The organism is Mucilaginibacter hurinus (genome assembly GCF_003324525.1).
In the GTDB taxonomy this organism is placed as follows: domain Bacteria; phylum Bacteroidota; class Bacteroidia; order Sphingobacteriales; family Sphingobacteriaceae; genus Mucilaginibacter; species Mucilaginibacter hurinus.
In genome coordinates, this window is record NZ_QGDC01000007.1 from 1 (window position 1) to 57,671 (window position 57,671).

Here is a 57,671-nt window from a genome sequence, read left to right on the forward strand (position 1 = left end):
ATATCTTGTTTACTATAATTGGGAAAGACCACATCAGGGCATTAATGGCAAAAAACCTATCGATATGGTCTCCCTAAACAACAAATAAAAACACCTAATTCTATTACCAAATTAATAAACCCTTACAATTGCGAGCAACTGAGCAATCTGTTTACATCCTGGCAGATATACTTAAACAGATTGCAACGTTACAACACGCAATGACGCGTAAAATATTTTAAACTCCTCTCCATCGTAAAGAGGCTGAGTGAAGCACTACTTCTTTTTCGCAGTCTTCGCCGGCGCTTTCCTGGCTTTTGGCTTAGTCTCTTCCGCAGATGTTTCTGCTACAGTTTCGCTAACTGGTTCCTCCGCAGATGCTTCAGCCGACTTAGGCTCTTCAGTAAACAATGGCAGGTCCTTTAACAGGTTATACCAGCTAACTACCTTTTTCATATCAGAGGCATAAACCTTTTCCTCGTCATGGTCTGGCGCTACTTCCCTGAAAAACACCCGCAAGGTGTTACCGTCAGCCTTAGGATCAGGGATGCTTTTGGCACTGTTCATGCGCTCAAAAATATCTTTCAACTTGATGTCTTCATCCTCGCCAAAAATGGTTATTTCGTCTAAAGCAGCCAATTTAGCAGTTGATAGGTTGGCTACAAGCTTGGTTTTATTATCATCAAGGCTTTCAAGGATAAAACCGGTTTTGTTCTGAGCCAAAGCTTTCCATAAGCCTGGTTTTCCTGAAACTGCAACTATTCCGTGTAAATTCATTTTTGTTTTAGAGATTAGTATTAACGGTCAGAGATTAGTGGTTAGAGAAATCAATCGCTGCGCAACTAATCTCTGATCACCAACGTCTTACCAGCTATCTATTCAATTACTTCTATGCCTAATATCTTATCGCCCTGGCGGATGTCATCAACTGCGTCAACATTTTCAACCACCTTGCCAAACACCGTGTGGTTACGGTCAAGGTGAGCGGTATTAGTACGGCTGTGGCATATAAAAAATTGCGAGCTGCCGGTGTTACGGCCTGCATGTGCCATTGAAAGTACACCGCGGTCATGGTATTGGTTGTCACCTTTTAATTCGCAATCAATATGGTAGCCTGCACCACCAGAACCAGCTTTATAAGCAGTTTCGGGGGATTTTGAGAACGGACAGCCTGCCTGAACAACAAAATTGGGTATAACACGGTGAAATGCTATGCCGTCATAAAAGCCCTCTTTGGCCAGTTTTTTAAAATTAGCTACTGTATTTGGGGCATCATTATCGTAAAATTCTACGGTCATGTCGCCTTTTTCTGTTTTGATGATCGCTTTGCTCATTTTTAGTTTTTGTAGGAATGCAAAGGTAGTAAAAAAGGAGAAAGCGAAAAGGTTAAAGGGTCGGAATATAAAGCGCCGGTATCAATATATAGTGGCTAGAGAAAAGAATGAGTATGGATATGGCATCGACCTTTACAGAAAATTTACGGCTTAAATATTCGTTATCTTTGGTAGTAAATAATAAAATGATAATAAAACGCCTTGCCCTGCAACTCGCTACAGCTTTTGCCTTTGTGCTTTTAGCTTTAAGCTCAAACGCTGCATCTATATTATTGCCCATGGACGATGAGCAAAAAGATCACCTGAAATCTTATGGCATAGCTTTTTGGTCGCTGCAAAAAGGGCTGGAAGTTGACTGGTTATTAAATTACCGCGGGGGCAGCTTCATGATGGCGTATAATAAAAACATCGAAGAGGAGTGTAAGATACGCGGCGTGAGCTACCAGGTGATAGCCGATGCTGCCGCCACCAATATACTGAAGGAAGTGAGCGATCCATCAGTAAATATGGACCTTGTAAAGTTGCAAAAGGCACCAAAAATGGCGGTGTACTCACCTAAAAGCAAGCTGCCTTGGGATGATGCCGTTACCATGGTGCTCAAGTATGCCGAGATACCCTACACGGTTTTGTATGATGAAGAAGTTATAAAGGGCGACTTGCCTAAATACGATTGGCTGCACCTGCACCATGAAGACTTTACCGGCCAGTTCAGTAAATTTTACGGCGCCTTTAGATACGCGCAATGGTACATTGATGATGTAAAAACCCAGCAGCTTACGGCCCAAAAGCTAGGGTTTACTAAAGTATCAAAAATGAAGCTGGCCGTTGTGCAAAATATACGTGCTTTTTGCGCCGGCGGCGGTTTTCTGTTTGCGATGTGCGCAGGTACCGATACATTTGACATAGCCCTGGCAGCCGCTAATACTGACATTTGCGAACCCATGTTTGATGGCGACCCTGCTGATAGGAACGCTCAAAGCAAGCTTGATTTCAGCCAGACATTTGCCTTTAAGAATTTTCAGCTTGATATGAACCCGATTTCGCACCAATTCAGTAATATCGATGTGAACCCTAATACACGCCAGGTTGAGCGCGAACGCGACTTTTTTACGTTGTTTGATTTTTCGGCTAAATATGATGTAGTGCCCAGCATGCTTACGCAGGATCATGACAAAGTGATAAAGGGCTTTATGGGGTTAACCACCGCTTTCAATAAAAATACCCTGAAATCCGGCATTACCGTAATGGGCGAAATGAAAACTGCCAATGAAGCGCGTTACATACACGGCGAGTACGGCAAAGGTCAATGGACGTTTTACGGCGGGCATGACCCTGAAGATTACCAGCATGCGGTGGGTGATCCACCTACAGACCTTAAACTGCATCCTAACTCGGCTGGTTACCGGCTGATACTTAACAATGTACTTTTTCCGGCTGCAAATAAAAAGAAACAGAAAACATAGTTTGGTTACGACTTCCGGCTTCAAGTAACCTGCAGTGCTTACCTTATTAGCGACCTGTGCAAAGCCAGAGAAATCACAAAGGCATTTAATTATCGGTAACAAATCAGCGATGAGTAATGTCAATAGCTGGCAATGTTTAATCAACTAAACTTTTTTCATTAATAGTTGTCATAACTAACAAACAACACAACATTGTTATGAAAAAGTTATTTTTATCTGCCGCTATCGCGCTTAGCATATTTGCCGTAAAAACAGCAAGCGCACAAGTTAGTTTAAATATTAATATCGGTTCGCAGCCTGTATGGGGCCCTGTGGGCTACGATTATGTAAACTATTATTACCTGCCCGATATTGACGCCTATTATGACGTACCGGCACGCCAGTATGTAGTTTACGAAAATAATGTTTGGGTGCACCGTGCAGCCTTGCCATCAAGGTACAGCAGTTACAATCCTTACCGCAGTTATAAGGTTGTGGTAAACGAGCGCACTCCGTGGAGGCAGCATACTGTTATCCGCAATAAATACGTATCATATAAAGGCCGCCCCAGCCAGGTAATAATCCGGGATAGCCGTGATGTTAAATATACTAAGTACCACGGGCCTAAAGCCAATGTTACAAGGGTTAAGGTGCATAGCAACAATGGCAACAAAAAATCTTTTACCAAAGTAAAAGTTAAGGGTAACGGAAAACATCATGGCAACGGTAAAGGCCGCGGTCGGGATTAAAGTTTAGTTACATAATACAGCAGCCCCGGTATGTTACCGGTGCTTTTTTTGTTGTTGGTCTGTAAAATAAGGGCTCGCTTTTTTTGGGAGGTGTATGGGGACAGTGAGTGATTTTAACTATCCGGGTTCAACCAGTAATATTTGATGAGTAAAAAGCGTATTATTGCCCGACCATGAAATACCTTTTTCGCAATCTTACCGTCCAGGTTATAATAGCTATCATTTTAGGGATAACCGTCGGATTTTACTTCCCGGGATTTGCCGAAACGGCGCAAATAATCAGCAAGACATTTATTAACCTGATAACTATGCTGATAGCGCCAATCATATTTTTCACCATTGTTTTGGGTATTGCCCACATGGGGGATATGAAAAAGGTGGGTCGTGTGGGCGGTAAAGCGTTGCTTTATTTCGAACTTGTTACCAGTTTTGCATTAGTTATTGGACTTATAGTAGCAAACCTGTTAAAACCCGGTGTTGGTATAGATGCGCAAAAAGGCATAGACGCCTCGAAGGTGGAGAGTTATCAAAAGGCGGCTGAGGAAATGCATTGGGGCGAGTTTTTTGCGCACATAGTACCATCAAATATCTTTGAATCCTTTGCCAAAGGCGATATATTGCAAATACTTTTTTTCGCTATATTTTTTGGTTACGGGTTAAGCCGCCTCGGCGAGCATGGTAAATCACTACTCACTACCTTTGATAAAATAAGCCAGGTGTTTTTCAACATCATGAAAGTAGTGATGAAACTGGCCCCGATAGGTGCCTTTGGCGGAATGGCTTTTACGGTAGGTAAATACGGCACAAACGCGCTGCTACCAATGGCAAAGCTGATGGGTTCGGTTTACCTGACGATGTTTCTGTTCATATTTGTTGTGCTCAATATTATTTGCCGCATTTACAAATTTAGCTTATGGCAATATCTTAAGTTCATCCGGCACGAGATATTATTGGTTTTGGGTACATCCTCGTCTGAATCTGCTTTGCCCAGCATGATGGAAAAGATGGTAAAATTTGGCTGCTCACGCTCGGTTGTCGGGCTGGTTATTCCCACTGGTTATTCCTTTAATTTAGACGGGACTACCATCTATCTGAGCATGGCGGTGATATTTTTGGCGCAGGTTTTTGATATACCTTTATCGATAGAGCAGGAACTCACCATCATTGGCATATTAATGCTGACTTCGAAGGGTGCTGCAGCAGTTACGGGCGGCGGCTTTATCGTGTTAACTTCAACATTGGCAGCCATCAAGATAATCCCGGTGGAAAGTGTGGCTATCCTGTTAGGTGTTGACCGTTTTATGTCAGAGGCCCGAGCCATTACCAACTTGATAGGCAACGGAGTAGCCACGATTGTGGTTGCTAAGAGTGAGGGAGAGTTTAACCCTCCGGGACCAGAAGGAACGGTAGAGTAATATAACTGTAACAATCTACCTGCTGTTCAAAGGGTTGTAATATCCAATATAGCCACCGGCTATGATTTGTGCATGTGGGCAGTCGCAAATCGACAGGATTTCAATAAACTTAAACATTCCCCTGAAGAAATAACATTCGGAATAAAAAAAGAGCCCGGATTTTTAGTAAACCGGGCTCCGTTTTACGCCTTTGCGCACAGATTATTTTTGGTACAACGGCGTTCTTTTGGCCAGGTAATCTAAAGTGATTTTATATGCATCCTGCGTAGGCCAGAAAGCCTGGTGGTTCTTACCGAAAATTTTAGCGCCGGTATCGTCAAAAATATTCATCAGTACTGTTGTGCTAAAGTTTTGTGACGTTGACGAGTACGCTGAACCCCAATCAGAGCTTTTAACGGTCGCTTTGTCTTTGTCTTCTTTTTTAATGGTGGCATTGGTGTTTCCGCCGCCTGATGTCGACGTACTTACCGAAGTAGGTGTTATGGTTACCACGCCTTGTACAAGGTATTGTACACCCAGCAGATTGCTAAGTTCAACCATAGTATACCCGCGTATGTTTTGCTCGTTTATGTTATGCTTAATCAGCACTGCGTTGGTCGTAATCGGATCAAGGAATTGCAGGTTGCCGGCTTTCTTAGTCATAGCGTTATAGCATTCCTGTTGTATTACGTAAGCTTTGTCATCCGAGCCGCGCTGGTCGTTCACTATTAAACCGAAAGGTAATATAGCTACCTTGCCTTTATTTTCGGGCTTCGCCGCGGGAATGTTGCCTTTTTGCGCAGGGGCGTTAACCACTTCTTCGCGGCCGCTGGCGAACACTATTTTTTGAACGTCAACCTTTTTAAAAGTGTAGTTTAATGTTTCGCCTTTGTAAACAAATTTAATGTCGTTATCACCCATATCCATCACCTTGCCGGTGTGTGTGGTGCCGTCGGTTTTGGTGATAACGTCGAATCCGCCGGGTTGTGCAAAAGCAGCACATGCCGAGATCAGCAGGACATAAATCAATAGTATTGTTCTTTTCATTGTTATACGGAAAATAGTTTAAATATTTGCCTGTAAATATACGTAAGTATCGTGTAAGTTTAAATAACCTAAGCACAGGCAATTTTTCTCAAGCCTTTGTATGGCAGAGCCGGTTAATTATAAAGACATATACGCTAAAAAAATATGTACCGCAACTACCAGCATCGATAAACAAAATGCAAAAAAAACGTCTCCTTTAATCTGCACGAACACGTTAGTTCACAAAATAATTTTAGCTTTGCCATTATTAATAAAAAAAGCAAATGAGTGTTCTTGTAAATAAAGATTCCAAAGTTATCGTTCAGGGTTTTACCGGTAATGAAGGTACTTACCATGCCGAGCAGATGATTGAGTACGGTACACAGGTTGTAGGGGGGGTTACCCCTGGCAAAGGCGGTCAGCAACACCTTGGCAAACCGGTGTTCAACACAGTTAAAGAGGCTGTTGATAAAACAGGCGCTGATGTGTCTATCATATTTGTTCCCCCGGCATTTGCAGCTGATGCGATAATGGAAGCTGCCGAAGGTGGTATTAAAGTTATTGTTTGCATTACCGAAGGTATCCCAACAAAGGATATGATACAGGTAAAAGAATATCTTAGTGACAAGGATGCCCGTTTAATAGGTCCTAACTGCCCAGGCATTATCACTGCTGATGAAGCGAAAATTGGTATTATGCCCGGCTTTATCTTCAAAAAAGGTAATGTAGGCGTGGTTTCAAAATCAGGTACACTAACTTATGAGGCTGTTGACCAGGTAGTAAAAGCGGGGTTAGGTATTACTACCGCAATCGGTATCGGCGGCGACCCTATAATAGGTACTACCACTAAACAGGCGGTTGAATTGTTAATGAATGACCCGGATACACATGGCATTATTATGATAGGCGAAATAGGTGGCGGAATGGAAGCCGAAGCTGCCCGCTGGATAAAAGAGCATGGTACCAAGCCTGTTGTTGGTTTCATAGCCGGACAAACTGCGCCTCCGGGACGCCGTATGGGTCACGCCGGAGCTATTGTTGGCGGTGCCGATGATACTGCAGCAGCTAAAATGAAGATTATGGCCGAGTGTGGTATTCGCGTTGTTGAATCGCCTGCCGAAATAGGCGCTGCGATGGCCGAAGAACTGGCAAAATAAAGCCTGTTTCCAGATAGATTATAAAAATCCTTGCAGTAACTGCAGGGATTTTTTGTTTAAACGCCTTTTTCTGATGGTGAGCCTGGCTATCTCAATCAGCAGAAACAACCGGTTGACTTACCTGTAATTTTTTCCAGTGCTCGCCTTTTTTATAAAGCATTTTACTCAATGGCAATCTCGACTTGATGTACTTGTTGTAATCTACCCCTAGTATCCGGTAGTCAACCGGTTTGTTATTAGCGATATAATTGTTGATTACTAAAGAGTATGGACGTGGCCCAGTCATCTGGTGCACATCATTCGGGTACTTATTTTGATTGATATTGTCCATCACATTACTGATCGTGTCGCGCAGGAAAGGGTGACCCGCTTCATAAATCATAGCCCACTGTACAAACAGTCCCGGGTTTCGCTCGTGCGATATTACGGCTTTATCATCATGCTGGATAAACTCATCTAACTTACCCAACACATAGGCGTCAATATCTAAATATATACCCCCTTTTTTGTACAAGATACAATACCGGAAAAAATCAGCTTTTGCAGCGCCGATATTTATCTTTTTATAAGTATGCAGTACGTCGGCGCCAAAGTCTTCAAGTAAAAATACTTCAATGCGCGCATCGTCATAAAATTCATACCTATAGTTTTGATTCCTCCACTTAAGCCATTTAATTGCCAGTCGGTTAAGCAGGGGCAACCTACTATGTTTAAAAGTTTGATAAATTACCTTTGGTATGGCCATTGTAAACAGCGGTGGTTAAGTTGCCGAATTCATTCGGCTGGTACATGTTTTGTTGTAAACACTGCAAATATACAGGTCAGCATTATGTAAACATAGGTGTGTTGGTAAAACCGGTAGCAATGTTATTTAGTATGTTTATAAAGTATATCACTAAACGATAATAATAAAAAATGCAATACAATAATTTAACCCCCGATGAAGAATGGGTGATACTGCACAAAGGCACCGAGCGCCCGTTTACGGGATCGTTATTAAACAACAAAGCGCACGGCGTGTACATCTGCAAACGCTGTGATGCACCGCTGTATAACTCTGAGGATAAGTTTGAAAGCCATTGTGGCTGGCCAAGTTTTGACGATGAAATACCCGGTGCTGTTCGTCGCGAAACTGATGCCGACGGCCGGCGGGTAGAGATATTATGTGCAAATTGCGGCGCCCACCTGGGGCACGTTTTTGAAGGGGAATATCTCACTCCAAAAAATACCCGTCATTGCGTCAATTCTATTTCTATGAAATTTGTACCCGCGCAACAGTAAACAGTTACACTTACTGTTTAACAGATAAGTGTGAATAATACATAATTAATATCCCTTAGTCGGGATATTTTTTTATTTTTAAGGGTTCATAACAGCCTTATCAATACATGAGTAACAATCTTTACTGCTGCAGCAAGCCCTTCCTGATAACTATCATAGCGGCAATGTTTGCAGGCTTTTACCACCAGGCTTATGCACAGAGCGGTTCACCACGGGGAATAAATTACGACGGTGACGCCTGGAGGGCAGACGGCACCGGCGGCAACAACTTGGGGTGGGGGGTAGCCCTTAATATCGGATATGATATACCGGCTCATAACCTAAAGGAAACTTTTAAAGCTACGCCAACTTACGGTGTAAGTATTCTGAAAACATTTAAAGCATTCACATTCAACCTGAGTGCCGGGTATCACGCTTACAACGCAAAAAAAGAAACCGTTGCCTATTTTCCTGAAGATCCTGCTTCTCCGGTTTACCTGCAAAAGCCATTAAAAGTATACGCTTTTTATGCAGGCGGCGCTTACAATATAAACTTAAGCGAAATGACATTTTATGCCGGGGCTAACATTGGTGCTTATTTTACCCGTTCAGTTTACCAGCAAATTGATGGTGTAGTGCGTACGACGGTTACCACCACTGAACAGAACGTTTACTTTGCTCCAAAACTTGGCCTTACATATCCAGTAACTGAAAAGGTAGGGTTAGGTGTAGAAGGTAAATATAACTTTTTTATTCCCCGTGGTCAGCCGGACCAGGGTGGACTTATAAGCTACAGCTCATACGCGGCCAATATTGTACTGTCATATAGTTTCTGATTATCAGTTGTATAATTGTTTACATTGTTAACAACATGTTGCAGTGTGAAAAACTAATCTTGGTACACTCGAAGGTTACCCACTATATTTGAATTATAAGTTCTTTGTATAACGCTATACCGGTTTTCGGTTTTATTGCCGAAATTAAAAGGGAACCATGTTAAAATCATGGGCTGACGTGCAACTGTGAATTATTTTATAGGGCAACTGCTTAAGCTGCTGCAAAAAAATATAAGCCAGACACCTGCCATTATAGCTTGTCAAAACTTTCACGAATAAGGTTTTGATAAAAGTCAGCTGCCATGCTTGTTGTCCCATCTCCGGGGCGGCTTGTCGTGTCTCCGCCTTTTGTCAGTGCCTAAAATTTACTTGACAAAAGCATATGAAACAGCAAGACGAACTATTACTGCGCGAAAACAAAGACCGCTTTGTTATCCTCCCCATTAATTATCCGCGCATTTGGGAAATGTACAAAAAACATGAAGCCAGCTTCTGGACCGCCGAAGAAATTGATCTTAGCGATGACATAAAGCACTGGGATAGCCTTAATCAGGGCGAAAAGCACTTCATATCGCACATCCTCGCTTTTTTTGCTGCCAGCGATGGCATCGTAAACGAAAACCTGGCAGTAAATTTCATGAGCGAAGTGCAGGTGCCTGAAGCACGTTGTTTTTACGGCTTCCAGATCATGATGGAGAATATCCACTCCGAAACCTATGCATTGCTTATTGATACCTACATCAAGAATCCTATCGAAAAGGACCGCCTTTTTCATGCCATCGAAACAGTTCCATGTGTGGGCAAGAAGGCCGATTGGGCGCTGAAATGGATAAACAACGGCACCTTTGCGCAACGGCTGGTAGCGTTTGCGGCGGTTGAAGGTATATTTTTTTCGGGCAGCTTTTGTTCGCTGTTCTGGTTAAAAAAGCGGGGACTGATGCCGGGGCTTACCTTTAGCAATGAACTTATATCGCGCGACGAAGGCATGCATTGTGAGTTTGCCTGTTTGTTATACAGCATGCTCAGCCAAAAGCTATCAAAAGCAGAGGTCACTCAAATAATTACCGACGCGGTGGAGATTGAGAAAGAGTTTATAAGTGAAGCGTTGCCGGTGAGTTTAATTGGTATGAACGCCGCGCTGATGAGCCAGTACATTGAGTTTGTAGCCGACCGCTGGCTTACCGAACTTGGGTATGATAAATTTTACAACGCCGGCAATCCGTTTGATTTTATGGAGATGATCAGCTTGCAGGGCAAAACCAATTTTTTTGAAAAACGGGTAGGTGATTACCAAAAAAGCGGCGTGTTAAATGCAGGTACCGATAGTAAGGCATTTTCATTGGATGAGGACTTTTGAGCTGGTGAGTAGTGAATAGTGAATGGTGATGTTGGGTGAGGAAATAATTAATAAGAAGTTAATCAATAAAATATTAAAACTATGTTTTTACAATTAGGGCATACAAAACTGGAGGTATACAGCATCGCGAAGCAAGTGGTAAAGGAGTGTTATCTCGTCACAAATACTTTCCCGGCTGACGAACGGTATGTTCTAACGCAGCAAATGAAACGGGCGGCTTTATCCGTGCAACTGAATATCGCCGAGGGTAGTTCAAGGAAATCAGACATCGAACGTAACAGATTATGAGATTGCACGCGGTTCACTAAATGAAGTTGACTCCGCATTAGATGCTGCAATGTTGCTGGGATATTGTTCGCATAGTGATCTTACTGTACTCGGTGGAACCATAGTACAGTGCTTTAAGTACCTCAGCGGACTAATAAATGCAAACAAGTAAAATATTGACCACTCAACACTAACAACTCACTAAAATGTACGTAATAAAAAGAGACGGCCGTAGAGAGACCGTAAAATTTGACAAGATAACAGCACGGATAGAGAAACTATGCTATGGTTTTAGTTTGGTTGATCCGATTGATGTAGCTAAAAAAGTAATAGAAGGGCTATATGATGGCGTGACTACATCGGAGTTGGATAACCTTGCAGCCGAAACAGCAGCGTCGTTAACCACAAAGCATCCTGATTATGCTTTGCTGGCATCGCGCATAGCAGTATCAAACCTGCATAAAAATACTGTTAAGTCGTTTTCAGAGACCATGCGGATGCTGTATGAGTATGAGGACGAAAAAACTGGAAAAAGCGCTTCCTTGATAGCGGAAGATGTATGGGAAGTGATAAAGGAAAGCGCAGAGTTGCTTGATAGTACCATTATTTATGACCGTGACTTTGGCTTTGATTATTTTGGATTTAAAACGCTGGAAAAATCATACCTGTTAAAAGTTGATGGCCGCATTGTGGAGCGTCCGCAGCATTTGTTTATGCGTGTATCAGTAGGGATACATAAGCATGATATTGACAGTGTAATAAGAACTTACAATCTGATGAGCGAGCGCTGGTTTACCCATGCCACGCCTACGCTGTTTAATGCGGGTACCCCAAAGCCGCAAATGTCATCGTGCTTTTTGCTTACCATGAAAGACGACAGCATTGACGGGATATACGATACGTTAAAGCAGACCGCCAAAATTTCGCAAAGTGCCGGCGGTATCGGGCTAAGTATCCACAATGTAAGGGCAACAGGCTCATATATCAGCGGCACCAATGGCACCAGCAACGGCATTATCCCTATGTTGCGTGTGTTTAATGATACTGCCAGGTATGTTGACCAGGGCGGCGGTAAGCGCAAGGGTGCGTTTGCCATTTACCTTGAGCCATGGCACGCTGATGTATTTGAGTTTTTAGACCTGCGGAAAAATCATGGTAAAGAGGAAATGCGTGCCCGCGACCTGTTTTACGCGCTCTGGATAAGCGACCTTTTTATGAAGCGGGTAGAGGCCAATGAAGATTGGAGCCTGTTTTGTCCGCATGAAGCACCTGGTTTGGCTGATTGCTTTGGAGCTGATTTTGAAAAGCTATATCAAAAATACGAAAGTGAGGGACGTGCACGCAAAGTTGTGAAGGCGCAGGAATTATGGTTTGCCATATTGGATGCCCAGGTAGAAACAGGTACTCCGTATTTATTATACAAAGATGCCGCTAACGCCAAATCAAACCAACAGAACCTCGGTACTATAAAAAGCTCAAATTTGTGCACCGAAATCATGGAATATACGGCTGCTGACGAGGTGGCTGTATGCAACCTGGCATCATTGGCCTTACCCCGCTATATTAACAATGGCGTTTTTGATCACCAAAAGCTGTATGAGGTAACTTACCAGGTAACCCTAAATCTAAACCGGATAATCGATAATAACTACTACCCCGTTGAAGAAGCCCGTAACTCAAACTTGCGGCACCGTCCTATTGGCTTAGGTGTGCAGGGGCTGGCGGACACGTTTATTCAGTTACGCCTACCGTTTGAAAGTGATGCGGCCAAACATCTTAACAAAGAGATATTCGAAACGATCTATTTTGCCGCCATGACGGCCTCCAAAGATCTCGCAGTTGTTGATGGTGCGTATGAAAGTTTTAAAGGTTCACCACTTTCGCAGGGCAAATTCCAGTTTGATTTATGGGGCGTTACCCCCAATAGCGGGCGCTGGGATTGGGAAAACCTGCGTCTGGATGTCATGAACCATGGCGTGCGTAACTCCTTGCTGGTAGCACCCATGCCTACGGCCTCTACCTCACAGATTTTAGGTAACAACGAATGTTTTGAGCCTTACACCTCCAATATCTATACGCGCAGGGTATTAAGCGGGGAATTCATCGTGGTTAACAAGTACCTGCTGCGCGATCTGGTTAACATTGGCTTATGGACCACTGCGATGAAAGATAAAATTATTACCGCCAACGGCTCGATACAGGAAATTGATGAAATCCCGCAGGATATTAAAGACCTGTATAAAACAGTTTGGGAAATCAAAATGCGAAACATCATTGATATGGCGGCGGACAGGGGCGCCTATGTTTGTCAGTCGCAATCGCTTAACCTGTTCATCAATGCGCCAAATGCGTCAAAGCTAACATCCATGCACTTTTATGCCTGGAAGAAAGGGCTTAAAACTGGCATGTACTATTTGCGTACGCAGGCAGCCTCGCAGGCGGTTAAATTTACAGTTGAAAATCAGGGGGGTAAAAATATGGAGCCGGTTATACCGGATCATGTTGATCAGATTGCTGATGAGATACCTGCCGGACCGACCTGTTCAATGGAACAGGGCTGTGTAACCTGTTCAGCGTAAAGCTAGCACGTCCTATCAACCACCACTTCATTAAAGCGGGGGAAAGCCGTCTCTGCACCATGCTGATTGAATTTAATCGGTATCAAAGAGATGGCTTCCCCTCGTTCTCAATGGCGAATGTGACACCGTGCCAGACCAGGTTATTTATTACCTTTATACCATGCCAAACACCCATTCAAAACACGAAGTAATACGCTGCGAACGTTGCAGCGCTCCTTTTGAATGTAAGGCAAACTCATTTACTAAGTGTCAATGCAGCACTGTGCAGCTTAGCCTTAACGAAACGCAGTATGTTAGCGAGCATTATGATGGCTGTTTATGCGCCAAATGCTTGCTTGAAGTACAGCTGGAGTATAAGGAAATGTTTGTAAGTCCGAAACTCCAAACGTTGGGAAGAATAGAAGATAACAATCTTTCGGACTTGCGGTCTTCCTCACTTTCCGACTAAATCCTTACCTTCGCTTTTGTAGATCAACTCACAATTGCAATGAAATTATTAGAAGGAAAAACCGCGCTTATCACCGGCGCATCAAAAGGTATAGGCCGTAAAATAGCGGAGAAATTTGCCGAACACGGCGCTAAAGTAGCATTCACATATTTGTCGTCTGTTGAAAAAGGTCAGGCGCTTGAGCAGGAATTGCAGGGTCATGGCACGCAGGTAAAAGGTTACCGCAGTGATGCGTCGAAGTTTGACGAAGCTGAAAAACTCATTAATAATATTGTTGCTGATTTTGGTACGCTAGATATTGTAGTGAACAATGCCGGCATCACCAAAGACGGCCTGCTGATGCGTATGACTGAAGAGCAATGGGACGAAGTGCTTGACGTAAACCTGAAATCTATTTTCAATGTAACCAAGGCCGCATCAAAAATAATGATGAAAAACCGCGCGGGCGTGTTCATTAACATGAGCTCGGTAGTAGGTGTGCAAGGTAATGCCGGTCAGTCAAACTATGCAGCCTCAAAGGCAGGTATCATAGGATTCTCAAAATCTGTAGCTAAAGAATTGGGTTCGCGTAATATCCGTACCAATGTGGTTGCACCCGGTTTTATCCGCACCGAAATGACAGATGTGCTTGATCCTAAAGTTGTTGAAGGCTGGGCCGCGTCAATACCTCTTAAACGCGCCGGCGAAACTGAGGACGTTGCTAATGCCTGCGTTTTCCTGGCCTCAGATATGGCCGCGTATATTACCGGGCAGGTTATACCGGTTGATGGGGGGATGTTGTAAACGGAAGCCATAAAAATCGTCCTTCTGAGCGGTAGCGAAGAATCTATTTGATAATTGGGCGGAGCAATACGGGATCGATAAAATAAAAAACAGCATATTTGGGTTTACCTGGTATGCTGTTTTTGTTTAATATAACATGGGGTTCTGTTTCGGCGTGGTGGCTGCCGGCTTGCGTTGTTGCCGCACTGCTGTACGGGTGGGTAATGTACCGTCAGCCCATTAATTTAAGTAAAAATTTCAGGTACGCGTTGTTCGTCTTAAGAGCAGTAGCTGTGTTCATTATAACATTGCTGCTGTTGTCGCCGTTAGTAAAGTCAGTACGTTATAAGCCGGAGAAACCGCTGGTGTTGGTGTTGCAGGATAATTCAAGGTCTGTAAGCCTCACCCCAAACCTCCCGCCACAGGATGTACTAAAAAGCTTTGTTAATTCTCTTAAAAAGCTGAAAGCTGATCTGGGTGAGGAATACGAAGTTCGGGAGTTTCACTTTGACAGCGGATTGAGAGATGGCCTGTTGGATAAATTTGATGGCCGTAAAACCGATATTTCTGCTGCTTTAAAACAGCTTAACGAGCGCTTTGCCAATCGTAATATCGGCGCTGTTGTTTTGGCTACCGATGGCCTGTATAACCGGGGCGCCGATCCGCAATATGAGGCACGAGATATTAAATCACCTTTTTATACCGTTGCCCTGGGTGATACTACACCCCGCCGTGATTTGCTTATTGCAAACGTTAACTACAATAAAACCGCCTTCCTGGGGAACGACTTTATGGTGGAGATACTCGCCGAGGCATATCAAAGCAATGGTGAGCGCATGCGGGTAAACCTGGCCGAGGATGGCCGACAGGTGCACACGCAAACCATAGCCATTACCGATAACAATTTCAGGAAGCTATTGCCTGTAAGGCTGACGGCCGGTAAAAAAGGGCTGCGCAAGTTTACCATAAGCATATCGCCGGTAGCTAATGAATTAACAACCGCTAACAATAGCGAAACAATCTATGTGGAGGTGTTAGACGCCCGCCAAAAAACGCTGCTGGTTTATGAGCATGTTCACCCTGATATTGGCGTGTTACGGAGCGCGATACAGAGCAACCGCAATTACGAGGTAAAAACCGTTACCGTAAATGATGTAAGTACACTTAAACTTGGCGATTACGGCTTAATTATATTGTACCAAACCAGCGGTAATAGTTCTGCAACGCTCAAAAAATTTCTTAATAGTGCCAGGGTGCCGGTATGGTATACCGTTGGCGCGCAAACTGATTTAGGCGCTTTTAACAGTGTACAAAAAGTTTCGGCTGTTAGCAGCAGTACCGGTAATGTGCAGGAAGTATTTGCTTTGCCGGCGGCAGACTTCCCTGCGTTTACGTTGTCTGATTCTACACGTGACAAGCTTACAAAAATGCCTCCCTTGCAGGCACCATTTGGTACATACAGCACAGGTGCCTCAACATCTATTTTGCTGAAACAAAAAATAGGCAGCGTACCTACATCCTACCCACTGCTGGCGTTTAATGATAGTGATAAAAGGCGGATGGCGGTACTTATGGGCGAGGGGTTGTGGCGATGGCAACTGGCGGAATTTAATACTTACGGCAGTCACACCGCAATTAATGAGTTGATGGGCCAAACCGTGCAATATTTAACAGCCAACGCCGGCAAGGAGCAATTCAGGGTTTACACAAACAGGGCGGTTTTTGACGAGGGCGAAAATGTAGTGCTTAATGCTGAGTTGTATAACGACGCATTGCAACAGGTAAACACGCCGGATATTAAATTGGAATTGCAGAGCCAGGCTGGCAAGCGGTACAACTACCTGTTTACTCGTACCAACCGGGCCTACACACTTGAGGCAGCCGCTTTGCCCGTAGGTGAGTACACTTATAAGGCAGCTACAAAACTTGGCCAAAAGGTATTTACTGCCACCGGCATATTTACTGTGAAGCCACTGAACATGGAAGAACGGCAAACTGCAGCAAACCACGGCTTGCTGCGCGATATAGCTCGGCAAAGCGGAGGAGCTATGCTATTGCCGGTCGAGGTGAGCAAGCTGGCGGACCTTATTCGTAAAAACGACAATATTAAAACCGTGGTTTATGAAGATAAGCGGTATAGCGATTTGGTGGATATTAAATGGGTGTTCGGGATGATCCTTATACTGTTAAGTGCCGAGTGGTTTTTGAGAAAAAGAGAAGGCGAGGTGTAGTAAGTATAGGATGTTAAAATGCTAGCAATAAAAGCTGTTGGAATGTAAGATGTTGTTATGAATGAGAAACTAAAGAACATTTAAAAAAAATAGCGATGAGTTTAACCCCATCGCTATTGATGCAATTTGCAGGTGTATTATCCTACAAAGCTCTCTAATATTTTAAATCCACTCTCACTAACCAATTCCACATCGTTCACACTGTTAGGCACCAGGATGCTTTCGCCTTGTTTTACGGCTAATTCGCCACCGTTGTACTTAAGTGTATAAGCGCCTTCAACACAAACGTGTATTACAAACGAATCAATGCTGCTATAATCCCGGACGGTATTTTCAGTATAATCAAGCACATTAGTGGTGAAGTATTGGCAGGTTACCGCCTCAACCGCTTCATTTTTTGTATGCGGATAGTTGGTTTTATATTCAGGATAAAACTTATAGTCAATAGCTGCCAAAGCCTCTTCAGTATGCAGTTCGCGTTTATTGCCTTTGTCGTCTACGCGGTCAAAATCATAAATTCTATAAGTAATATCTGAAGTTTGCTGTATTTCGGCAATCAGTAAACCAGCGCCAATAGTATGCACTCGTCCTGCAGGTAGAAAGAAAATATCGCCCGATTTAACATCTTCACGATTCAGGATATCTGTTAAGTTGCCGCTATTAAATTTTTCAAGATATATTTCCTCACTTACTTCCTGGTTAAAGCCTGTAATTAATGACGAGCCTTCATCAGCCTGTATAATATACCACATTTCGGTTTTACCAAATGAGTTATGGCGTTCTTTGGCCAGTTTGTCATCCGGATGTACCTGTATAGAAAGATCTTCGTTTGCGTCAATAAATTTTACCAATAACGGAAAGGTATCGCCAAAGCGGCTGTATACTTTTTCACCAACCAATTCACCTTTGAATTCACCAATAAGGGAGGGTAATGATTTACCCTGCAGCTCACCGTTTGCTACTACCGATACATCCGACGGTACACCTGATATTTCCCAGGTTTCGCCGCAGTTAGGCAAATCGCCAAAGTCTTTATTTAAATAGGTCTTGATTTTCTGACCACCCCAGATTTTGTCTTTATAAATGGTCTTGAATTTCAGAGGATATAATGTTGACATAATGGTTGTTAAATTTTGCGCAAATGTATCAGTAATTATTGAAACAGGAAAATGCTGAATTGTTTTAGATAGCGGTAACGCCTGGCAGCTATTTAATTAAACTTCTGATCCATTTTACGCAACCTTCAGCGTCAACTACCGACCACGAATGCGGGTGACGGGTACCATCTACCCTAAACCCTTTGCCTATGGCAGGAATAAATTCTGCCTGCTTGTTGCCTTTTTTTGTAAGGAAGTTTATCATTGATGACAGATTTGCGGCGTTCATGTGGTAATAATCACGCCCTTTGTACTTTAGTTGCCAAAGTATATCCGGATCGCAGTAAAGTCTTACAGGCAACTGCAGTAAATGTTTCGCATTTCCGCCATCCGTTTGGTTGCGTGAAAATTGTGATCCCCCGATGTAATTTTGCGGATGCTCAATAGGTGAACCCCCGTATTGCTTGTGGAATTCTTCAATAAGAAAATAGCACTCGTTCAAAGCAGCTTTTTTACTTTCACTCAGCGCGCTGCCTTCTTTTTCATATTCTATTATTTGCTCTTTGGCGTTGTTATACAAATCAGCCATATCTACGGGCGGGTCTATACCGATTACCGCCAATGGTTTCAAATAAGTATTATACGTGCTATCGCGCGACATTTCGGTGTACCGGAGTGCATTACAACCACCCAGGGAAAGTCCGCTAAGTATAAACTTATTTTTAGGTAGTTTATGCTTTTCTACGAGACGGTTGAAAACCGTTTCAAGGAAATCAATGGTTTGCTTGTCACTCTCCAGGCTTTTATTGAAGTTGACGCTCAATACAGCGGTGGCGATATTGTTGTTATAAGCTAGTTGCATCAGCTTTTTGTTGCAACTGATCACATTCTCGGCAGTTTCGCCTGTTGACGGAAGCAATATAATTGCTCCCTTCGCAAGTCGTGGTTTTAAAAGGTAATAAAACAATCCGGTACTATTATCATCATTTCCGTAAATGCCGGTGCTATCAATCAATGCAACGTCCTCTTTCTTCAGCAGTTTCAGATACGGTGCATCCAGGTTTAAGAAGTTGCCATTTGAAAAATTTCCAACGGTTTTTCCGCCGTTGTTAAAATATGCCGCGCCTAAACCGTTTAGTGCACCGTTAACAAAATTACCTTTAAAGATTGCATAGCCATAAATAATAAGTTTGCCGGCGCCGTTTATTTTACCTGCCCTTACATTGCCCCTATATACGGCTATTTTTTTATTGTTTTGATGCCAGGTTATGCTACCATTGCCGTTTGCATAACCGTTAAGGCAAGGGCCCGCCCAGTTCATCGTTTCATTTTCAGAAAAATTATCAGTCCACAATTTACAGCCCGTACGCACATCGTTAGTGTACTTGCCGTTTTGTGCAACAGAATAAGAAGATATGCTCAGAGATAAACAAAGGATAAGGGTTTTGATCATATGATGGTTTTTGAACAGTAAAATTACTCAATCGCCATCACGTTAAATGTTAAAAAGTCTTAAATCAAAATAGCTCAAAAAAAAAGCCTTTGCCGTTGGGCAAAGGCTTCAAACATTTTAAAATATAATTACTTACCCAATTTCGCTTTCAAATTCTCATCAATCGCAGCTAAAAACTCCTCGGTGTACAGGTAGTCAGTACCATGCTCAACTTTGGGTTTAATGGTAATAGCCAAATCTTTGGTCATTTTACCGCTTTCAACGGTTTCAATACATACTTGCTCCAGAGTTTTGCAAAAATCAATCAGCTCCTGGTTATTATCTAGTATACCACGGAACTCCAAACCGCGTGTCCATGCGAAGATAGACGCGATAGGGTTGGTTGAAGTAGGGTTGCCCTTTTGATGCTCGCGGTAGTGACGGGTTACCGTACCGTGTGCAGCCTCTGCTTCCATAACGGTGCCGTCCGGCGTAACCAAAGTACTGGTCATCAAACCTAACGAACCGAAGCCTTGCGCTACGGTGTCTGATTGCACGTCGCCATCATAGTTTTTACAAGCCCAAACAAAGTTGCCGTTCCATTTAAGGGCTGATGCAACCATGTCGTCAATTAAGCGGTGCTCATAAGTGATACCTGCTTCAGCAAATTTTGCTTTATAATCGTTTTGATATATTTCTTCAAAGATGTCTTTAAAACGGCCGTCGTATTTTTTTAGGATGGTGTTTTTTGTAGACAGGTATAAAGGCCAGCCTTTCATAAGCGCCTGGTTAAAGCAAGCGTGCGCAAAGCCTTTTATTGATTCGTCGGTATTGTACATGGTTAATGCTACACCGTCGCCTTTAAAGTTAAATACTTCAAAAGACTGTTCGGCGCCGCCATCTTCGGGAGTGAAAGTTACGGTAAGCTTGCCTTTGCCTTTCGTAACAAAATCTGTAGCGCGGTATTGGTCGCCGAAGGCGTGACGGCCGATGCAGATAGGCGCGGTCCAGTTAGGTACCAAACGCGGTACGTTTGACATTACAATAGGCTCACGGAAAACAGTGCCATCAAGTATATTACGAATGGTGCCGTTTGGCGACTTCCACATTTGCTTCAGCCCAAATTCTTTAACGCGTTCTTCGTCGGGCGTAATAGTAGCGCATTTAATCCCCACGCCGTATTGCTTAATGGCGTTGGCAGCGTCAATAGTTACCTGGTCGTTCGTTTCATCGCGGTACTCAATACCAAGGTCATAGTACTTAATATCAAGGTCAAGATATTGTAGTATCAGTTTGTCCTTAATAAACTTCCAGATAATGCGGGTCATTTCATCGCCGTCCAGTTCTACTACCGGATTAGCTACTTTTATTTTCGACATAAGTTCCTGTTATTGTAATTTTTAATGGTCGCAAATATATAAAATTGAGCTTATGATGTTTAAATAAATCCAATTTTCATTTATAATTCGTCTAAAGGTTTAATGATGATTCTATCCATTATCCAACGTAATGTGTCTGGTCAGCTACTGCACTTTATGATGCACGAAAATCTGGACGGTTTTTAGAGTTCGCACGGCGGCAGATATATCACGTAAACGGTAATTCCCCTTGAGCTTTAGAGTTGCGCACTTACCCGGCAAACAATAAAAAGCGCATTCCTGAATATCTTATGAAAAAGGTAAAAAGCAACGTTTTTTGGCAGGGTTTTTTCTATATCCTCATTATAAAATTAAAACCTATGAACGATTTACAAAAATATCCGGGCTCTGATGATGAGAGTGTGGACAACGACAATGATTTTTTAAACGAGGAACAGGACATTGTGCCCGATAAGGAAGACCTGAAATATAGCGAAGAGGATGATAGTTTTGAGCTTGATGTAGAGAGTGAAGACCCTGATTATGATCATCCTGATCCATACAATACTTCGGTAAAAAATGGGGCAGATTTTGATTCAAGTTACGATGAAGCCAATCCTTATGCTGTGGATGAGTATATCCCGAATGAAAACCTGGAGACAGACGTTGACCAGTTGGCTATGCATATTGATAGTGGGCAGATAGTAGAGGTTGATCCTGCAGACGAGTTGATTTCACGCACACCGGAAGACGACAGGGACGACCTGGATGAAGAGGGTTATCCGAAAAATGATTTGGCATAGTAAGTAAGAGACTTCAGTGCTTAAGCGATAGCGGTGCCACCTTTAATATAAAAAGACTTTATAAAGAGAGTGCGCCGCTATCGCTCAATCCAGCTCCAGGTTTAGCTTATTTCTCAGTTCGATAATGCCGGGATTTTTTGCCGCCATATGCTGAAAAATCTCTTTGGCACCGTAAGGCTTACGGCTGCTTACTACTTCGTCTATTCGCGTAGTAATCTCCAGGTCGAAGTTTTTAAGGCTGGTGCGCAGAAAGTTCATCAGCGTTGGCTTTTCCTCCCTAAAGGCTGCTTCCTGTACTTTGTTCTCTACAACGATTTCGTATTGTACAGGATTAATCATCACCGGTTTATTGGCAAAAATGGTTATTAGCGTCGGCTTTCGTTCCTCCTTTACCTTAACCGCATGGATATTCCAGTAATGCAGCAACGCTTCATTGCTAAACGCCTCCTTGTCGGTCCCTTTTAAATAAGGGTCTTCCTCTTCCAAAGCGATATCCTCTATGGCTCCCATATTACTGAGCGATGGGATTTTTACTGACGTAGATGGCGAATGGAGGTTAGGGATAAATACCTTTGGCTTTTCAACCGCGGCCGGGGCATTACTAACCGTTGTTTTTACAGGCTCGGGCGTTGGGGGGTTGGGCGTATAGGTTAAAGGAGTGTCGTCAACCACGGCAACATCGCTAACGATGCCTGGCGAAATTGCTACCGGTGCGGGGCGGGCCGTTACCGGGGTATCAGGTTTTTTTTTTTGCTCCTGGGCTGGGAGCGGGGTGGCTGGTGCGCTAGCGGCATTAAAAACAGCACCTAAATGACACATTTTTAATAAAGCCAGTTCAACTTGCAACCGCTGGTTTTTGCTTAGTTTGTAATTAAGCTCGCACTGGTTAGCAATATTTAGTGCCGACAACAAAAAGGAAACTGACGCGGCTTGCGATTGCTGCAGATATTTAGCCCTAATGCCTTCGCTTACTTCTAATAGTTTTAAAGTAGCCTGATCTTTGCCGACAAGGAGGTTGCGGAAGTGCTCACATAACCCGGTAATAAAGTGTGCACCGTCAAAACCCTTGGCCAGTATCTCATCAAATAATAAAAGCGTTTTCGCGCTGTTTTCCTGCAGCAGGCTATCGGTTAAATTAAAATAGTAATCGTAATCAAGTATGTTAAGATTTTGTATTACCGAATTATAAGTGACCTTACTCCCAGAAAAACTTACTATCTGGTCAAACATGGACAACGCGTCGCGCAAGCCGCCATCTGCCTTTTGGGCAATGATGTGCAAGCCATCGTTTTCGTAAGTTACATTTTCTTTAACAGCTATTGAAGCCAGGTGAGCGGCCATGTCCTCAACCCGGATACGATTAAAGTCAAATATCTGGCAACGCGACAGTATGGTAGGTAATATTTTATGTTTTTCGGTAGTAGCTAATATAAATATGGCATAATTAGGAGGTTCTTCGAGGGTTTTCAGAAACGCGTTAAAAGCTGCCTGCGACAGCATATGCACCTCATCAATAATATACACCTTGTATTTTACACCTTGTGGCGGTATGCGTACCTGCTCAATGAGGCTGCGGATATCATCAACAGAATTGTTTGAGGCCGCATCGAGCTCGTGGATATTAAAGGAGTTACCGTTAAGGAATGATTTGCATGAATCGCAGGTGCCGCAGGCTTCGCCGTTGGGCTGCAAATTTTGGCAGTTTATGGTCTTTGCCAGGATACGTGCACATGTGGTTTTACCAACACCGCGCGGTCCGCAAAATAAAAACGCCTGCGCCAACTGGTTATTTTTAATGGCGTTTTTAAGCGTGTTGGTTATATGTTGCTGACCAACAACCGTATCAAAAGTAGCCGGGCGATATTTGCGTGCCGAAACAATAAAATTATCCACAGGCATAAAGATAGCAAGAACATCGGGAATGTTAAAGGGGTGTGTATAAATAGTAACAGTGACCGTAGCACCAGTTCACTGTTTATAGCTTTACTTCAACCTTTCCAATACGCCCCTGCGCTTCACAATATTCTTATAATCCCATTGAATTTCCCGCGCTTTTTCTAGCCATCTTTTCAACCGTACTACATCTATCTGACCGGCGTGGGTATAGCGTACTTCGGCGGCTTTGAACTTGCCTTCTTTTTGTAAATCTGGCTCGTTAAACGATTGGCCGCTCCAAAACAGGAGCCGCACACTGTCTTTTAATTTACTGTATCCTGTTACAGGATTGCCATCTAAAAACCAAACAGGGTGGGCATGCCATATTTTTGACTCGGCGTCCGGTAAATGAACCTCAATTTCGGTTTTTAGTAACTCAGCTATTTCGCGGTCGGCGGGAGTCAGCGATTGGTTGTATGCGGTAATTGTTTCTGCTGCCATTAAAAGCCGAAGTTAAATGAGCGTCGCCTAATAACCAAATAAAGAGGTAAGTAAAGCGATAGCAGTTGCAACGGGTATATCGGTAGAAATACTTACCGCAACTGCCACCGCACCTATTACTCTTATTATTGCAGATCATCGTCCGGCAAATGGTCATCATCTTCCGGTAAAGGCTCGTCTAAATTGGCTCCTTCGGCCACATTTTGCATATCCTCGCGAGCTTCAGCAAGATCGTCAAAATCTTCATCATCCTCGTCACCAAGGTTGCCTTCAACGGGTTGGTAGTTGTTGCCGGGATTTGGATCGTTTTTATGTTGAGGGGTCTGCTCATCGGCAGGCGTTTCTCTAAGGTCAAATAAGAATTGCATAGCTGTTTGTTTTTAATTATAAACAGCTGCAAGCAGGGGTTGTTTGGGCCGGCTGGCAATGCGTTTATCCACATTTGGGGGATATTAACATCTGTTATAGGTAAGTCAGTTGGGCTAAAACCAGCTTAATGTTACTATAACGATAATATAAAATGCAAAGCCATATAATGTCCATCTAACCACTTCGCGGGCTTTACGATGATATCCGCCGGCTTTAAATTACCCGAAATTACCAGCGGCATAAAACCGGGGAGAAGCAGCGACAGGATTTTAAACCCTATCCCTAAAGGTTGGTTTGCATTCTTATTTTCCTGTTCGTTTTTTTGTTTGACATACTGTTCGGCAAAAAAACCTGATCAGTTGATAAATTACGGCTGTTAAGTTCATTTTTGGCTGCCTCCAGTGCAGTAAGCTGGTATTCTCCATCGGGGCTGTTTATTATTTCAATTAGTTTGGCATCTGATTGTTTGGCCATTATTTCGGTAAAGGAGTTTTCCATTTGTAAAGCGATAAGGAATCAAACTTATTGCAAAAAAGTACGATCAGCAAATAATAATGCAAGCCGACCTACATAAACCCGGTTGCAGCGGATACCGGCCTACGCATAATGCTTGCAGGCGTATCAGGGTTAAACGGGGCTGTCGTAACCGAAGAACTGCTGCATCGACTTTTCGAATCATGATCTCCACCTGAGAGAATAAATTTGATTATAAATCTTTGTGTCCTCTGCGTAAAATCTCTGCATACTCTGTCGTAAAAATTCACCGAAAAAGACACAGAAGTTTTACACAGGGGGCATAAAGACAATATTATCCGAGAATTTTAAAATCATTAGAGTATAGCATTAAAAGTCATTAACTACCCGCTTAACAAACTTCAACTACCTATTTGACAACTTAAAAAATCTTCTTACATTTGCGTCCCCGTTTATAGCGGGTAAATAATTAAAAATCAAAGTATAATAATGCAACAGTACGAAACAGTCATCGTTCTTACCCCGTTGTTATCAGAAGAAACTGCTAAAGAAGTGATAGCTTCTTTCAGCAAATTGCTTACTGATGGCGGAGCCGAAATTGTCCAGGAGGATAATTGGGGTTTGAAGAAATTAGCGTACCCTATTCAAAAGAAAACTACAGGGTATTATCACTTAACTGAATACAGGGCTCCGGGTGAATTAATTAACAAGTTGGAGATCCAGTTCAGACGTGATGAGCGCGTTTTGCGTTTCCTGACTATCGCATTGGATAAACACGCCATTGCTTATAATGAGAAAAAACGCAGCGGCGCTTTCAATCAAAAGAAAACTAAAACTGAGGAGGCTGCAAGCTGATGGCAAACGATCAGATTAAATACGTTACTGCCCCCAAAGTGGAGGATAACCGTAAAAAATACTGCCGTTTTAAAAAGAACGGTATTAAGTATATCGACTACAAAGACGCTAACTTTTTATTAAAGTTTGTTAATGAGCAAGGTAAAGTATTACCCCGCCGTTTAACCGGTACTTCATTAAAGTTTCAGCGTAAAGTGGCACAAGCCGTTAAGCGTGCGCGCCACATTGGTTTATTACCTTATGTTACAGATTCATTAAAATAATAGGAGGTAAAAAGCATGGACATTATTTTAAAACAAGACGTAAAAAACCTGGGCGATAAAGACGATGTAGTAAGCGTTAAAGCTGGTTACGGCCGTAATTTCCTTATCCCTAAGGGTTATGGTATACTGGCTACCGAATCTGCACGCAAAGTTTTAGCTGAAAACCTAAAACAAGCTCAGTTTAAACAAGAGAAAATACGCAAAGACGCTGACGCTGTTGCCGCTAAACTGGAAGGTGTAAAACTTACCATTGGCGCTAAAGCAGGCGAAACCGGTAAAATATTTGGCGCTATCAATACTATACAAGTTGCTGATGCGCTTAAAAAAGAAGGTTTTGAAGTTGACCGTCGTCGTATCACTTTTGACCAGGAGCCTAAATTTGTTGGTGATTACACCGCAATTTTAAACCTGCACAAAGAGGTAAAAGTACAGGTTCCTTTCTCAGTGGTTGCTGAGTAATTAGCCACCCAAACCCTCCTGTAAAGAGAGGGCTTTGAATAATATACTTAAAGGTGTTTGGTGAAACCAAACACCTTTTGTTTTGTATTTTTGTTTGCATGAAGGGTATTTTTAAACTCATCTTCCGGGCGTTTAAGCTGGCATTCATTTTTTTTGTGTTTGTGAGCCTTTTTGGCGTACTGGTATATCGCTTTATCAATCCGCCGGTTACCTGGCTGATGATAGGCCGGGCGTTTGACCGCAAGGCTGATGGTAAGGAATGGAAGATAGACAAGGACTGGAAGGATTTTGATGAAATATCTGACAATATGAAACGTGCGGCCGTCGCCGCAGAAGACCAGCGCTTTATGGAGCACCATGGTTTTGACTTTAAAGCAATAGAGCGGGCCATAAAAAAGAACGAGAAAAATAAAAAGAGAAAAAAAGTGATAGGCGGTAGTACCATCACCCAGCAAACGGCTAAAAATGTCTTCCTGTGGTCGGGTCGCTCATGGCTGCGCAAGGGGCTTGAGGCATGGTTTACCATATTAATAGAAACGTTTTGGAGCAAGCAGCGTGTAATGGAAGTGTATTTAAACGTGATAGAAATGGGCGATGGTATTTATGGGGCTGAAGCCGCGGCGCAAGCATATTTCGGAAAACCGGCATTGCAACTTACCAGGCGCGAAGCAGCTGCTATTGCTTCTATATTTCCTAATCCGTTGCATTGGTCGGTCACTAAGCCCAGCAGGTACGTACGGCACCGCCAGTATTTGATACGGATGAATATGCGGCGAATGGGGCCGCTGGATTTTTGAGCCCGGTTTATGATTATAGGATTTGTCGTAAGTTCTCTTTTTAACAGTTGTGCCCGGCCATTTTCTTTGCCAAATAGTGGCGCGTAAGTAATGTTAAAGGTTAATTACTCATTCAATAAATTACTTATACTTCCAATGCCGTGATTTTCCCTCACTTATCCATTCCAGCGCAATAGCTAACCGTTTATCGCGTGTAGCATCGGTCTTAGCGTCGGTTATCCAATCTACATATTCTTTTTTCTTTGAGGGGCTAAAGTTTTCAAAATTGGTCATAGCGTTAATATCTTCACTAAGTACCAGGGTAATATAATCGGGTATCACCAATTCTTGTTTTTCTGCGGTGTTGCTCTTTCTTCCCGGTGTTTTTTCTGTCTTATCGTTCAAGTCAAAAGCTTCCTGTATGTATTGCACAAGTATGTCATCTTCAGGCAGATCTGCAAGGCTGGTAAGCCGGCCAAAATTACCTGCCGCTGCGATTTCGGTATTCAATACTTTATGCGGATCAGTAAGCTTAGCGGCATTCCAAAACCCAAATGAACAGTGCTGTTTAAAAGCGGCCATTTGACACACCGGTCCTTTATAGTCAAAAAAGGGGGAGCTCCATTTTATGGTCTCTGTAATTTCCGGACACGCACGGTGTACCAACTCCCGCAGGTGTATTAAAATCGGTTTAGCGAAATCTGCAGATCTGGCGATGTATAAATCGACACGGTTATCAAACTTTTCCATAATGCAATATAAGCAGTCATCGGTCGCTGGTCAATAGACATTTTGCCTTGCCACAGCCCTCGCCTTCGGACACGGGGGTATCGGTTTTATCAAGTTCTATGCTGTGGCGAGAATTTAGGTGAAGCTTCTACACCAATGACGCAAACAATTGGATATGCCAGCTCTCCTTAAAAGGCACTTCCCACTTGGTTTCCAGCTCAGCCACATTTTGCACCAGGTTATTAAATACAATAGTGTCTTTGGTAATTATGCCTTGCTTTATCAGTTCTTCAAAATCATGGCGCGGTACAGACAGGATCTCATCGCCCTTACGGTAAGCCAGGTTAAACCTGTCGAACAGGCTAATGCCGAACTGCTGTTCCAGCTGTTCCATAAATCGTACGGACTTATCAATTGAGCAGCCGCTTGCGCCGGCTTGAGCTTCGTCAACAATCAAAATCAAAAACCGGTTGTAACGGATTTCGGCCTTGGCCTTGAGCTGGTTATTGTGGGCTGTCCATGTCTGCACAAAATTGTCCAGGGCTGCCTGCAACCTGGGTAATTCGGCTTCGGTTAGTTGTCTGTTTGCCTGGTATATCCAAACCCTTGATTGTGGAGAAAAATGCATAATGCAAATTTATTAATTTCTTAACTTCGATCAGTATTTTGTTGTCATGCCAAAAACACATCTGCCCAGCCTAAGTAAGTCCGTATGTATTGCTTTAGCATGTATTGTGTGTATATGTAATTATGGTTTTAATGTCTTCGACCCGGGTGAGCAGGAATTACTGAGTTGGAGCAATAAATGCCTTACTCAATCTTTTGCGGTATTGCCCTCAGATAAATTGAAAAAGTGGGAATTGGTGCTCACGCCAGACGCTTTTATCAGGTTGAAAAAAACTTACGTTAATGGCAAGCAGGAGTTCTTTTCATTCCACTTGCAGCGATTTAACGACATGGACTACCTGGGAACTGCTCAATGCGGCGTACTGAAGCTACGCACTGACGATGCTGACATTATTGTACAAACTCATCACGACCGTAAAGGCAATATAGACACGATGGCATCAGAACTTACCATCAATGTAAAAAACATGGAGCCCGAGCGCCTGGATAGCCTGCGCAGTGCTTTGCTGTTTTTTAAAAAGAAAACGCTTTAAGTTGTGTTTATCATACCAACAGTTATGTACTGTATGGTTAATTATTTAGTTAGCAAACTTGTTATTCGCAATATTTTTTTCATATTTGAGCTAGACATAAACCACTATCTGCTCTATTCTTTTTATGAAAAAAATATTGACCTTCGCCTTCAGCGCGGCTGTTTCTGTAACCGTAGCTCAGCAAAAGCCTTTAATTGATTATGTTAATCCTATTATAGGGACAGGCGGTACCGCACACACTTATCCCGGCCCAACTGTGCCGTTTGGTATGGTGCAACCGGGTCCTGATACGGGCTTTGGTCTGTGGGAACACTGCGCAGGCTATTACTATAACAATCCCACTATCATTGGCTTTAGTAACACGCATATCAGCGGTACCGGTGTGGGTGATTTGGGTGATGTAATGCTCCAGCCGGCTACCGGCTCAGTAAAGACAGAACGCGGCGACGAAAAAATACCCGGTTCGGGCTATCGCTCACGTTTCTCCCACGATGACGAAAAGGCTTCCCCGGGATATTACCAGGTGCGTTTGCTTGATCACAATGTAAATGTTGAGCTTACAGCTACCGAGCGTGCAGGCTTGCATAAATACACTTTTCCCCGCAATGCCGATAGCAGCTATGTTATATTAGATATGGGGCACGTTGTAACCAGTGAAAAAGGTAAAACCATCTGGGGATTTATACAGGTAGTAAACGACTCAACCGTTTTGGGCTATCGCCTGTCTAAAGCGTTGGCTACCGAGCGGTATATGTATTATGCCATTAGGTTTTCGCGTCCGTTCAGCAAGTTTAATTTGATGAAGTTCCAGGAAAGGATATCTGTTGCACATCCTGTTCAGGGTTCGGGCGACGAGGTTAAAGCGGTTTTTCGGTATACAACAAAGCATGATAAGCCCCTATTGGTTAAAGTAGGCCTTTCGGCCGTTGATGCCGACGGCGCTCTGGCAAACCTAGACGCCGAGATACCACATTGGAACTTCGACAAGGTAAAAAAACAGGCTGAAGATAAATGGGAAAGGGAATTATCAAAAGTAACCGCCGTAAAAGCTGATAATAAAACCAAAACGATTTTTTATACGGCATTATATCATACCATGCTTGCGCCAACTATTTATATGGATGCTGATGGGCGCTACCGTGGAGTGGATAATAAAATACACCAGGACAGTAACTTTTTAAATTACACTTTATTTTCCCTGTGGGATACTTTCCGTGCAGAGCACCCTTTATTCACTTTGCTGTATCCGGAAAGAGTTAACGATATGATTACTTCTATGCTTATGCATTACAAGCAAAGTGCTTACAGGGTGTTGCCAAAATGGTCATTCCACGCAAACGAAACGTGGACGATGATTGGTTACCACGCCGTTCCGGTGATTGCCGACGCGTATTTGAAAGGATTTAAAGGGTTCGATAGTGAACTCGCTTTGGAGGCCATGAAAGCTTCAGCTAATGCACCGTTTGAGGGCATGGAGTATTACAAAACGATAGGATATGTCCCCATCGATAAGGAGCCCGAAGCCGCATCTAAAACTATGGAGTATGCCTATGACGACTGGACCATAGCAGCGATGGCAAAAAAAATGGGCAAAACGGATGATTATAATATCTTTTTGAAACGCTCGGCTAATTATAAAAACGTGTACGACAGCAAAATCAACTTTGCACGCGCAAAGCTGCTCAACGGTCAGTTTAAAACGCCCTTTGATCCTTTGCATATGCGTTATGGCGGCGATTATACCGAAGGCAATGCCTGGCAATATAGTTGGTTTGTGCCGCATGATATAGGAGGCCTGATGACGTTGATGGGAGGCAGGGATAAATTTTCTGCTAAACTGGATACGTTGTTAAGCATGAAAGAAACCGTTAATGATATGAGCGGCGAACAGCCATATGACGTTACCGGCATGGTAGGCCAGTACGCGCATGGTAATGAGCCAAGCCATCACATAGCCTATTTATACAACTATGCTGATCAGCCATGGAAAACACAGGAGACTGTACATAAGATAATGACACGGCTTTACAACAACACACCTGATGGTTTGGCTGGTAATGATGATTGCGGGCAAATGTCGGCATGGTATGTTTGGAGCGCGCTGGGTATGTATCCCGTAAATCCTGCCGGCGGCGTTTATTCTATTGGTACTCCATCACTTAGCTCGGCTACCATAAATCTACAAGGCGGGAAACAGCTTGTTGTAAAGGCTAACAACTTAAGCATGGCAAACAGATATGTCAGGTCAATTAAACTTAACGGTCGTCCGTATAAAAAAACATGGATAACGCATGAGCTTTTATACCGTGGTGGTATCATGGAATTTGAAATGGCGGGTAAACCGGTAAAAAACTGGTTCACAGGTAACGATTTGGAAGCGGAGAAGATGTTGAATAAATAAACTACGTAACGCTGTAAAAAAAATAAATGTGTGTATAAAAAACAATAGCCAACCTTAGCAAGCTTATATATGAGGCAAGGAAGCTTAAAACCGGTGATCGCTGCCTGTTTTGCACAGCAAAACTTTACCGGGAGGCGTTTGTTGTTTCGATATGCCTGCAGCTGTATCCGATATAAAAAAATTGCTTGCAAAAGCAACGAAAGCAGCATTCCCGAAGGGAATAAAACCAATGCTTGCCACTTTGGTTAATGAGCCATTTGACCAGCCCGGATGGATATATGAGGTGAAGTGGGACGGATATCGCGCCCTGGCGTTGGTAAACAAGGGCGAGGTGGAGTTAACATCACGCAACAACAAATCATTTAATGATAAATTTTATCCGCTTTATCACTTACTGCAGCAATGGAAGATAAACGCTGTTGTTGATGGCGAAATAGTTGTGTTAACCAGCAAGGGCACTTCAAATTTCGGCAGTTTGCAAAACTGGCGAAGCGAAGCCGACGGCGAACTGGTATATTATGTGTTTGATATTTTGTGGTATGAAGGTAAAGATCTTACCCAATTACCACTTACACAGCGCCGGGCTATACTTGAACAAGTATTACCCGTTTCAGACGATGTGCGGCTGAGCCAGTTGTTTAAAGCGGGCGGGAAAGAATTTTACGACGCTGCTCACAAGATGGGACTTGAAGGGATTATTGCCAAAAAAGCTGAGAGTGCATACTTGCCCAATTTGCGTTCAAAGGAATGGTTGAAAATAAAGGTAAACCGGCGGCAGGAAGTGGTTATAGGCGGTTACACTAATAACGAAGGCTCCTCAAAACAATTTAGTTCCTTGTTGCTCGGTGTATATAACAATGGAGCGTTTCACTACGTGGGCAAGGTAGGCACCGGCTTTTCCGACAAATTGCAAAAGGAGATGATGGCGCAGTTTAAGCCGCTTATTATCAACAAAACGCCATTTGCTGTTGAGCCGGATTATAATAAACCTTCGCGTTTCAGGCCTAATCCGCCTAAAGCTACGGCTACATGGTTAAAACCAGAATTGGTTTGCGAGGTTAGCTTTGCAGAAATTACGTCAGATGGAGTGTTTCGGCACCCTTCATTTGAGGGCATGCGGGTAGATAAAAATGCCAAAGATGTTATCCTTGAAACTGCCGCCCATACGCCGGAACTAATAGAGGAGGAGCATGAACTGGTAAAGGACAAAATAATCAACGCGCCCAAAAAATCTACACGGAAAACGCTGCTTAATCCTACAGAGCAAACCCAGGTAAAAAAAATAAATGGGCATGATTTGAAGTTTAGCAACCTTAATAAAATTTACTGGCCCGCCGAAAAGATTACAAAAAGGGATATGCTGAATTATTATTACCAGGTAGCCCCTTATATATTACCATACTTGAAGGACAGGCCCCAGTCGCTCAACCGTTTTCCTAACGGAATAAAAGGGTTCAGCTTTTACCAGAAGAATGTGAAGGACAAAGCACCCGATTGGCTGAAGACTTTCCCTTATACCACAAGCGATGGCGAACACAAAGAGTTTTTATTAGGTACTGATGAATATAGTTTGTTGTGGATGGCATCATTAGGGTCAATAGAAATGAACCCGTGGTTTAGCCGCGCACAATTCCCTGATAACCCCGACTACTGCGTAATAGACCTCGACCCGGACAAACATACGTTTGACCAGGTGATACAAGCGGCGCAGGTGACCAGGGAAGTACTCGAAGCCATTAACGTGCCTTCCTATATTAAAACATCAGGATCTACGGGTATGCACGTGTACATACCGCTTAATGCCAAATATGATTATGACCAGTCGCAGCTGTTTGCGCGTTTGCTGGTGAACATTGTGCACGAGCAAATACCCGAGTTTACCAGTGTTGAACGTATGATAAGCAAACGTGAGGGTAAAATGTATCTCGACTTTTTACAGAACCGTCCGGGTGCTACGCTGGCATGTCCTTATTCGTTACGGCCTAAGCCGGGAGCCACGGTTTCTATGCCACTGCATTGGGATGAAGTAAAACCCGGCCTGGAAATGCGCGATTTCCATATTTTTAACGCCATTGACAGGGTGAAGGAACAGGGTGATATTTTTAAACCCGTGTTAGGAAAGGGTATCGATTTGGAAACTACCTTGAAAAAGATGAAAAGTTTGTTTGATGCAGGTTCGTCCTGACCAATTTTATTTACGTTAATTCTTGATGAGAAAAGTCTGCTAAAAACGATCTTAAGAAATCTTAAAGGCGTAAAGTGTAATATGAATAGCTTTATTTTCCGGATGTATTTTTTGCAGGTTTTGCTTTAGCTGTTTTAACCGGTGTTGCCTGCGCAGCTGCCTTAATGGGTTGGGACGCTGTTGCGCTTGAAGCTTTTTTAACTTTAGTTGCAGGCATATCAGTTGCTGCAGGTACGGCTATCTTAATTTCTTTGGCTATTTTTTTTGCAAGTTGTTTAGCGCCCTTCTCAATTACCTTAGTCAACTCTTTTGAACTTCCGTAAACAGCCGTCATTTTTTTTAATTCCGTTACCAGGTCCCTTTCTAGATTTTTTGCTGCTGTTTTCTTAGCTGTTTTGGCTTGTGCTTTAAGGTCGCTTTTTTTCATATGCTGTTTATTTATTCAAAGATATGCACTAGGGGGATAAATCGATGTTATATTTATGTTAAGCAGGTCGGAGTTCTTTAAACACTTAACACTGTTAATATATTGATTTTTAAAAATCCCGGTAAATTGCCATTTTAGCCAATATGGAATACACAAAAGAATATACGGTAAAAGATGAGCATATAGACGTACAAGGTATTGTGGATGGTTTATATTATCCCTTTTATATGGAATACTGCCGCCACGATTATATAAAAGAAGTACTTGGGTTTGATATTGAGGAAGAGGCGAGAAGAGGCGTTAATATGGTTTTATCCCAATATACCATTAACTTTTTGCGCTCGCTTAAAAAAGGGGATTCATTTACTGTTTCGTGCAGTTTAATGAGTGACAAAGACGGCTTGCCTAAGATACATTTTAAACAGGCTATTATGCTGAACGGAAAGGTTACAACCAAGGCTATACTCTCGGGCACTTGTGTGCCGGCGGCAGGTGGCAGGCCATTTTTACCAGAAAGCATCATTGAGAAAGTGAAAGCCGCACCTGTTTTTGAAGGCTAGGGAGAGAGGTTTTAATCTGCCTTTACGGCTTGGCGGGCTACCATTTGCCAGCCTTGCTCGCCTTTCACCCAAACAGAGAGCACGCTTAGCTTTACAAAGCCGGCCCCTTTGCCTTTGTCGTTAGTTTCGGCGGTGAATGTGTGACGTACCAGTGCTGTAGAGTTGATAACCTTAATGCTTTGATCGGTAAGTGAAATGCTTGTAAAAACCGACTTGCCACTGATAATGGTGTTAATAAATTCCTGTTTGGTTTCCAGCTTGCCGGCTGAATGTCCATAACTAAGATGTTCAGATGTGAGATTGGCTAAGGTAACACCGTCAGCATCAACCATAGCTTTCCGTAACCTCTCTACAACTTGGGCAACTTCTTGGGTGTCCTGAGATGGGGCCGCTGCGATGGATATACTCATGCTAATAATATATAAAATTCAAAGTCACCTTAGTATTAACCGACTTAATAAATGTTGAATATGCAATTTTCGTTAGAATAAACCGGGTTTAAATAATAAAGCCTTCCTAAAAGGAAGACTTTATTATCTGTGGTTTATTGGGTTAAAATTTATACCGCACAAATGCCTCCATCGCTTCGTACTCGGCAAGGCCCAGTTCGTCGTAGCGCTGAGCAGTCTCGCGGTTTCGGTCCTCGGCTCGTACCCAAAATTCACGGGCATCGTCACCCGGGAAAACCGGCCGATCCTTTTGCGATTGATGTTTAAATATAGCATTTCGTTTGCGTAAAACCTCTTGTGGCGACAGCGGTACAGCCATTTCAATTTCATGTGTAGGAAACTCATGCCAGGCGCCGCGATACATCCACAGCCAGCAATCTTTTACCCACTCTTCGGTATCCTTGAGCCGGTTTAAGGCAGCGAGTATGATGTTAAAGCATACGATGTGCGTGCCGTGCGGATCTGCAAAGTCACCGGCAGCAAAAATCTGATGTGGTTTAATTTTTTGCAGCAGTTCAATAGTTAACCGGATATCTTCCTCGCCTACGGTGTTCTTTTGTGTTTTTCCGGTTTCATAAAACGGTAAAGCCATAAAATGTATATGGTCATCCCCAAGGCCCGCATAGCGAGCTCCTGAAATCGCTTCAGTTTTGCGGATAAAGCCCTTTACCTCCCTGATAATTTGGGTGTCGATCTGGTTCGGTTGCTTGCTATCAATAAACCGGCGCATTTCATCATAAATTTCATTTAGCCGCGTTGTGTCGTTGCCTATGCTCTGGTTAAAGTCTATAGCAAACTCTACGTAACGCAATACATCATCGTCCCATACAGCGGTATTACCTGATGTTTGGTAGGCAACATGCACATCATGCCCCTGGTCAACCAGGCGGATGAAAGTACCGCCCATGGAAATGACATCATCATCCGGGTGAGGCGAGAACACGATAGAACGTTTTTTTGCCGGATTCGCGCGCTCGGGCCGTTGCGAGTCATCAGCGTTGGGTTTACCCCCGGGCCAACCTGTAATGGTGTGTTGTATCTTGTTAAAAACATCAATATTTATATCGTACACCGGCCCTTGTTCCACAGCAAGTTGGGCCATGCCATGTGTATTATAATCTTCCTCAGTTAGTTTGAGTACCGGTTTTTTTAGTTGTGTAGATAACCAGATAATAGCCTTTTTAGTTAAAGCGCTATCCCATACGCAATCTTTAACAAGCCACGGCGTGTCAAACCTTGTCAGGTCTGAAGCCGCTGCTTCGTCCAATATAAAATCAACATGATCTGATAGCTGCAGGTAAGTTGCCGGTACATCGCCACTGATTTCACCCTCAACGGCCTTTTTTATAATACCTGCTTTTTTCTGGCTCCAGGCCATCAGGATAATCTCGCGTGCTTTAAATATTGTACCGATGCCCATTGTAATGGCTTTAGTAGGTACGTTTGCTTTCCCGCCAAAATCGCGGGCAGCATCGCTGCGGGTTAAATCGTCAAGGGTAACGAGGCGCGTTCCTGAATTAGGGGCGGATCCCGGCTCGTTAAAGCCAATGTGGCCTGTACGGCCAATACCCAGTATTTGCATATCCAGGCCGCCCAATGCGGTTATCTTGCTTTCGTAATCAACGCAAAAGGCAGGGATGTTTTCAAGCGCAACGGTACCATCAGGTATATGGACATTGGCGCGGTCAATATCAATATGATTGAATAGATTTTCGTTCATGAAGGTAACGTAGCTTTGTGCCGCGTCGGGTTTCATGGGATAATATTCATCCAAATTAAAAGTAATTACGTTTTTAAAGCTTAGCTCGCCGGCTTTGTGTAAACGCACAAGTTCATTATAAACACCAACGGGAGTGGCGCCTGTGGCAAGTCCCAACACGGTTGGTTCGTTATTTTGCTGCTTTCTTTTTATAAGTGCCGCTATGCGCCCGGCTACCGCTTTAGAAGCTGCATGCTGATCAGGGTAAACGGTTACCGGCAGTTTTTCGTACCGGGTTTCTTCTAACAGATTTAAACGTGGCATAAAGTAGATAGAATAATAATAAAGTTAAAAAAAATCCCCGTGTCTTTTAAACGACGGGGATTTACTATAGTTTGTATTATTGCTTGTCCCACCAAACACGGCCGGTCAAAAAGTCACCGCCTGTAACTGCGGCGCGGGCCACATTTAAGTTCTCCGCATTGTTTACCGCTTCGAATGCGGGATAAGGGAAACGGCGCGGTATTGTACCTGACGTAGCATTATTAGGGAAATTAAGCGGAACCAACGCTGGATAACCAGTGCGCCTGTAGTTAGCCCAAGCTTCATAAAAATCAAGCATGGTACAGGTGTGGATCCAGTATTGGGTATTGATCTGCTCCAACCCGGTAGCAGAATTATAAGGATGTGCATTAACATACGCCTGAGCATCACCATCGCTTATAGTGGCTGCTGCGTCGTACTGTTTTAAGTAAGTTATAGCCGCTTTAACCCCATTGTTGTAATGTGTAGCTGCATCGCCTAAACCGAACCTTTCGGCTGCGTCAGCAAGCAGTAGTTCTGTTTCGGCATAAGTAAGTATGAATGTGATACCATCACGTTTGATCAGGTAAGGACTTGGCGACGAATAATCCGGAAACGCTGTAAAGCTTGGATCAGCTGTAATTATGAAGCCAGGTGTGCTAAAGTCACGACCATTTGGCATCCCCTTTTGATCTGCAGGCGTAAAATTTGGGTTAGGGTTTTGAGCTTTGCTGTCATCAGCTAGATACAGTTGGGTGCAAGCTACTTTTGAAAGACGAGGATCATTGTTACCTTTAAGGTTATTAATAAAGGTGTCAGACCACTTAACATAAAAGTGTTCCTGGCCGCCATCGCCCATAAGCACTTGGCTATTACGGTTATTAGTTGTACGACCGCCTGCCCCGTCATGCCTTAAAAAAGCATCATCATCTATGGTAAGCGTTTTACCGGCTACCTTTTGGGCATAGCTTTTGGCTGTCTCGGGGTCAACTTTGGTTAAGCGCATAGCCATCCGCAACTGAAGGCTATATCCAAATTTTTTCCATTTCGTAATATCACCCTGGTAAATGGCGTCACCACCGGGTTTATCTCCTGCAGGATCTAGCGCCTCGGTCGCCTCACTTACTTCTTTAAGCAGATCAGCATAAATAGCCTCTTGTTTATCGTATTTAGGGAAGAATATTTTTTGGTAATATCCTAGCCCTGCTTCCGAATACGGAACATCGCCATACAAGTCAGTTATTCTCTCAAAAATCAATGCGCGTAAAATACGGCTTATCTGATAAAGGTTTTTATGTTCGGGCTTGGTTTTGGTCCATTCAACAATGTCAACGATAGGTTTAACCTGATCCGGATAAGCCTTTTCCCAATAAGCTGCCGTATAGCCTGTATTAAGCAGGTATTTGTCGCCTGCCCAATAGCTAACTACTGATGACAATCCCTGCATAAACGTAGCGCAGTAAATGAGGTTTCCGCGCCAGGTCTCGTAAGCAAAATCGTTACTGCCTGTATAGCCTAACTCGGCCGATGTAAGCATGTAATTAGGATCGAAGTTGGTTTGATTGTACGAGTTAGGATTAGTGTTCCTTTCTATGAAATTCTTTGTACATCCCGTGCTGAGCAATAGCCCGGCCGAAAGTAATGTTATATGTTTTAAAAATTGCTTTTTCATTTTTTTGATTATTATTAGTGACGCCTCTACTAAAATCTAACACTCAAATTCAGGCCGTATGTACGTGTTGTAGGTAAACCGCCTGATTCGATACCTTGTGCGTAGGCAGAATAGCTTGATTCCGGATCAATGTTATCTGTCTTAGTCATAAGATAGAAGAGATTACGGCCAACTAAGCTGATGGTAGCTGTTTTTATAGCGCCGTTAAACAAGTTTGCAGGCAGTGTGTAACCAAAGCTCAACGACCGGAATTTTATAAAACTGGCATCTTGTACAAATAACTTTGAAGCATTATTAGCAACAGTGCTATAGTAGGTGGCTGCGTTTGCAGGCTGTTGAGCGGTGCCAAAGTTGCCGGTACGATTAACAAGGGTAGCTTGATGCAGGCCGAAAATATATCCATAATAATCGGATGTCGAAAACAATTTGCCACCGAATTTGCCATCAATTAAAAATGACAGGTTGAAGTTTTTATAAGTAAGCGTGTTACTGAAACCCCCTATCCATTTTGCGTAAGCAGAGCCGTATGACTTAAGTTCGCCGCGTGTTGGTAAGCCAGTGTTAGGATCAAGTGCAATATTTCCGTTTGCGTCATAAGCGTAATCATAAGCCATTACTTGAGCTACCGGTAATCCTACAACATGCTGAGTGAAGCCAACTCCGCTACGTGAAGTAGAAACCAATAATTGATTTGTTCCGGTAGCAAGCGAAATAACTTTGCTGTTATTAATTGATCCGTTCAAACTGGTAGTCCAGCTAAAGTTACTAGTTTTTACCGGAGTGGCGTTTATCAACGCTTCGAAGCCCTTGTTTTGCAGCTTACCAATATTTAAAATTGCACCGGTATATCCTGATGCGCTAGATGCAGGAGCTGGCAATATCTCATTATTTGAGCGTTTGTTATACCAGGCCATATCAATTGATAAGCGATTATTAAAAAAGCTTAATTCTGTGCCAATTTCTAGCTCAGTTGCGTCAGACGGCCTAAGCTCGCTGTTTGGAACTGATTGATTATTTATGCTTCCTAAAGGCAGGCCATTTAATGTTACACCTAAACCATAATTAAGAGCGGTTTGGTATGGAGATGAATAAGCACCGCCAACCTTAGCATAGCCAGCCCTCAATTTACCATTACTTAACCAACTAGGTTTCCAAAGTTCTGAGAATACGAATGAACCGCTTACAGAGGGGTAGAAGATGCTTAATTGATTATCTTTGCCCGGTGCTGCCAACTGTGAAAACCAGTCAGTGCGGCCAGTACCTGTTAAGTACAGGTAGCTTTTATAATTTACTTCCAACGATCCATAAACAGAATGAACTTCTACATCACCGGGAAAAACAGTGACATTTCTGTTTTTAGTAGTGTTGCCTAAATTATGTATAAAAGGTACTGCGAAAGTGTCGCCGCTATTCACAATTGTCTCTGCCTTTGTACGTCTGTAACTCGCTCCTACATTAGGTGTGATTATGAAGTCATTAGTAACTTTAATAGGTCTGCCGGCTAACACATCGGCCGTTAAATCGGACACGCGTATTGCATCTTCAGATATAGAGCCGAGTGGCCGATATGCTGTACCGTAAGGTACAACGTTAGTATTGCGGTCGTTATAAGCATCTCTGCCTACGCGAGCCTGTAAAAAAGTTCCATCGTCAAAGTTATACCGAGCGCTCGCGCTTGATATAAGACGTGTTCTATTTGTGTTATTAATGTAATTGTTTACTGCAAACCAAGGATTGGTGGCATAAGTGTTTGAGCTGTAGCTAAGCTCGTTGCCGTCGGCCTTACTGCCAGGTTTGAGCGTGTTGATGTCGACACTTGACGGAAGGAACCACGCGTTGAAATTCGGATTGCCCGCGCCATCTCCCACAAACGGACGGTTTTTAGCTTGCTCCAATATATAATTAGCACGGGCTGTAACAACCAGGTGCTTGCTGATATTGTAGTTTGCATTCAAGTCGAATGTCTGACGATTTATGCCAGAATTCGGTACCACAGCCTTGTTTCGCAAATCACTCGCCGATAACCGAACGGAGCCGCCATCAAATTGCTTATTAAAAGCTATTGTATTGGTGAAGGTTCCACCAGTACGGTAAAATCGACTTAAGTTGTTACGTTGGGCCACATAAGGTCTTGACACACCATCAAATTGCACAGCCTGAGATCCATCAAGTAAGCCACCATAACTTGACTGACCGGCTTGAAATGCCGAAGCCTGGTCGACGGGTTTGATGTTATTGGCGCCCTGACCATATTGGTATTGCCAATTAGTAGGGTCAATTATCGTTTCGGCAACATAGTTGGAGTTAAATTCAACGCTGTTGCTTTTAGCACTTTTAGTAGTTATAAGTATTACGCCATTTTTTGCACGATACCCATAAAGCGCAGATGCAGCAGCACCTTTAAGTACCGAGATAGTTTCTATATCATCGGGGTTGAGGTTGCTTATCGCATCACCGTTATCGGCGGAGTTGTCCCATTGACTACCGCTATTATTAGATGTTTGACCAGAACTCAAAGTACCCGCCATGCCGCCAGGTGAGCTTTCGATAGGAACACCATTAACCACATATAATGGTTGTACATTGCCTGATAGCCCTGCTACGCCGCGTATTTGCACGTTTGTGGAAGCACCAGGGCCACCTGAAAGCGAGCTTACATTCAACCCTGCAACTTTACCAACGAGGCCGTTCATAAAGCTTACTTCACGGGTTTTAGTTAGTTCTTCGCCCTTAACTTCTGTAACAGAGTAACCTAATGTTCGGCGTTCTTTCTTTATGCCTAAAGCTGTTACCACCACCTCACTGAGTTCTTGTGAGTCTTCGCTGATGCTAATTGCAAGTTGACCTGGCGAAGTGACCTTAATCTCTTTTGTTACATAGCCTACATAGCTTATAACAAGCACATCACCTATCTCCGCATCTACCGTAAACTGTCCGTTTACGTCGGTTTGTGCACCTTTTGTGGTTCCCTTAACCGTTACGCTTACACCCGGCAGTGTTTGGCCGGCGTTATCACGCACAACCCCTTTTATAGGTGCCTGCGCATTAAGTGCTGCTGTAGCAAGCCTGGCTTGCGTACCGTAGCTTATTCGCGGTGTGTTTACCGTGCGGCTACCCGCGTAGGCCCCGCAAGTAATTCCCGGAAGGAATAAGATAAGTAATAGTTTTTTGTTCATTTTGCTTAGATTAAGTTGTGTGTGTATATAGAGGTTGTTAATTAATCCATTATTGTTAAGCAACTGCAGCTTGTATAATTTTTGATTTCATGTTTAAATTCTCCATTACCAATACCGCCGCACCAATTAGTTCTCCATCAAAACCCAACTCAGATATCAGCAATTCTGTATTCACCGCCAGGCGGGGAATACTATATTTTATAAGCGCCTGTTGTATAGGTGCCGAAAGTATTTTACCAACCCTTGCCCCGCGTCCGCTAAGCACTATGCTCTCAGGATTCATTATATGTATCAGTATCGCCAACGCTTTGCCTATCTTAAAGCCTGCCTCCGTTAACAACTCGATAGCATACTGGTCGCCTTTGTTGGCAGCATCCATTAAAGCGTCGCCCGCAAGTTTTGATTCTTTATCGTTTAATGATTGCTGCAGGCTTGATACGCGCCCGTTTTTTATGCCCGCTATAGCCTTTTCGGCTACCACCAGCATAGATGCTTCTGCTTCCAGGCAACCTTGCTTTCCGCATGTGCAAAGACCACCATCTTCCGAAAGCGGGATATGGCTGAATTCACCCGCGAAACCATTGTGCCCCCTGAATAATGTTCCATCTACGATCATCCCGAGGCCGATACCCCAACCCAGGTTAATCACCATTACATTCTTTTTTGCCTTGGCTATACCGAAACGAAGTTCAGAAAGCGCTATTAAGCTCGAATCATTATCTATATAAATAGTTAAACCGGTATGTTTTTGTAAAAAGTCTACAAGGCTTATGCCTTCAGTAGGCAGATGGGTGTAATTAACGCCCTCATTAACATTAATAAACCCCGGCATGCCAATGCCGGCAGCTAATATCCGGGCACGCTCAATCCCACTGTTATCTATGTAGTTATTTATAATTGTTGCCAGCTGCGATGCGGAATCGTTATTGTTAAGCAAATGCAGCTCAATCATCTTAATCTCCGATACATAGTTGTTTTGCATGTCGACAATACCAATACGGGTAGATAGCTGATCCATTGCCACGGTGAGTATGTACATCTCATCAGGTTTGATGCTGTACATTACAGGCCGGCGTCCGCCGCTTGACGGAGCAAGCCCCCCTTCAGCTACAAGTCCATCTGCTATCAACTCGTTTACAGCTTTTGAAATAACCGGAATGCTTTTTTTGAAAAACGCACTCATCTCATTACATGATAACTCACGCTCGAAATACAGCTTTTTCAAAATGTCAGTTTTTAAGTTGGTTTTCAATTGTATCGGGTTTATTAGGTAGCAATTACATTGCGTTAAAACAAACTTAGCAAATAAAATATTTAATTCGCAAGACTTTTTTAAAAAATTTAAAAAGTATTCTATACATTTATAAAAATTAACTTATCCAAATTATATTCATCCTTTTTGTCAATGCAGTATATAATATTTTATAAGAGGTGGTTTATAGCAATTTTAGTTCTGCTAGCCTGCGTTAAAAGTGCATTTACACAGCAGAAAATCGATTTTGCAAAGTTTGATGTGAGGGCTACATGGCACGTGGAGCAAAATAATTACCAGGGCAAGCCTGTTTCGTTGTCCACCCTTACTATTAAAACAACTGCCAATGCTTTGTTACCAGCAACAGGTTGGAAATTGTATTTTAATTTTTCGCGTAAAATTACCCGGTGCCTGCTACCGGATATTGCCGTCACACACGTAAATGGCGACTTATTTTACTTAGCTCCCAAAGCAGGCTTTAAAGGCACGGATAAAAATTCGGTATTGCCAGTTAGTTTTGTTTCTGCTGATTGGGTTGTTAATTACACCGACGCGCCGGAAGGGTTATTTTTCGTATTTGACAGCAATCCTCAAAAAACGTATCCTGTACCAGTAACCGTATTGCCGTCCACCGCGGCGGTACAGTCGGCACGCATACCAACTGATAAGATTGCTTTCACTACACCGGCATATATATATAAACAAAACGAAAGCATACAAGATATACCTTCTGATAGCCTTATAAAAATGTTTCCGACACCATATGATTACAAGCTTACCGACGGGGAGTTTACGCTTACCCAAAAGCTGGTTATAAAAGCAGATACACAATTTACCGGGCAGCTGCCGCAGCTAAAATCCATGTTATTAAAAAAACTGGGAGTGAACGCGTTAGACGAAACTGCTTCTACAAATAGCATTAGCCTAAATTATAACTCAGCCTTACAGCCTGAGGCTTACGATTTAGAGGTAACTGATACGCGCATCGGAATAACTGCTTCTACTCCCGCCGGAATGTACTATGGCTTGCAATCGCTGTTTATGGTTTTACAGGATGCGCCGGCCAGCCAACCGGTTATGCTGCACGCTATGCAGGTGAGCGACAAGCCACGTTTTGGTTACCGCGCGGTAATGCTTGATGTTGCCCGCAACTTCCAACCCAAACAGCAAGTTAAAAAGTTAATTGACCTGATGGGGCTATATAAGCTAAACAAACTGCACTTCCACCTTACTGATGATGAAGGCTGGCGCCTGGACATAAAGGAGTTACCGGAACTTACCGAAGTGGGCGGTAAACGGGGCTACGATGTGACCGGAAAATATTTGGCGCCCGCTTTAGGCTCGGGCCCGGATGTGGACAATAAAACCGGTACAGGTTTTTATACCCGCGAAGATTTTATTGAAATATTAAAATATGCTAAAACGCATTATATTGAGGTTATACCCGAAATTGAAAGCCCGGGGCACGCACGCGCCGCCATAAAAGCTATGGACGTAAGGTATAACCGTTTTATGAAACAAAGTAAACCTGACGAGGCCTCACGATATATGCTGCGCGACCTTGCCGATAGTTCCCGTTACCTTTCTGTTCAAATGTATAATGATAATGTTATCAATGTAGCGTTGCCATCGGCTTACACGTTTATGCAAACAGTAACGGATGATATAATAAGCATGTACCGTGAAGCCGGCGCGCCGTTAACAACCATTCATTTTGGTGGTGATGAAGTGCCGGCCGGGGTTTGGGAACGCTCGCCCGCGGTAAAACAACTATTGCAGAAAAATACGGCCATAGGTAACGTTGATGATTTGTGGAGCTACTATTACAACCGGCTGCATACCATGCTCAAGGAACGTAACCTACATTTAACAGCCTGGGAAGAAGTTGGCCTGAAAAAGAAATTACAGGGCAAGACTAAGATAAATGTGCTGAATGATAATATGGTAGGTAAAGATGTACACCTTGAGGTGTGGAACAACCTGATAGGCTGGGGCGCCGAAGACCTGGCGTATCGCTTAGCCAATAACGGCTATAAGGTGATACTGTCCTGCGTAACCAACCTGTATTTCGATATGGCTTACGAAAAGAATTTTGATGAGCCGGGTTACTACTGGGGAGGATACACTGATATTGATGATGCTTTTAAATTCATCCCGTTAGATTACTTAAAGAATGTACAGACTGACCGTTTTGGTAATCCGCTTAACAAAAAATATGTGAGCACCAGGGAAAAGCTCACCGGTGCCGGGGTGCAGAATATTGTAGGTATACAAGGCGCCCTGTGGGCCGAAACTATAAAAAGTACGGGGCAGATGGAGTACATGATATTACCCAAGCTGTTAGGACTTGCCGAGCGGGCATGGTCAAAAAACCCGCAATGGGCAACAGAGCGCAATAAGAAAAAAAGCGCTGAACTTTACGCCCAGGCTTTCAGTAAATTCATTAATACGGTATCAAAACAGCAGCTGCCTTTGCTGGATACATACGCCGATGGATTTAATTACCGCATACCGCAGCCGGGTGCCGTTGTGAAAAACAACGCAGTAGTAGCAAATAGTAAGTACAAGGGATTTGTTATCAGGTATACGGTAGACGGTTCAGAACCGGATAGCAACAGCGCTGTTTACAAAGGGCCAATTACTGCTAACGGAACAATTAGGCTTCGCCTGTTTAATCATAAGGGCAGGGGCGGTAAGAGTATCGCAATATCTAATGGAAAATAATTTTATTGTAACGCGGCAAATTTTACGATGTTTATTATTGATATAAAGGAATGACAAATCAATCGTTTGCCGTTTTAAGATGAAACAGTATTTAGATCTAATTTATAAATCGCTAGGAGAAGAGCTGACAGGCGAAGTTTACACATTTGAAAATATAGTATCATTTATCGCTATGAATAAAGGTGCGAGCTCTATTGAAATAACGGATTGTGATTTCCATTTTGCAGGCAGACTACCTGTCGATTACAAATTGTTTCTTACATGTTTTAATGGCGGCACCTTGTACGGGGTAGATGATCTTAGTGGATTTAAACTGTTATCTACGGATGAGATAGTTCAACACAATGAATTTCACAAGTTGCACTTTGGAGATGATTGGGATGATAACGTGATTCTTTTCTGTCAATGCATTGGCGATGGCGATTATGTGGGTTTTCAGGTAACTAACAATATAGAATATCAGTTAGTAGATTGTTTTGGCGAAGTGCTGCCCTCAAATTGGGCTCTACTTGACATGAAATTTGATGACTTTATTGAGCGCTTGATGAAGGAAAAGGGAAGAAAATATTGGCTTGTATAAATATATGTCACTTCGTTATGACGTTTTCCATAAAAGTGGAAAGGGCACAAAAATAAAATAATTGAGAGCGCTGTAATTAGCTTTGTCATGTCTGTTTTATATCGCAGATGATAGGGGTGGCCCTATTACATAAGGTGGCTGAAAAAACTGCCGCTAACTGGTGTTGTGCCCGATAAAAGGTGCTTCCCCGTCTAGCTGCACTAAAGTAAACAGAAATGCAGTAAAGTTCAAGAACCACGATCCTGGCATAATTTAAACATGATGTGCACTAGCCATTCTCTTTCAGAGGTTCGAATCCATTTTCTTTCAGTAGATCAGTAAACTGCTCTAGGTCGGTATTTAGGTCACTGATTGTCATAAATTGAATCTTTTTTAAATTATAGGCCTTAGTTAGAGCCCCGAAGTCTAACTCGATATTATTCCCTTTTAAAACGTGTTCAAGCTTTTTAAATTCACTCTTATCAAGTTGTTTGTCTTTCGCTATTGCTCTAAAAGCAATTTTATTGGGGGAGTTCCTCTCTACATTACAAATTAATGTAAAGTCGTTAATTTCGCCACGCTTCACTTCTTCAGTGAAAAAGAATCGAGAATTTTCAAGAACATAATATTTATGGAACCCCATTTCCTCTAATCTATCAAACGGTGGTATTTTAAATGCTTTCAGTCTTACTCTTTTCTTTCTATACCATTCATAATATGCTACAGCTATAATAAATGCTGGCATTACGAAACCTGCAACAAAAACTCCTGTAATCAATGATGCCAAGTCCGGCGTTTCCCCCTTCGAATAGCTGTAAACGAAAAGGATAAAACTGAAAATTAGAAAGATAGAAGAAGTCGTTAAAAAGGCAAACTTAATTTTCCGTCCGTTCAAATTGATGAAGTTGTCCATGTTTATGATTGGGCATAACGGTTAGGCTTTGCGAAGAAGGAGGATAAAAGCACTTCATTGTCACCTAGCGCAAAAACTTAGTTAAATGTAGAAAATTTTCGAGAACAACAATCGCCAGCCGTTTTTGGGAAGTCTTTGTTTTGCGCTTTTGCTTTTTAATGGTCTAGCTCATCATACACTACAAAATTAATCAGCGTCTTTCAACTCTCAGAAATCGAATCGTGCCGTCCTTCTTTTTGTGGTGTTAAAAAAAACTGTGATCTATTTGTGACCTCTCTACGTCGGGTTCAACAAAAATTTATGTAAAGCTTAGCGGGGGAACAGTTCCGACCGCAAAATGAGGATGAGATAAAAACTGTCTTAACGTCATAAAAAAGGTCTTTTCTCTAAGAAAAAAGACCTTTTATTTCGTGGTATCAGCTGGAATCGAACCAGCGACACAAGGATTTTCAGTCCTTTGCTCTACCAACTGAGCTATGATACCATGCCCGTTTTGGGTTTGCAAATGTAGTTTGTTTTTTTGTTTATGAAAACTTTTTTTTAAAATACTGTTATTTGGTATGCCCCTGTTAAGTTAGTTGATTGAATGAGTGGTGGTTATATTTTAAGATATTTAATAGCTTGGTTACTGTAGCAGTACTCAACCGGCAGATGTTGAAACGGGTGCTTATCCAATCGACAAAAAATAATACCTTTATATAAATACTATGCACGCATAATGATTCAGCAGATCGTATTTTTTTTGATACTTATATTCGCTATTTACCTCTTTTACAAAAATGCAGGAAAGGTGCGGCGTAATATTATGTTAGGCCGGGATGTTAACAGGTCTGATCATCCTGCACTTCGCTGGAAAATAATGGCCAAAGTGGCGCTCGGCCAAACCAAAATGGCGAAACGGCCGGTAGCCGCTGTCCTTCATTTCCTTATTTATGCGGGGTTTGTTATAATAAATATTGAGATATTAGAGATAGTAATAGATGGCCTTTTTGGTTCGCACCGGATATTTGCCGGGCCTTTGGGCGGCTTCTACAATGTACTGATAGGCAGCTTTGAGGTTTTGGCTTTGCTTGTATTAACAGCGTGTGTAGCATTCCTATTGCGCCGTAATTTATTAAATATCAAACGTTTTCGTGGAACGGAAATGAAAAGTTGGCCCCGGTCAGACGCTAATTATATCCTTATTATCGAGATATGTTTAATGACGGCTTTTTTAACCATGAATGCGGCCGATAATAAGTTGCAGCTGCTGCAATATGGTGATTACACGTCAGCAGGTGTATTTCCGGTAAGTGCGTTTTTAGCGCCACTATTACCCGATACTACGTCGGCATTGGTGACAATCGAACGATCATGCTGGTGGTTTCATATTGTTGGTATCCTGGCTTTCTTAAACTACCTGCCTTATTCAAAGCATTTCCATATTCTGCTGGCGTTCCCCAATACCTATTATTCAAACTTAAAGCCTCAGGGCTATGTTAATAACATGGCATCAGTAACTAATGAGGTAAAGGCGATGCTCGATCCATCGTATGTTCAGGCAGAAACACAAGCCGGTAGTTTTGGTGTAAAAGATGCAACTGACCTTACCTGGAAAAACCTGCTTGACGCTTACACTTGTACCGAATGTGGCAGGTGCACTGCTGTGTGCCCGGCAAATATCACCGGTAAATTGTTGTCGCCCCGTAAAATCATGATGGATACCCGCGACCGTATTACTGAAATAGGCAAAGGTATTGATGCTAACGGAAAGTATCACGAAGACGGTAAGACCTTACTGGATGACTATATCACAAGAGAAGAACTGTGGGCCTGCACTACTTGCAACGCTTGTGTTGAAGCTTGCCCGGTAAATATAAACCCACTGGAAATTATAGTTGAGATGCGCCGTTACACTGTGATGGAGGAGTCAACGGCACCGGGCAGCCTGAATAATATGTTTGCTAATATGGAAAACAACGGCGCGCCATGGAAATATAGTAATGCCGATAGATTTAATTGGGCAACTCCGGAAGAAGGGCAGCAAAATAGGGAGCGATATGACAATATATAAATCAGGCACTAACCTGGATAGCCAGGGCAAGGTTGTTACTATGGCCGAAATGGCCGCTAAAGGCCTTGAACCTGAAATACTGTTTTGGGTGGGATGTGCTGGAAGCTTTGACGAACGCGCGCAACGCATAACCCGCGACATATGTAAAATATTACAACATGTTGGTATCAGCTTTGCCGTATTGGGGACTGAAGAAAGCTGTACCGGTGACCCCGCCAAGCGAGCAGGTAATGAATTTTTGTTCCAGATGCAGGCTATGGCCAATATTGCTGTGCTGGACGGCTATAATATCAAAAAGATAGTTACAGGTTGCCCTCACTGTTTTAATACGATAAAAAATGAGTATCCCGGGTTAGGCGGTAACTATGAGGTTATACACCATTCGCAATTGATACAACAATTAATTGATGAAGGCAAGCTAAAGGCCGAAGGAGGCGAAAGTTTTAAAGGCAAGCGGATTACTTATCACGATCCATGTTACCTTGGGCGTGGAAACGGCGTATATGAAGCTCCTCGCAAAGCGCTTGAAATATTAGATACCGACCTGGTAGAGATGAAGCGCTGTCGTAGCAATGGCCTCTGCTGCGGTGCCGGGGGGGCACAAATGTTTAAAGAACCGGAACCCGGAAAGAAAGATATCAACTTGGAACGCGCCGACGAAATTATTGCAAGCGGGGCTAACGTGGTAGCAGCGGCCTGCCCTTTTTGCATGACCATGCTTCGAGATGGTGTAAAGGTGCGCGAAAAAGAACAGGCTATACAGGTGCTGGATATCGCCGAGATAACGGTACGGGCCAACGGGCTGTAAACAAAAAAGCCATGCAGTCTGCATGGCTTACTAATAGTATTCTTTATCTAAAACCTGAAACCTACTGCAAGGCCGGCTCTCACTGTATACCATGGGCCGGTAACATCCACGTCGGCACCATTTTTATTAACAGTTATCTTTGTATCGAATAATTTGCTGTTAAAGTTTTCCAGTTCCTCGCGCAAAGCATTTTGTTCTGGGCCGCTGAGTTCTTGTGCGGTATAGCCTTTCAGGTTACCGTTTTGAGAACCCGCACTGGCGCCTATTATCCACCAGTCGAGGTAAATTTGGCGGCTGAGCTTAAACTGCGAACCAATCATTAAGCCGCCGGTAAAGGTTTTGGTATTGCCACTTAATAGTATCGATCGGGTTTCTGTAGCTATTATGGGATTATCTGGGTCATTTGGATTTTCAGTTTCAGTTGTTACCGTGTACTCAAAGTCAGGCATTTCGGCGCTATAGGTAGCATAGCGTACAAATGGGGCTAGGTAAAAGCCATGGAATACGCCCTTTTTACCCACATAAAATCTAACCTCGGGAGTTAATGCAAAATTGCCGGTTTTAAATGTATGTATGTTTTTAGAAAACTCTTCATCATCAATAAGCTTTTCAAAACTGCCCTTAAAAGGCAGGGTGGATTTTGGCGCAAAACGAACGCCTAATGCTACTGATATCCTTTTGCCTACAGCGCGTTCGTACTGAAACGAAAAGTTTTTTAGAATCAGCGCGGGCACATTCAGCTTAACAATGTTTTTGGATAGTGAATCGTTCTTTTGTGCCGATACTGTAGTTGTGCTTAACATACACACGATAAGGCACGTGATAGCCGCGGACAGCTTAAAGTAAAATATTCTCATAGTTGTTATTGGTTAATAATTGTTCTACGCAGTAAAAATAAAAATAATAAGCATCCGGCAAACGCGGATATAAAAATTACCCGGAAGCGGGTATCGCATACCGTGCGAAATGAAGTAAGGAAGGGTACAATCAGCTATGCTATAGCTACTATTGGCTGGCTGTAAAACGTTTAACTATTTCTGTTAGTTCGCTAACGTCAAAGGGCTTCATCAGGTAGCCATCAGCCTGACCGGCCTCGGCAATCTCTTTAACATTGCTTACTGCCGAAATAATAACTACGGGGATATGACTTGTAGCTGGATCGGTTTTTAACTGCTTGCATAGCTGTTGGCCATTTGCATCGCTTTTCCAGTCGGTAAGCCAATTATCCAGCAAAATGATATCAGGCTCAATACTGTCAAGCGAGTTAAGAAGTTTGGAGGTGGCTGAAGCATGCACTTCGTAGCCTTCTTCTTCAAGTACATAAGATATAGTTTCGCGTATATCCTTATCATCCTCAATTACAAATACCTTTTTAGCCATAGCTTTTAATCCAATATAACTATAACAATCAAGGGTGACTGTTTTGTTTTAAAGCGAGTGTGATTTAGTGCTATAATTATGATAACAATTCCGGCAACGCGGTTCATAAGCATTGGTTTCGCCAAGTAAAATTTGGGTTGTGCCGCCTGTAAAACGGAAGGAATAAAGGGCCGGTTTACCGCATCGCACACAAACCGCCTGTAATTTTGTAACATCATCAGCAATAGCCATCAACGCCGGAATGGGCCCAAAGGGGTGCCCCCTAAAATCCATGTCGAGCCCTGCCACTACAACCCGTATACCCGCGTTGGCAAGCGTGTTGCATACATGCGGTAAATCCCTGTCAAAAAATTGCGCTTCATCAATAGCAATAACCTGCTGATCCTTTTTAAATTTTAAAATTTCTGTAGAGGTAGGTATTGCAGTACAGGGCATCGTTTTTTGGTTATGTGATACAATGGCGTGCTGCGCATACCTGGTATCTATTTGCGGTTTAAAAATGTGTACGTCAAGGTTTTTTATAAGCGCAAGATTTAGCCTGCGCATCAATTCTTCGGTTTTGCCTGAAAACATTGAGCCGCAAATTACTTCAATGCAACCTGCGCTTTTAGCCGATTTAAATGTGTTTTCGCTATCTGTCATTTGGATTTATCCGGAAACTAATATCAGAATTTAATGTTATTTTTGGTTAGCATATACAACATTAAGCCATGAAGCAACAGGATGTATTTAAAAAGATAGGCGCAATAGTAAAAGAGATTAAAGAGCAATACGAATATCTAAGTGAAGATCCGGAACAAATAAGCGAACTGGAACTCGAACTTTTTGCAGCCAACGCCAGCTTTTTAAAGGACCATACGGAGATTTTAAGAAAGTTAAACGCAAAAAATGCTTCGCAGAATGAGATCAGGAAACCTGATGCCAAACCTGCAATTGAGATAGTTGAACCAGCGGTTGAGAGAGTACCTGACCCCGTTGTTGAAAATGCGGCCAGCGAAGAGCCCGGTAAGCAAGAGGAAAAGTTTTTTGAGCCTGTTGTACAGCGGTTATCGTCTAATCAGTTTACTCCTGACAAAGGCGGTGACATAACAACCCCAGTGGCTACCGAAGCCGATGATTTAATCCCTGAGGCTGAAACACAGGACAGCGAGCCCGAAACTATCCGCCATGAACTTATCATTGATGAGGCTGATTTATGGGAGGATGAAGACGAAGAGTTATATGATAGTGAGGATATTATAGAGGAAGAGGGAGTAACAGAGGAATCTGAGCCGCAAGCCGTAGAAACTGAACCCATTAATACTATGCCGGTTGAAGACGCTGAGCCGGAAGCAGATGACAATGACGAACCTGAAATAACTGCGGTAGAAACCCGGCCTATCAATACTATGCCGGCCACAGAGCCGCGGTTTGACGACGCTGCTACAAAGAGCGACGAACCTGTGCGTACTATAAACCAGCGGATATCCGACCAGTTGGGCGAAAAAAAACAACCTGTTCCCCCGCCTGTGAGTGATCTTAAGTCGGCAATTAACCTTAATGATAAGCTCTTATACATTAAAGATTTATTTAACGGCTATAGCCTGGCGTATAGCGAAGCTATAGAAATACTAAATCGCTTTCACAGTTTTGACGAGGCAGACCGCTTTTTAAACGCCAATTACGTTGTTAAAAATAATTGGGAGAGCAAGCAAGCCACAGCCACTAAATTTTATGATTTATTGAAAAGGCGTTACGCTTAAGCGTAACCCGTACGGCTGGCATCCAGCTTTATCAGGATAAATAGTAATATGGTAAAGCTCAACAATGACGAGCCGCCGTAACTGATAAAAGGCAGCGGGATGCCTATAACCGGCATCAAACCAATAGTCATGGCTATATTTATAAGCACATGGAAGAAGATTATAGATGCCACGCCATAACCATAGATGCGTGAAAAGGTCATTTGCTGCCTCTCGGCGATCATGATTACCCGCAGCAATAAAAAAAGAAACAAACCTATTACCACAACCGAGCCTGCAAAACCCCACTCTTCGCCTACCGTACAAAAAATAAAATCAGTGCTTTGCTCGGGCACAAATGAATATTTGGTTTGGGTACCCTGTAAATAACCTTTGCCCCATAGCTGACCAGATCCTATCGCGATTTTCGATTGGTTTACATTATACCCGGCCCCGCGTAGGTCAGTTGTAATGCCAAGGAGTTCGTCAATACGGGCACGGTGGTGCGGTTGTAGTATATTATTATAAATAGGCTTTACTGCCATTGCAAAAGCGGCACACAGTATAAAGCCTGTTATAAGTGTAAAAAGAAATTTGCGGTTACGCAGGTTAAACGTTGCCAACAAAGCGGCAACAATGGTAAGTATACCCAAAAGCAGCCACTGGTTTATCAATAATGATGATACAAACAGGGTTATGAATAATCCAATGATGATCAGGAAATAGGGTGATAGACCCTCGCGATACAGTACAAATATGAGTGAGCAAAATACAAGTGTTGAACCTACATCGGGCTGCAGCATAATAAGCGTCATGGGCAGCAATATGATACCGGCTGATATCCAGAAAGATTCGGTATCTGTGATTTTGATGTTTGTACCGCTGAGATATTTAGCCAGCAGCAGGCAAGTGGTAAACTTAGCAAACTCTGAGGGCTGCAGCCTGAAACCGCCGCCAAGGGATATCCAGGCCTGGTTGCCGCCAACATTGCGTCCTATAACCAACACCAGTATCAACAATAAAATAGTAATGATATAAAAAGGAGGAGCCAACGCGCTGAAAAACCGGTAGTCTAACAACAGTAATACCATAGCTACGGAAACCGATACTAAAATGAAGATGAATTGCTTACCATAGTTAGTGGCGGGGTCAATTATGCTGGGATGTGTTTCATCATATACCGCGGCGTGTATGTTAAACCAGCCTATAACGCATAGTGCAAGGTAAATAAGTACTGTTATCCAGTCGATGTTTAAAAAGAAACCGCGCTCCCTATTCATCATTCCTCCTTATGGCCTGGCTGGCCAATTCCAGCGTCCGCTCCTTTTTTGTATCGGTTTTTTGTGCCGACTTTAACGTGATCTGTTTTGCCGGTGTATCTGTGCTATTTTTTTTGACGCTGTCTCGCCTAATTACTCTCGGTTTGCTGCCCTTTGGCGGCGGGAGCAGGTTAGCATTTATTATATATTCAACTTGTGCCTTAGGCTTGGTAATGGTATCGCGCAGGTACTGCTCAACAATATAGCTGGCAATAGGAGCCGCCCATGATGAACCAAAACCTGCATTTTCTACCACCACAGCGATAGCTATCCTGGGGGTGTCGCGGGGGGCAAAAGCAACAAAAACCGAATGGTTTTTTCCGCGGGAATTTTGCACTGTGCCGGTTTTACCACACATGACGATGCCTGGTATACGTGCGTTTACAGCCGTGCCGCTTTCCACAACCTGTTGCATGCCGTCAATAACCGGTTGAAAATACTCAGCATCAATTCCTACATCATGTTTTTCGGTAAATTCCTTACGAATAACTTTTTTATCGCCGATGGCTTTGATGAGGTGGGGGGTATAATAGTAGCCCCGATTTGCAATGGTACACTCTATGTTGGCAAGTTGCAGGGGAGTAGCCAGCAATTCGCCCTGGCCAATGGCCAGTGAGATGATGGAACTGGAGCGCCAGCGGTTTTTACCAAATATCTTATCATAACGTTCAGGCTCAGGTACATTCCCTCTTTTTTCATTGGGAAGATCCACATTCAGCTTGACGCCCAAACCGAATTTGGACACTTTCTCTCTCCAGTCCAAAAAAGTGCCCCGTGTTTTCTTTGCGCCGTTACGGTTCATAAGCCTGTCAAATACGTAGCAAAAATATGTGTTGCATGAATTGGCTATTCCTTTACGCAAGTCAGTAGGTCCATCGTAATGTTCGCAATTTACACGGTGGTTACCCGCCATGTAATAATGCGGGCAAAAGTAACTGGTTTGTGGTGTGATAATTCCTTCTTGTAAACCTATCAGTGCATCCAGCGGTTTAAAAGACGAACCTGGCGAATAATATGCCTGTATGGGACGGGTTAACAGGGGATTGTAGGGATCCTTATACATGGCAGCCATATGGTTACCACGCTGCCGCCCCACCATCAGGTTAGGGTCATAAGTCGGGCTGCTTACAAAAGTGAGTATTTCGCCGGTAGCCGGTTCTATCGCCACAATGCTCCCTACTTTATTTCGCATTAGTTTCTCACCCAATTTTTGCAGTTTAATATCAAGTGACGATATGAGTCGTTCACCGGCAACGGCTGCTGTGTCATAAAGTCCGTGGGCATAGCGTCCCTGGGGTACATTCCGCGAGTCTACCAGCAAGTTTTCTACGCCACGCTGGCCGCGCAACACTTCTTCGTAGGCCTTTTCAATACCGGTTACACCGATATAATCCTGTAAACGATAATACTTGCCGGATTTTTCAATGTCCTTTTCAGTTACCTCGCCGGTGTACCCTAAAAAATGCGCTGCCGTAGAGTCGGGATAACTGCGTACAGAACGCAATTGCCCGAAGAATCCGGGAAAATCAGACAGGCGCTCCTGCAATGAACGGTAAAAAGCTACTGATAGTTGTTTTTCAAATGCTGATGCTTTGTAAAGCGAATAACCCCGGGCTTTTTGAAAACGTTTATCAAACCCCTCTTTATCGATACCTATCAGGCGGCAAAACTCAAGTGTGTCAAAAGGCTTAACCTGTTTAGGTATCACCATCAGGTCATAAACAGGTTCATTTTGTACCAGGATTTTATTGTTGCGGTCGAGGATAGGACCGCGCGCGGGAAACAGGATGTTTTTGCGGATAACGTTATTGTTGGCAAATAAAAAATAGCGATCATCAACAACCTGGATATAGAACAAACGCGCCAACAGTATAACCATTAGGGTTATAAAAATGCCCGTTATAATATAGCGTCGCTCAAAAAAACTATTCATTTAAACCTTTTTCTTTCTAAAAAACAAAAAGCCCGATACCAGGATCAAAAATACTGTAAATAATGAACTCAATAAAAAGCGGCTTAGTGTATATTCAATTTCGTTCCAGCTAAAAACTTCGAGATTGAACAAAAAGAAATGATGAAAAAGGGTAAGTATTGCAGCGTAAGTAAAAAACCACCTAAAGCCCATACTTCCTATAGTAGGTTCTGGTACAGTGTTATCGCTGCTTTCTTTTTGCACGGTAATGCTAATAAACGCTACGCGTACAAAAGCCAGTAAAACGGTAGCTGCTGCATGCAATCCGGGGGTATCGTAAAAAGCATCTATACTTAATCCCAGTACAAAAGCCAGCGGGAACAATAGTAAATTCGGGGTTTGAAAAGGCAGCAGCAATACAAACAGGATGTATAAAAACGGCGTAGAGAGATCATATACCGCTATATTTTTAAGCAGAAACGCCTGGATAAATACCAGCACGATAAAGCGAACGATATTTACGATAACACTACTCATCCACGTCTTTGTTTTGCTGCGATTCTAATGTGATTTGCTCCCTGGCTAATTTGTTAGTAATAACAAACACATAGTCAAGGTTGCTGAAATTAACTGCAAGCCTAACTTCCATATTAAGGAAAAAGCCGCCGGTTTTGGGTGTTAGGTTGCTTACCTTACCCAACGGTATGCCTATCGGGAATAACGAATGCTCGTCCGTTACTACAAGGTCGCCCAGGCGGGGCTGCGCGCTGTTGGCAACATCATACAGCAAGCCCTTCCGCGGGTCCATATCATCAGCCCACCTAAATGATCCGCCTTCTTTTGACTTGGCCAGCATGGCGCTGATGCGGGTATCTTTATGCAACAGTGAACGGACGATAGCGAAATGAGGCGAAGTTTGTATCACTATCCCCACAACGCCCGCGTTGCTCACTACACCCATTCCTTTTTCGATACCGTTATTGCTGCCTTTGTTCAGGGTAAGGTAATTTACCCTGCTGTTAACTGAATTGTTGATCACCCTGGCCTCAAGGTAAGTATATTGCTGTTTGTTAACGGTATCAATAACCGTTTGGCTCCTGGTAGTATCAATAAATTTTGACGACTTAAAATGATTGCGAAGTGCCGCATTTTCGCGGGCCAGTTTATCGTTAATCTCTTTGAGCCT

53 protein-coding genes, 1 tRNA gene and 1 riboswitch (1 of these 55 running past the window's edge) are annotated in these 57,671 nt (G+C 43.1%); of the genes, 26 read left to right on the forward strand and 28 right to left on the reverse strand.

Going from position 1 to position 57,671, the window contains the following annotated elements; genetic code table 11:
- Nucleotides 1–255: 255 nt before the first annotated feature.
- Together DJ568_RS12770 and DJ568_RS12775 are read right to left on the reverse strand one after the other, a co-directional pair.
- The gene (locus tag DJ568_RS12770; protein ID WP_114005682.1) at nt 256–756 is read right to left on the reverse strand and encodes a DUF5606 family protein; all 501 of its coding nucleotides are present in this window, start codon (nt 754–756) and stop codon (nt 256–258) included.
- Nucleotides 757–854: 98 nt separating this feature from the next.
- On the reverse strand, nt 855–1,313 hold the full coding sequence (locus tag DJ568_RS12775) for a peptidylprolyl isomerase (protein WP_114005683.1): 459 nt from the start codon (nt 1,311–1,313) through the stop codon (nt 855–857).
- A 278-nt stretch (nt 1,314–1,591) separates the two neighbouring features.
- Between DJ568_RS12775 and DJ568_RS12785 the strand changes: the two genes are divergently transcribed.
- The 3 genes from DJ568_RS12785 to dctA all read left to right on the forward strand — a co-directional run bounded on the left by DJ568_RS12785 (nt 1,592) and on the right by dctA (nt 4,919).
- Nucleotides 1,592–2,776, forward strand: coding sequence for an asparagine synthetase B (locus DJ568_RS12785; RefSeq protein ID WP_114005685.1), 1,185 nt, complete (start codon nt 1,592–1,594; stop codon nt 2,774–2,776).
- A gap of 197 nt (nt 2,777–2,973) precedes the next feature.
- Entirely contained in the window at nt 2,974–3,504 is a 531-nt protein-coding gene (locus tag DJ568_RS12790; RefSeq protein ID WP_114005686.1) for a hypothetical protein, read from the forward strand.
- Nucleotides 3,505–3,677: 173 nt separating this feature from the next.
- Nucleotides 3,678–4,919 (forward strand): C4-dicarboxylate transporter DctA, encoded by a 1,242-nt coding sequence (gene dctA, locus DJ568_RS12795; RefSeq protein ID WP_114005687.1) that lies wholly within the window; start codon nt 3,678–3,680, stop codon nt 4,917–4,919.
- A 201-nt stretch (nt 4,920–5,120) separates the two neighbouring features.
- On the opposite strand, the gene DJ568_RS12800 is transcribed toward dctA, so the two are convergent.
- Nucleotides 5,121–5,945: a hypothetical protein gene (locus DJ568_RS12800; RefSeq protein WP_114005688.1), complete on the reverse strand. Its 825-nt coding sequence runs from the start codon at nt 5,943–5,945 to the stop codon at nt 5,121–5,123.
- 263 nt (nt 5,946–6,208) lie between these two features.
- On the opposite strand from DJ568_RS12800, the gene sucD reads away from it, so the two are divergent.
- Complete coding sequence (gene sucD, locus DJ568_RS12805; RefSeq protein ID WP_114005689.1) at nt 6,209–7,081, forward strand: succinate--CoA ligase subunit alpha; 873 nt, start codon at nt 6,209–6,211, stop codon at nt 7,079–7,081.
- 91 nt (nt 7,082–7,172) lie between these two features.
- Here the strand turns inward: sucD and DJ568_RS12810 are convergent, their stop codons facing one another.
- Nucleotides 7,173–7,826 (reverse strand): glycosyltransferase family 32 protein, encoded by a 654-nt coding sequence (locus DJ568_RS12810; RefSeq protein ID WP_114005690.1) that lies wholly within the window; start codon nt 7,824–7,826, stop codon nt 7,173–7,175.
- 170 nt (nt 7,827–7,996) lie between these two features.
- Here DJ568_RS12810 and DJ568_RS12815 point away from each other — a divergent pair, with 170 nt between their 5' ends.
- From DJ568_RS12815 to DJ568_RS12850, 8 genes are all read left to right on the forward strand, one after another.
- A complete protein-coding gene (locus DJ568_RS12815; RefSeq protein ID WP_114005691.1) occupies nt 7,997–8,362 on the forward strand; it encodes a methionine-R-sulfoxide reductase in 366 nt (121 codons plus the stop codon).
- 107 nt (nt 8,363–8,469) lie between these two features.
- Nucleotides 8,470–9,177, forward strand: coding sequence for a hypothetical protein (locus DJ568_RS12820; protein ID WP_114005692.1), 708 nt, complete (start codon nt 8,470–8,472; stop codon nt 9,175–9,177).
- Between the two features lie 103 nt (nt 9,178–9,280).
- Nucleotides 9,281–9,443: riboswitch (cobalamin riboswitch) on the forward strand.
- Between the two features lie 116 nt (nt 9,444–9,559).
- Nucleotides 9,560–10,534, forward strand: coding sequence for a ribonucleoside-diphosphate reductase small subunit (locus DJ568_RS12825; RefSeq protein WP_114005693.1), 975 nt, complete (start codon nt 9,560–9,562; stop codon nt 10,532–10,534).
- Nucleotides 10,535–10,615: 81 nt separating this feature from the next.
- Nucleotides 10,616–10,822 carry a four helix bundle protein gene (locus DJ568_RS12830; RefSeq protein WP_114005694.1) on the forward strand — a complete coding sequence of 69 codons (207 nt, stop codon included), beginning with the start codon at nt 10,616–10,618 and terminating at the stop codon, nt 10,820–10,822.
- Between the two features lie 185 nt (nt 10,823–11,007).
- A complete protein-coding gene (locus DJ568_RS12835) occupies nt 11,008–13,380 on the forward strand; it encodes a ribonucleoside-diphosphate reductase subunit alpha (RefSeq protein ID WP_114005695.1) in 2,373 nt (790 codons plus the stop codon).
- 160 nt (nt 13,381–13,540) lie between these two features.
- On the forward strand, nt 13,541–13,828 hold the full coding sequence (locus tag DJ568_RS12840) for a cysteine-rich CWC family protein (RefSeq protein ID WP_114005696.1): 288 nt from the start codon (nt 13,541–13,543) through the stop codon (nt 13,826–13,828).
- Between the two features lie 39 nt (nt 13,829–13,867).
- Nucleotides 13,868–14,611 (forward strand): 3-oxoacyl-[acyl-carrier-protein] reductase, encoded by a 744-nt coding sequence (gene fabG, locus DJ568_RS12845; protein WP_114005697.1) that lies wholly within the window; start codon nt 13,868–13,870, stop codon nt 14,609–14,611.
- Nucleotides 14,612–14,709: 98 nt separating this feature from the next.
- Nucleotides 14,710–16,821, forward strand: a complete 2,112-nt coding sequence (locus DJ568_RS12850; protein ID WP_147238757.1) for a vWA domain-containing protein — start codon at nt 14,710–14,712, stop codon at nt 16,819–16,821.
- Nucleotides 16,822–16,958: 137 nt separating this feature from the next.
- Here DJ568_RS12850 and DJ568_RS12855 read toward each other — a convergent pair whose 3' ends face one another.
- The 3 genes from DJ568_RS12855 to DJ568_RS12865 all read right to left on the reverse strand — a co-directional run bounded on the left by DJ568_RS12855 (nt 16,959) and on the right by DJ568_RS12865 (nt 20,729).
- A complete protein-coding gene (locus tag DJ568_RS12855; RefSeq protein ID WP_114005699.1) occupies nt 16,959–17,939 on the reverse strand; it encodes a type I phosphomannose isomerase catalytic subunit in 981 nt (326 codons plus the stop codon).
- Nucleotides 17,940–18,027: 88 nt separating this feature from the next.
- Nucleotides 18,028–19,371, reverse strand: coding sequence for an MORN repeat-containing protein (locus DJ568_RS12860; protein WP_114005700.1), 1,344 nt, complete (start codon nt 19,369–19,371; stop codon nt 18,028–18,030).
- A gap of 128 nt (nt 19,372–19,499) precedes the next feature.
- Entirely contained in the window at nt 19,500–20,729 is a 1,230-nt protein-coding gene (locus tag DJ568_RS12865) for an NADP-dependent isocitrate dehydrogenase (protein ID WP_114005701.1), read from the reverse strand.
- 359 nt (nt 20,730–21,088) lie between these two features.
- On the opposite strand from DJ568_RS12865, the gene DJ568_RS12870 reads away from it, so the two are divergent.
- Nucleotides 21,089–21,511, forward strand: coding sequence for a hypothetical protein (locus tag DJ568_RS12870; protein WP_114005900.1), 423 nt, complete (start codon nt 21,089–21,091; stop codon nt 21,509–21,511).
- 84 nt (nt 21,512–21,595) lie between these two features.
- On the opposite strand, the gene DJ568_RS12875 is transcribed toward DJ568_RS12870, so the two are convergent.
- From DJ568_RS12875 to DJ568_RS12890, 4 genes are all read right to left on the reverse strand, one after another.
- A complete protein-coding gene (locus DJ568_RS12875; RefSeq protein WP_114005901.1) occupies nt 21,596–23,404 on the reverse strand; it encodes a DNA polymerase III subunit gamma/tau in 1,809 nt (602 codons plus the stop codon).
- A 90-nt stretch (nt 23,405–23,494) separates the two neighbouring features.
- A complete protein-coding gene (locus tag DJ568_RS12880) occupies nt 23,495–23,887 on the reverse strand; it encodes a DUF1801 domain-containing protein (protein ID WP_114005702.1) in 393 nt (130 codons plus the stop codon).
- Nucleotides 23,888–24,012: 125 nt separating this feature from the next.
- Nucleotides 24,013–24,255 (reverse strand): hypothetical protein, encoded by a 243-nt coding sequence (locus DJ568_RS12885; RefSeq protein ID WP_114005703.1) that lies wholly within the window; start codon nt 24,253–24,255, stop codon nt 24,013–24,015.
- A gap of 283 nt (nt 24,256–24,538) precedes the next feature.
- Nucleotides 24,539–24,754: a hypothetical protein gene (locus DJ568_RS12890; RefSeq protein ID WP_114005704.1), complete on the reverse strand. Its 216-nt coding sequence runs from the start codon at nt 24,752–24,754 to the stop codon at nt 24,539–24,541.
- Between the two features lie 465 nt (nt 24,755–25,219).
- Between DJ568_RS12890 and rpsF the strand changes: the two genes are divergently transcribed.
- From rpsF to mtgA, 4 genes are all read left to right on the forward strand, one after another.
- Nucleotides 25,220–25,585, forward strand: a complete 366-nt coding sequence (gene rpsF / locus DJ568_RS12895) for a 30S ribosomal protein S6 (protein WP_114005705.1) — start codon at nt 25,220–25,222, stop codon at nt 25,583–25,585.
- Entirely contained in the window at nt 25,585–25,848 is a 264-nt protein-coding gene (gene rpsR / locus DJ568_RS12900) for a 30S ribosomal protein S18 (protein WP_114005706.1), read from the forward strand. Before rpsF ends, rpsR begins: the two co-directional genes overlap by 1 nt.
- Nucleotides 25,849–25,863: 15 nt before the next feature.
- On the forward strand, nt 25,864–26,307 hold the full coding sequence (gene rplI / locus DJ568_RS12905; protein ID WP_114005707.1) for a 50S ribosomal protein L9: 444 nt from the start codon (nt 25,864–25,866) through the stop codon (nt 26,305–26,307).
- 98 nt (nt 26,308–26,405) lie between these two features.
- Nucleotides 26,406–27,104 (forward strand): monofunctional biosynthetic peptidoglycan transglycosylase, encoded by a 699-nt coding sequence (gene mtgA, locus DJ568_RS12910; RefSeq protein ID WP_114005708.1) that lies wholly within the window; start codon nt 26,406–26,408, stop codon nt 27,102–27,104.
- 120 nt (nt 27,105–27,224) lie between these two features.
- Here the strand turns inward: mtgA and DJ568_RS12915 are convergent, their stop codons facing one another.
- On the reverse strand, nt 27,225–27,833 hold the full coding sequence (locus DJ568_RS12915; RefSeq protein ID WP_114005709.1) for a YdeI/OmpD-associated family protein: 609 nt from the start codon (nt 27,831–27,833) through the stop codon (nt 27,225–27,227).
- 127 nt (nt 27,834–27,960) lie between these two features.
- Complete coding sequence (locus DJ568_RS12920) at nt 27,961–28,440, reverse strand: ABC transporter ATPase (RefSeq protein WP_114005710.1); 480 nt, start codon at nt 28,438–28,440, stop codon at nt 27,961–27,963.
- A gap of 46 nt (nt 28,441–28,486) precedes the next feature.
- Between DJ568_RS12920 and DJ568_RS12925 the strand changes: the two genes are divergently transcribed.
- The 3 genes from DJ568_RS12925 to ligD all read left to right on the forward strand — a co-directional run bounded on the left by DJ568_RS12925 (nt 28,487) and on the right by ligD (nt 33,558).
- Nucleotides 28,487–28,972, forward strand: a complete 486-nt coding sequence (locus tag DJ568_RS12925) for a hypothetical protein (protein WP_114005711.1) — start codon at nt 28,487–28,489, stop codon at nt 28,970–28,972.
- Between the two features lie 124 nt (nt 28,973–29,096).
- The gene (locus tag DJ568_RS12930) at nt 29,097–31,373 is read left to right on the forward strand and encodes a GH92 family glycosyl hydrolase (protein ID WP_114005712.1); all 2,277 of its coding nucleotides are present in this window, start codon (nt 29,097–29,099) and stop codon (nt 31,371–31,373) included.
- A 151-nt stretch (nt 31,374–31,524) separates the two neighbouring features.
- Nucleotides 31,525–33,558, forward strand: a complete 2,034-nt coding sequence (gene ligD, locus DJ568_RS12935; protein ID WP_199560972.1) for a DNA ligase D — start codon at nt 31,525–31,527, stop codon at nt 33,556–33,558.
- Nucleotides 33,559–33,649: 91 nt separating this feature from the next.
- On the opposite strand, the gene DJ568_RS12940 is transcribed toward ligD, so the two are convergent.
- The gene (locus DJ568_RS12940; protein WP_114005713.1) at nt 33,650–33,985 is read right to left on the reverse strand and encodes a hypothetical protein; all 336 of its coding nucleotides are present in this window, start codon (nt 33,983–33,985) and stop codon (nt 33,650–33,652) included.
- A 143-nt stretch (nt 33,986–34,128) separates the two neighbouring features.
- Here DJ568_RS12940 and DJ568_RS12945 point away from each other — a divergent pair, with 143 nt between their 5' ends.
- The gene (locus DJ568_RS12945; protein WP_114005714.1) at nt 34,129–34,545 is read left to right on the forward strand and encodes an acyl-CoA thioesterase; all 417 of its coding nucleotides are present in this window, start codon (nt 34,129–34,131) and stop codon (nt 34,543–34,545) included.
- An 11-nt stretch (nt 34,546–34,556) separates the two neighbouring features.
- Here DJ568_RS12945 and DJ568_RS12950 read toward each other — a convergent pair whose 3' ends face one another.
- From DJ568_RS12950 to DJ568_RS12970, 5 genes are all read right to left on the reverse strand, one after another.
- On the reverse strand, nt 34,557–34,955 hold the full coding sequence (locus DJ568_RS12950; protein ID WP_114005715.1) for a nuclear transport factor 2 family protein: 399 nt from the start codon (nt 34,953–34,955) through the stop codon (nt 34,557–34,559).
- Between the two features lie 142 nt (nt 34,956–35,097).
- Nucleotides 35,098–37,017, reverse strand: coding sequence for a glucosamine-6-phosphate deaminase (gene nagB, locus DJ568_RS12955; RefSeq protein ID WP_114005716.1), 1,920 nt, complete (start codon nt 37,015–37,017; stop codon nt 35,098–35,100).
- Nucleotides 37,018–37,093: 76 nt separating this feature from the next.
- Complete coding sequence (locus tag DJ568_RS12960) at nt 37,094–38,668, reverse strand: SusD/RagB family nutrient-binding outer membrane lipoprotein (protein WP_114005717.1); 1,575 nt, start codon at nt 38,666–38,668, stop codon at nt 37,094–37,096.
- Between the two features lie 29 nt (nt 38,669–38,697).
- The gene (locus DJ568_RS12965; RefSeq protein WP_114005903.1) at nt 38,698–41,844 is read right to left on the reverse strand and encodes a SusC/RagA family TonB-linked outer membrane protein; all 3,147 of its coding nucleotides are present in this window, start codon (nt 41,842–41,844) and stop codon (nt 38,698–38,700) included.
- A gap of 55 nt (nt 41,845–41,899) precedes the next feature.
- A complete protein-coding gene (locus DJ568_RS12970; RefSeq protein ID WP_233496689.1) occupies nt 41,900–43,069 on the reverse strand; it encodes an ROK family protein in 1,170 nt (389 codons plus the stop codon).
- 180 nt (nt 43,070–43,249) lie between these two features.
- On the opposite strand from DJ568_RS12970, the gene DJ568_RS12975 reads away from it, so the two are divergent.
- Together DJ568_RS12975 and DJ568_RS12980 are read left to right on the forward strand one after the other, a co-directional pair.
- The gene (locus DJ568_RS12975; protein WP_114005718.1) at nt 43,250–45,820 is read left to right on the forward strand and encodes a family 20 glycosylhydrolase; all 2,571 of its coding nucleotides are present in this window, start codon (nt 43,250–43,252) and stop codon (nt 45,818–45,820) included.
- 79 nt (nt 45,821–45,899) lie between these two features.
- Nucleotides 45,900–46,400, forward strand: a complete 501-nt coding sequence (locus DJ568_RS12980) for an SMI1/KNR4 family protein (protein WP_114005719.1) — start codon at nt 45,900–45,902, stop codon at nt 46,398–46,400.
- Between the two features lie 268 nt (nt 46,401–46,668).
- Here the strand turns inward: DJ568_RS12980 and DJ568_RS12985 are convergent, their stop codons facing one another.
- Nucleotides 46,669–47,292, reverse strand: coding sequence for a hypothetical protein (locus DJ568_RS12985; protein ID WP_114005720.1), 624 nt, complete (start codon nt 47,290–47,292; stop codon nt 46,669–46,671).
- Nucleotides 47,293–47,703: 411 nt separating this feature from the next.
- Nucleotides 47,704–47,776: transfer RNA gene (locus tag DJ568_RS12990), tRNA-Phe, on the reverse strand.
- Nucleotides 47,777–48,010: 234 nt separating this feature from the next.
- Here DJ568_RS12990 and DJ568_RS12995 point away from each other — a divergent pair.
- Both DJ568_RS12995 and DJ568_RS13000 read left to right on the forward strand, forming a co-directional pair.
- Nucleotides 48,011–49,345 (forward strand): (Fe-S)-binding protein, encoded by a 1,335-nt coding sequence (locus DJ568_RS12995; RefSeq protein WP_114005721.1) that lies wholly within the window; start codon nt 48,011–48,013, stop codon nt 49,343–49,345.
- Entirely contained in the window at nt 49,332–50,153 is an 822-nt protein-coding gene (locus tag DJ568_RS13000) for a (Fe-S)-binding protein (RefSeq protein WP_114005722.1), read from the forward strand. The genes DJ568_RS12995 and DJ568_RS13000 overlap by 14 nt, the downstream gene beginning before the upstream one ends.
- A gap of 47 nt (nt 50,154–50,200) precedes the next feature.
- On the opposite strand, the gene DJ568_RS13005 is transcribed toward DJ568_RS13000, so the two are convergent.
- From DJ568_RS13005 to DJ568_RS13015, 3 genes are all read right to left on the reverse strand, one after another.
- Nucleotides 50,201–51,010, reverse strand: a complete 810-nt coding sequence (locus DJ568_RS13005) for a DUF3575 domain-containing protein (protein ID WP_114005723.1) — start codon at nt 51,008–51,010, stop codon at nt 50,201–50,203.
- A 148-nt stretch (nt 51,011–51,158) separates the two neighbouring features.
- On the reverse strand, nt 51,159–51,533 hold the full coding sequence (locus tag DJ568_RS13010; protein ID WP_114005724.1) for a response regulator transcription factor: 375 nt from the start codon (nt 51,531–51,533) through the stop codon (nt 51,159–51,161).
- 48 nt (nt 51,534–51,581) lie between these two features.
- On the reverse strand, nt 51,582–52,175 hold the full coding sequence (locus DJ568_RS13015) for a thymidine kinase (protein ID WP_114005725.1): 594 nt from the start codon (nt 52,173–52,175) through the stop codon (nt 51,582–51,584).
- Nucleotides 52,176–52,243: 68 nt separating this feature from the next.
- Here DJ568_RS13015 and DJ568_RS13020 point away from each other — a divergent pair, with 68 nt between their 5' ends.
- Nucleotides 52,244–53,275: a hypothetical protein gene (locus DJ568_RS13020; RefSeq protein ID WP_114005726.1), complete on the forward strand. Its 1,032-nt coding sequence runs from the start codon at nt 52,244–52,246 to the stop codon at nt 53,273–53,275.
- Here the strand turns inward: DJ568_RS13020 and rodA are convergent.
- The 4 genes in view from rodA to mreC are tightly spaced (each overlapping or abutting the next) and all read right to left on the reverse strand, a layout consistent with a single transcriptional unit that may run on beyond the window.
- The gene (gene rodA / locus DJ568_RS13025) at nt 53,272–54,534 is read right to left on the reverse strand and encodes a rod shape-determining protein RodA (protein WP_114005727.1); all 1,263 of its coding nucleotides are present in this window, start codon (nt 54,532–54,534) and stop codon (nt 53,272–53,274) included. The two genes, DJ568_RS13020 and rodA, sit on opposite strands and share 4 nt — an antisense overlap.
- A complete protein-coding gene (gene mrdA / locus DJ568_RS13030; RefSeq protein ID WP_114005728.1) occupies nt 54,527–56,506 on the reverse strand; it encodes a penicillin-binding protein 2 in 1,980 nt (659 codons plus the stop codon). The genes rodA and mrdA overlap by 8 nt, the downstream gene beginning before the upstream one ends.
- Nucleotides 56,507–57,022: a rod shape-determining protein MreD gene (gene mreD, locus DJ568_RS13035; RefSeq protein WP_114005729.1), complete on the reverse strand. Its 516-nt coding sequence runs from the start codon at nt 57,020–57,022 to the stop codon at nt 56,507–56,509.
- Nucleotides 57,015–57,671: the 3' portion of a rod shape-determining protein MreC gene (gene mreC, locus DJ568_RS13040; protein WP_114005730.1), read on the reverse strand. Its footprint extends 183 nt past the window's final position; 657 of the gene's 840 nt are visible here — the last part of the coding sequence; the start codon falls outside the window, past its right edge; its stop codon occupies nt 57,015–57,017. The genes mreD and mreC overlap by 8 nt, the downstream gene beginning before the upstream one ends.

Excerpts from the sequence above, each read along its gene's own strand:
- DJ568_RS12770 (WP_114005682.1), bottom strand. The coding sequence starts at position 756 with ATGAATTTACACGGAATAGTTGCAGTTTCAGGAAAACCAGGCTTATGG.
- DJ568_RS12775 (WP_114005683.1), bottom strand. The coding sequence starts at position 1,313 with ATGAGCAAAGCGATCATCAAAACAGAAAAAGGCGACATGACCGTAGAA.
- DJ568_RS12785 (WP_114005685.1), top strand. The coding sequence starts at position 1,592 with ATGGACGATGAGCAAAAAGATCACCTGAAATCTTATGGCATAGCTTTT.
- DJ568_RS12790 (WP_114005686.1), top strand. The coding sequence starts at position 2,974 with ATGAAAAAGTTATTTTTATCTGCCGCTATCGCGCTTAGCATATTTGCC.
- dctA (WP_114005687.1), top strand. The coding sequence starts at position 3,678 with ATGAAATACCTTTTTCGCAATCTTACCGTCCAGGTTATAATAGCTATC.
- DJ568_RS12800 (WP_114005688.1), bottom strand. The coding sequence starts at position 5,945 with ATGAAAAGAACAATACTATTGATTTATGTCCTGCTGATCTCGGCATGT.
- sucD (WP_114005689.1), top strand. The coding sequence starts at position 6,209 with ATGAGTGTTCTTGTAAATAAAGATTCCAAAGTTATCGTTCAGGGTTTT.
- DJ568_RS12810 (WP_114005690.1), bottom strand. The coding sequence starts at position 7,826 with ATGGCCATACCAAAGGTAATTTATCAAACTTTTAAACATAGTAGGTTG.
- DJ568_RS12815 (WP_114005691.1), top strand. The coding sequence starts at position 7,997 with ATGCAATACAATAATTTAACCCCCGATGAAGAATGGGTGATACTGCAC.
- DJ568_RS12820 (WP_114005692.1), top strand. The coding sequence starts at position 8,470 with ATGAGTAACAATCTTTACTGCTGCAGCAAGCCCTTCCTGATAACTATC.
- DJ568_RS12825 (WP_114005693.1), top strand. The coding sequence starts at position 9,560 with ATGAAACAGCAAGACGAACTATTACTGCGCGAAAACAAAGACCGCTTT.
- DJ568_RS12830 (WP_114005694.1), top strand. The coding sequence starts at position 10,616 with ATGTTTTTACAATTAGGGCATACAAAACTGGAGGTATACAGCATCGCG.
- DJ568_RS12835 (WP_114005695.1), top strand. The coding sequence starts at position 11,008 with ATGTACGTAATAAAAAGAGACGGCCGTAGAGAGACCGTAAAATTTGAC.
- DJ568_RS12840 (WP_114005696.1), top strand. The coding sequence starts at position 13,541 with ATGCCAAACACCCATTCAAAACACGAAGTAATACGCTGCGAACGTTGC.
- fabG (WP_114005697.1), top strand. The coding sequence starts at position 13,868 with ATGAAATTATTAGAAGGAAAAACCGCGCTTATCACCGGCGCATCAAAA.
- DJ568_RS12855 (WP_114005699.1), bottom strand. The coding sequence starts at position 17,939 with ATGTCAACATTATATCCTCTGAAATTCAAGACCATTTATAAAGACAAA.
- DJ568_RS12860 (WP_114005700.1), bottom strand. The coding sequence starts at position 19,371 with ATGATCAAAACCCTTATCCTTTGTTTATCTCTGAGCATATCTTCTTAT.
- DJ568_RS12865 (WP_114005701.1), bottom strand. The coding sequence starts at position 20,729 with ATGTCGAAAATAAAAGTAGCTAATCCGGTAGTAGAACTGGACGGCGAT.
- DJ568_RS12870 (WP_114005900.1), top strand. The coding sequence starts at position 21,089 with ATGAACGATTTACAAAAATATCCGGGCTCTGATGATGAGAGTGTGGAC.
- DJ568_RS12880 (WP_114005702.1), bottom strand. The coding sequence starts at position 23,887 with ATGGCAGCAGAAACAATTACCGCATACAACCAATCGCTGACTCCCGCC.
- DJ568_RS12885 (WP_114005703.1), bottom strand. The coding sequence starts at position 24,255 with ATGCAATTCTTATTTGACCTTAGAGAAACGCCTGCCGATGAGCAGACC.
- DJ568_RS12890 (WP_114005704.1), bottom strand. The coding sequence starts at position 24,754 with ATGGAAAACTCCTTTACCGAAATAATGGCCAAACAATCAGATGCCAAA.
- rpsF (WP_114005705.1), top strand. The coding sequence starts at position 25,220 with ATGCAACAGTACGAAACAGTCATCGTTCTTACCCCGTTGTTATCAGAA.
- rpsR (WP_114005706.1), top strand. The coding sequence starts at position 25,585 with ATGGCAAACGATCAGATTAAATACGTTACTGCCCCCAAAGTGGAGGAT.
- rplI (WP_114005707.1), top strand. The coding sequence starts at position 25,864 with ATGGACATTATTTTAAAACAAGACGTAAAAAACCTGGGCGATAAAGAC.
- mtgA (WP_114005708.1), top strand. The coding sequence starts at position 26,406 with ATGAAGGGTATTTTTAAACTCATCTTCCGGGCGTTTAAGCTGGCATTC.
- DJ568_RS12915 (WP_114005709.1), bottom strand. The coding sequence starts at position 27,833 with ATGGAAAAGTTTGATAACCGTGTCGATTTATACATCGCCAGATCTGCA.
- DJ568_RS12920 (WP_114005710.1), bottom strand. The coding sequence starts at position 28,440 with ATGCATTTTTCTCCACAATCAAGGGTTTGGATATACCAGGCAAACAGA.
- DJ568_RS12925 (WP_114005711.1), top strand. The coding sequence starts at position 28,487 with ATGCCAAAAACACATCTGCCCAGCCTAAGTAAGTCCGTATGTATTGCT.
- DJ568_RS12930 (WP_114005712.1), top strand. The coding sequence starts at position 29,097 with ATGAAAAAAATATTGACCTTCGCCTTCAGCGCGGCTGTTTCTGTAACC.
- ligD (WP_199560972.1), top strand. The coding sequence starts at position 31,525 with ATGCCTGCAGCTGTATCCGATATAAAAAAATTGCTTGCAAAAGCAACG.
- DJ568_RS12940 (WP_114005713.1), bottom strand. The coding sequence starts at position 33,985 with ATGAAAAAAAGCGACCTTAAAGCACAAGCCAAAACAGCTAAGAAAACA.
- DJ568_RS12945 (WP_114005714.1), top strand. The coding sequence starts at position 34,129 with ATGGAATACACAAAAGAATATACGGTAAAAGATGAGCATATAGACGTA.
- DJ568_RS12950 (WP_114005715.1), bottom strand. The coding sequence starts at position 34,955 with ATGAGTATATCCATCGCAGCGGCCCCATCTCAGGACACCCAAGAAGTT.
- nagB (WP_114005716.1), bottom strand. The coding sequence starts at position 37,017 with ATGCCACGTTTAAATCTGTTAGAAGAAACCCGGTACGAAAAACTGCCG.
- DJ568_RS12960 (WP_114005717.1), bottom strand. The coding sequence starts at position 38,668 with ATGAAAAAGCAATTTTTAAAACATATAACATTACTTTCGGCCGGGCTA.
- DJ568_RS12965 (WP_114005903.1), bottom strand. The coding sequence starts at position 41,844 with ATGAACAAAAAACTATTACTTATCTTATTCCTTCCGGGAATTACTTGC.
- DJ568_RS12975 (WP_114005718.1), top strand. The coding sequence starts at position 43,250 with ATGCAGTATATAATATTTTATAAGAGGTGGTTTATAGCAATTTTAGTT.
- DJ568_RS12980 (WP_114005719.1), top strand. The coding sequence starts at position 45,900 with ATGAAACAGTATTTAGATCTAATTTATAAATCGCTAGGAGAAGAGCTG.
- DJ568_RS12985 (WP_114005720.1), bottom strand. The coding sequence starts at position 47,292 with ATGGACAACTTCATCAATTTGAACGGACGGAAAATTAAGTTTGCCTTT.
- DJ568_RS12995 (WP_114005721.1), top strand. The coding sequence starts at position 48,011 with ATGATTCAGCAGATCGTATTTTTTTTGATACTTATATTCGCTATTTAC.
- DJ568_RS13000 (WP_114005722.1), top strand. The coding sequence starts at position 49,332 with ATGACAATATATAAATCAGGCACTAACCTGGATAGCCAGGGCAAGGTT.
- DJ568_RS13005 (WP_114005723.1), bottom strand. The coding sequence starts at position 51,010 with ATGAGAATATTTTACTTTAAGCTGTCCGCGGCTATCACGTGCCTTATC.
- DJ568_RS13010 (WP_114005724.1), bottom strand. The coding sequence starts at position 51,533 with ATGGCTAAAAAGGTATTTGTAATTGAGGATGATAAGGATATACGCGAA.
- DJ568_RS13015 (WP_114005725.1), bottom strand. The coding sequence starts at position 52,175 with ATGACAGATAGCGAAAACACATTTAAATCGGCTAAAAGCGCAGGTTGC.
- DJ568_RS13020 (WP_114005726.1), top strand. The coding sequence starts at position 52,244 with ATGAAGCAACAGGATGTATTTAAAAAGATAGGCGCAATAGTAAAAGAG.
- rodA (WP_114005727.1), bottom strand. The coding sequence starts at position 54,534 with ATGAATAGGGAGCGCGGTTTCTTTTTAAACATCGACTGGATAACAGTA.
- mrdA (WP_114005728.1), bottom strand. The coding sequence starts at position 56,506 with ATGAATAGTTTTTTTGAGCGACGCTATATTATAACGGGCATTTTTATA.
- mreD (WP_114005729.1), bottom strand. The coding sequence starts at position 57,022 with ATGAGTAGTGTTATCGTAAATATCGTTCGCTTTATCGTGCTGGTATTT.